The organism is Streptomyces hirsutus, from assembly GCF_001418415.1.
Lineage (GTDB): Bacteria > Actinomycetota > Actinomycetes > Streptomycetales > Streptomycetaceae > Streptomyces > Streptomyces hirsutus.
In genome coordinates, this window is the sequence record NZ_LIQT01000003.1 from 1 (window position 1) to 57,671 (window position 57,671).

At 69.9% G+C, this 57,671-nt stretch carries 44 protein-coding genes, 4 pseudogenes and 1 CRISPR repeat array (1 of these 49 running past the window's edge); of the genes and pseudogenes, 25 read left to right on the forward strand and 23 right to left on the reverse strand.

Annotated features, from left to right (window positions below):
• Window positions 1-419 precede the first annotated feature (419 nt).
• The 7 genes from AOK11_RS00225 to AOK11_RS00250 all read left to right on the forward strand — a co-directional run bounded on the left by AOK11_RS00225 (window position 420) and on the right by AOK11_RS00250 (window position 6,063).
• Entirely contained in the window at window positions 420-599 is a 180-nt protein-coding gene (locus tag AOK11_RS00225) for a DUF6417 family protein (protein ID WP_055591554.1), read from the forward strand.
• 403 nt (window positions 600-1,002) lie between these two features.
• Window positions 1,003-1,722, forward strand: a complete 720-nt coding sequence (locus AOK11_RS00230; RefSeq protein ID WP_055591555.1) for an IS6 family transposase — start codon at window positions 1,003-1,005, stop codon at window positions 1,720-1,722.
• A 259-nt stretch (window positions 1,723-1,981) separates the two neighbouring features.
• A CRISPR array of direct repeats spans window positions 1,982-2,607; the repeat unit is 30 nt; unit sequence GTTGCGACCCCTCGAAGGGGCGATGAGGAC.
• 83 nt (window positions 2,608-2,690) lie between these two features.
• On the forward strand, window positions 2,691-2,834 hold the full coding sequence (locus AOK11_RS42585) for a hypothetical protein (protein ID WP_157869248.1): 144 nt from the start codon (window positions 2,691-2,693) through the stop codon (window positions 2,832-2,834).
• Window positions 2,831-3,328: a CRISPR-associated protein Cas4 gene (locus tag AOK11_RS00235; RefSeq protein ID WP_055591556.1), complete on the forward strand. Its 498-nt coding sequence runs from the start codon at window positions 2,831-2,833 to the stop codon at window positions 3,326-3,328. The genes AOK11_RS42585 and AOK11_RS00235 overlap by 4 nt, the downstream gene beginning before the upstream one ends.
• Before the next feature lies 1 nt (window position 3,329).
• Window positions 3,330-4,310, forward strand: a complete 981-nt coding sequence (gene cas1b / locus AOK11_RS00240) for a type I-B CRISPR-associated endonuclease Cas1b (RefSeq protein WP_055591557.1) — start codon at window positions 3,330-3,332, stop codon at window positions 4,308-4,310.
• A 7-nt stretch (window positions 4,311-4,317) separates the two neighbouring features.
• Window positions 4,318-4,581 (forward strand): CRISPR-associated endonuclease Cas2, encoded by a 264-nt coding sequence (gene cas2 / locus AOK11_RS00245; RefSeq protein WP_055591558.1) that lies wholly within the window; start codon window positions 4,318-4,320, stop codon window positions 4,579-4,581.
• Window positions 4,582-5,226: 645 nt separating this feature from the next.
• Entirely contained in the window at window positions 5,227-6,063 is an 837-nt protein-coding gene (locus tag AOK11_RS00250) for a hypothetical protein (RefSeq protein ID WP_055591559.1), read from the forward strand.
• A 274-nt stretch (window positions 6,064-6,337) separates the two neighbouring features.
• Here AOK11_RS00250 and AOK11_RS00255 read toward each other — a convergent pair whose 3' ends face one another.
• On the reverse strand, window positions 6,338-6,535 hold the full coding sequence (locus AOK11_RS00255; protein ID WP_055591560.1) for a hypothetical protein: 198 nt from the start codon (window positions 6,533-6,535) through the stop codon (window positions 6,338-6,340).
• A gap of 714 nt (window positions 6,536-7,249) precedes the next feature.
• On the opposite strand from AOK11_RS00255, the gene AOK11_RS00260 reads away from it, so the two are divergent.
• Together AOK11_RS00260 and AOK11_RS42590 are read left to right on the forward strand one after the other, a co-directional pair.
• Window positions 7,250-7,780 carry a hypothetical protein gene (locus AOK11_RS00260; RefSeq protein ID WP_055591561.1) on the forward strand — a complete coding sequence of 177 codons (531 nt, stop codon included), beginning with the start codon at window positions 7,250-7,252 and terminating at the stop codon, window positions 7,778-7,780.
• Window positions 7,777-8,268: a hypothetical protein gene (locus AOK11_RS42590; RefSeq protein ID WP_157869249.1), complete on the forward strand. Its 492-nt coding sequence runs from the start codon at window positions 7,777-7,779 to the stop codon at window positions 8,266-8,268. The genes AOK11_RS00260 and AOK11_RS42590 overlap by 4 nt, the downstream gene beginning before the upstream one ends.
• 167 nt (window positions 8,269-8,435) lie before the next feature.
• Here the strand turns inward: AOK11_RS42590 and AOK11_RS00270 are convergent, their stop codons facing one another.
• From AOK11_RS00270 to AOK11_RS00290, 5 genes are all read right to left on the reverse strand, one after another.
• Window positions 8,436-10,118, reverse strand: a complete 1,683-nt coding sequence (locus AOK11_RS00270; RefSeq protein ID WP_157869250.1) for a PIN domain-containing protein — start codon at window positions 10,116-10,118, stop codon at window positions 8,436-8,438.
• 462 nt (window positions 10,119-10,580) lie between these two features.
• Window positions 10,581-11,414 (reverse strand): IS5/IS1182 family transposase, encoded by an 834-nt coding sequence (locus tag AOK11_RS00275; protein ID WP_055591564.1) that lies wholly within the window; start codon window positions 11,412-11,414, stop codon window positions 10,581-10,583.
• Window positions 11,415-11,486: 72 nt separating this feature from the next.
• Entirely contained in the window at window positions 11,487-11,801 is a 315-nt protein-coding gene (locus tag AOK11_RS43750; protein WP_338058897.1) for a hypothetical protein, read from the reverse strand.
• Between the two features lie 216 nt (window positions 11,802-12,017).
• Window positions 12,018-12,755 (reverse strand): phosphotransferase, encoded by a 738-nt coding sequence (locus AOK11_RS00285; RefSeq protein ID WP_055591565.1) that lies wholly within the window; start codon window positions 12,753-12,755, stop codon window positions 12,018-12,020.
• Window positions 12,756-13,020: 265 nt separating this feature from the next.
• Entirely contained in the window at window positions 13,021-13,482 is a 462-nt protein-coding gene (locus AOK11_RS00290; protein WP_055591566.1) for a hypothetical protein, read from the reverse strand.
• Window positions 13,483-13,741: 259 nt separating this feature from the next.
• Between AOK11_RS00290 and AOK11_RS00295 the strand changes: the two genes are divergently transcribed.
• Entirely contained in the window at window positions 13,742-14,209 is a 468-nt protein-coding gene (locus AOK11_RS00295) for a hypothetical protein (protein WP_055591567.1), read from the forward strand.
• A gap of 91 nt (window positions 14,210-14,300) precedes the next feature.
• Window positions 14,301-15,184, forward strand: a pseudogene (locus AOK11_RS46560) (IS630 family transposase); the annotation flags it as partial.
• A gap of 111 nt (window positions 15,185-15,295) precedes the next feature.
• On the opposite strand, the gene AOK11_RS00310 reads toward AOK11_RS46560, so the two are convergent.
• A complete protein-coding gene (locus AOK11_RS00310; protein ID WP_055591570.1) occupies window positions 15,296-16,561 on the reverse strand; it encodes an IS701 family transposase in 1,266 nt (421 codons plus the stop codon).
• A gap of 60 nt (window positions 16,562-16,621) precedes the next feature.
• On the opposite strand from AOK11_RS00310, the pseudogene AOK11_RS46565 reads away from it, so the two are divergent.
• A pseudogene (locus AOK11_RS46565) lies at window positions 16,622-16,825 on the forward strand (IS630 family transposase); the annotation flags it as partial.
• Here AOK11_RS46565 and AOK11_RS38800 read toward each other — a convergent pair.
• The 5 genes and pseudogenes from AOK11_RS38800 to AOK11_RS00330 all read right to left on the reverse strand — a co-directional run.
• Window positions 16,807-17,202: pseudogene (locus tag AOK11_RS38800) on the reverse strand (transposase family protein); the annotation flags it as partial. The pseudogenes AOK11_RS46565 and AOK11_RS38800 sit on opposite strands and share 19 nt — an antisense overlap.
• Window positions 17,203-17,231: 29 nt before the next feature.
• A complete protein-coding gene (locus tag AOK11_RS43270) occupies window positions 17,232-17,411 on the reverse strand; it encodes a hypothetical protein (protein WP_167353751.1) in 180 nt (59 codons plus the stop codon).
• Complete coding sequence (locus AOK11_RS00320; protein ID WP_240497159.1) at window positions 17,327-17,770, reverse strand: ATP-dependent DNA ligase; 444 nt, start codon at window positions 17,768-17,770, stop codon at window positions 17,327-17,329. Before AOK11_RS00320 ends, AOK11_RS43270 begins: the two co-directional genes overlap by 85 nt.
• A 300-nt stretch (window positions 17,771-18,070) precedes the next feature.
• Window positions 18,071-19,189, reverse strand: a complete 1,119-nt coding sequence (locus tag AOK11_RS00325) for a fatty acid desaturase family protein (protein WP_055591572.1) — start codon at window positions 19,187-19,189, stop codon at window positions 18,071-18,073.
• A 7-nt stretch (window positions 19,190-19,196) separates the two neighbouring features.
• Window positions 19,197-20,252, reverse strand: coding sequence for a ferredoxin reductase (locus AOK11_RS00330; protein WP_055591573.1), 1,056 nt, complete (start codon window positions 20,250-20,252; stop codon window positions 19,197-19,199).
• Between the two features lie 86 nt (window positions 20,253-20,338).
• Here AOK11_RS00330 and AOK11_RS00335 point away from each other — a divergent pair, with 86 nt between their 5' ends.
• The gene (locus AOK11_RS00335; protein WP_055591574.1) at window positions 20,339-21,478 is read left to right on the forward strand and encodes a PucR family transcriptional regulator; all 1,140 of its coding nucleotides are present in this window, start codon (window positions 20,339-20,341) and stop codon (window positions 21,476-21,478) included.
• A gap of 191 nt (window positions 21,479-21,669) precedes the next feature.
• Here AOK11_RS00335 and AOK11_RS38805 read toward each other — a convergent pair.
• Window positions 21,670-21,837, reverse strand: a pseudogene (locus AOK11_RS38805) (IS6 family transposase); the annotation flags it as partial.
• A 422-nt stretch (window positions 21,838-22,259) separates the two neighbouring features.
• On the opposite strand from AOK11_RS38805, the gene AOK11_RS42595 reads away from it, so the two are divergent.
• The 5 genes from AOK11_RS42595 to AOK11_RS00365 all read left to right on the forward strand — a co-directional run bounded on the left by AOK11_RS42595 (window position 22,260) and on the right by AOK11_RS00365 (window position 29,686).
• A complete protein-coding gene (locus AOK11_RS42595; RefSeq protein ID WP_055591576.1) occupies window positions 22,260-23,060 on the forward strand; it encodes an IS3 family transposase in 801 nt (266 codons plus the stop codon).
• A gap of 466 nt (window positions 23,061-23,526) precedes the next feature.
• On the forward strand, window positions 23,527-25,143 hold the full coding sequence (locus tag AOK11_RS00350; protein ID WP_063793393.1) for an MBL fold metallo-hydrolase: 1,617 nt from the start codon (window positions 23,527-23,529) through the stop codon (window positions 25,141-25,143).
• A 59-nt stretch (window positions 25,144-25,202) separates the two neighbouring features.
• The gene (locus AOK11_RS00355; protein ID WP_079034531.1) at window positions 25,203-26,048 is read left to right on the forward strand and encodes a thioesterase II family protein; all 846 of its coding nucleotides are present in this window, start codon (window positions 25,203-25,205) and stop codon (window positions 26,046-26,048) included.
• A gap of 96 nt (window positions 26,049-26,144) precedes the next feature.
• On the forward strand, window positions 26,145-27,941 hold the full coding sequence (locus tag AOK11_RS00360; RefSeq protein ID WP_079034532.1) for a non-ribosomal peptide synthetase: 1,797 nt from the start codon (window positions 26,145-26,147) through the stop codon (window positions 27,939-27,941).
• Window positions 27,938-29,686: an NAD(P)/FAD-dependent oxidoreductase gene (locus AOK11_RS00365; protein WP_157869252.1), complete on the forward strand. Its 1,749-nt coding sequence runs from the start codon at window positions 27,938-27,940 to the stop codon at window positions 29,684-29,686. The genes AOK11_RS00360 and AOK11_RS00365 overlap by 4 nt, the downstream gene beginning before the upstream one ends.
• A gap of 57 nt (window positions 29,687-29,743) precedes the next feature.
• Here AOK11_RS00365 and AOK11_RS00370 read toward each other — a convergent pair whose 3' ends face one another.
• Window positions 29,744-31,057: a cation:proton antiporter gene (locus AOK11_RS00370; protein WP_055591580.1), complete on the reverse strand. Its 1,314-nt coding sequence runs from the start codon at window positions 31,055-31,057 to the stop codon at window positions 29,744-29,746.
• A gap of 417 nt (window positions 31,058-31,474) precedes the next feature.
• Here AOK11_RS00370 and rsgA point away from each other — a divergent pair, with 417 nt between their 5' ends.
• Complete coding sequence (gene rsgA / locus AOK11_RS00375) at window positions 31,475-32,599, forward strand: ribosome small subunit-dependent GTPase A (RefSeq protein ID WP_055591581.1); 1,125 nt, start codon at window positions 31,475-31,477, stop codon at window positions 32,597-32,599.
• A 193-nt stretch (window positions 32,600-32,792) separates the two neighbouring features.
• A complete protein-coding gene (locus tag AOK11_RS00380; RefSeq protein WP_055591582.1) occupies window positions 32,793-35,246 on the forward strand; it encodes a non-ribosomal peptide synthetase in 2,454 nt (817 codons plus the stop codon).
• 53 nt (window positions 35,247-35,299) lie between these two features.
• On the opposite strand, the gene gntD is transcribed toward AOK11_RS00380, so the two are convergent.
• The 3 genes from gntD to AOK11_RS00395 are packed head-to-tail and all read right to left on the reverse strand — an operon-like array spanning window position 35,300 to window position 45,157.
• A complete protein-coding gene (gene gntD / locus AOK11_RS00385) occupies window positions 35,300-36,343 on the reverse strand; it encodes a guanitoxin biosynthesis L-enduracididine beta-hydroxylase GntD (RefSeq protein WP_055591583.1) in 1,044 nt (347 codons plus the stop codon).
• Between the two features lie 41 nt (window positions 36,344-36,384).
• Window positions 36,385-38,061, reverse strand: coding sequence for a condensation domain-containing protein (locus AOK11_RS00390; RefSeq protein WP_055591584.1), 1,677 nt, complete (start codon window positions 38,059-38,061; stop codon window positions 36,385-36,387).
• Window positions 38,051-45,157, reverse strand: a complete 7,107-nt coding sequence (locus AOK11_RS00395; protein ID WP_055591585.1) for a non-ribosomal peptide synthetase — start codon at window positions 45,155-45,157, stop codon at window positions 38,051-38,053. The genes AOK11_RS00390 and AOK11_RS00395 overlap by 11 nt, the downstream gene beginning before the upstream one ends.
• A 196-nt stretch (window positions 45,158-45,353) precedes the next feature.
• Between AOK11_RS00395 and AOK11_RS00400 the strand changes: the two genes are divergently transcribed.
• Window positions 45,354-46,187 (forward strand): putative nonproteinogenic amino acid hydroxylase, encoded by an 834-nt coding sequence (locus tag AOK11_RS00400; RefSeq protein WP_055591586.1) that lies wholly within the window; start codon window positions 45,354-45,356, stop codon window positions 46,185-46,187.
• On the opposite strand, the gene AOK11_RS00405 is transcribed toward AOK11_RS00400, so the two are convergent.
• From AOK11_RS00405 to AOK11_RS00425, 5 genes are all read right to left on the reverse strand, one after another.
• Window positions 46,163-47,728, reverse strand: a complete 1,566-nt coding sequence (locus AOK11_RS00405; RefSeq protein WP_055591587.1) for an amino acid adenylation domain-containing protein — start codon at window positions 47,726-47,728, stop codon at window positions 46,163-46,165. The genes AOK11_RS00400 and AOK11_RS00405 overlap by 25 nt on opposite strands.
• A 32-nt stretch (window positions 47,729-47,760) precedes the next feature.
• Window positions 47,761-48,849 carry an ornithine cyclodeaminase family protein gene (locus AOK11_RS00410; RefSeq protein ID WP_107098453.1) on the reverse strand — a complete coding sequence of 363 codons (1,089 nt, stop codon included), beginning with the start codon at window positions 48,847-48,849 and terminating at the stop codon, window positions 47,761-47,763.
• A gap of 59 nt (window positions 48,850-48,908) precedes the next feature.
• Entirely contained in the window at window positions 48,909-50,654 is a 1,746-nt protein-coding gene (locus AOK11_RS00415; protein WP_055591589.1) for an ABC transporter ATP-binding protein, read from the reverse strand.
• Window positions 50,655-50,703: 49 nt separating this feature from the next.
• Window positions 50,704-52,395, reverse strand: coding sequence for an ABC transporter transmembrane domain-containing protein (locus tag AOK11_RS00420; RefSeq protein ID WP_055591590.1), 1,692 nt, complete (start codon window positions 52,393-52,395; stop codon window positions 50,704-50,706).
• A 109-nt stretch (window positions 52,396-52,504) separates the two neighbouring features.
• Complete coding sequence (locus AOK11_RS00425) at window positions 52,505-53,263, reverse strand: thioesterase II family protein (protein WP_055591591.1); 759 nt, start codon at window positions 53,261-53,263, stop codon at window positions 52,505-52,507.
• Window positions 53,264-53,794: 531 nt separating this feature from the next.
• On the opposite strand from AOK11_RS00425, the gene AOK11_RS00430 reads away from it, so the two are divergent.
• Genes AOK11_RS00430 through AOK11_RS00445 form a run of 4 tightly spaced genes read left to right on the forward strand, consistent with a single transcriptional unit; the run spans window position 53,795 to window position 57,529 of the window.
• Complete coding sequence (locus tag AOK11_RS00430) at window positions 53,795-54,589, forward strand: SDR family NAD(P)-dependent oxidoreductase (RefSeq protein WP_055591599.1); 795 nt, start codon at window positions 53,795-53,797, stop codon at window positions 54,587-54,589.
• Window positions 54,590-54,614: 25 nt separating this feature from the next.
• Entirely contained in the window at window positions 54,615-55,091 is a 477-nt protein-coding gene (locus AOK11_RS00435) for a GNAT family N-acetyltransferase (RefSeq protein WP_055591592.1), read from the forward strand.
• Between the two features lie 36 nt (window positions 55,092-55,127).
• The gene (locus AOK11_RS00440) at window positions 55,128-56,858 is read left to right on the forward strand and encodes a carbamoyltransferase N-terminal domain-containing protein (RefSeq protein WP_240497157.1); all 1,731 of its coding nucleotides are present in this window, start codon (window positions 55,128-55,130) and stop codon (window positions 56,856-56,858) included.
• On the forward strand, window positions 56,855-57,529 hold the full coding sequence (locus AOK11_RS00445; RefSeq protein WP_055591594.1) for an amino acid kinase family protein: 675 nt from the start codon (window positions 56,855-56,857) through the stop codon (window positions 57,527-57,529). The genes AOK11_RS00440 and AOK11_RS00445 overlap by 4 nt, the downstream gene beginning before the upstream one ends.
• A gap of 51 nt (window positions 57,530-57,580) precedes the next feature.
• On the opposite strand, the gene AOK11_RS00450 is transcribed toward AOK11_RS00445, so the two are convergent.
• On the reverse strand, window positions 57,581-57,671 hold the final stretch of the coding sequence (locus tag AOK11_RS00450; RefSeq protein WP_055591595.1) for an SAM-dependent methyltransferase. Its footprint extends 659 nt past the window's final position; only the last 91 of its 750 coding nucleotides appear in the window; the start codon falls outside the window, past its right edge — the gene reads right to left on this strand; it ends in the stop codon at window positions 57,581-57,583.

Genomic DNA, 57,671 nt, shown 5'->3' on the forward strand with positions numbered 1-57,671 from the left:
CCGAACCCGGGGCGGTTCAATCCTCTCCTGCGCCGGGATTCACGTCGGACAGGCAGAGTCGGGGCGGGGCGGCCGCGGACCTCCCGGATGCCGCTCCGCGCCGACCCGGCGACCGGACGGATGGGCCGACGCCCGGGCCCGGCGTCGAGGGTCGTGCGGAAGCCGACCGACTCTCGAGAAGGAGAAAGCACAGCCGGTCGATCGTACGGTCAGGTTCAGGAGAATGCCGAGTGCCGGTCCGAGAGCAGCGCGCGGTCCTCGACAGGGGCAGCGCTCAAACCGTTATCCCGTAAGGTCTGCCCGTCTTCCATGCTGCATGCCCGTTCCCATATCCGCCATTGGTCGGTGTGATCGTTTATCGGTGGGGCCGCCCCAGAACTTGTGGGTGACCGTGGCGCCCGGGGGTCGTTGCGCTGGTCATGGATGACTACGAGCACCTCGACCCGGACGAGAGCGGGTACGCGCCGGTGGATCACACGGCCCAGCGGCTGGCGTTGCTGCCCCTGGAGGAGGCGCACGATCGGCTGCTGCTGACGGTGGCGCAGGAGGCGGACCGGCTGGCGAAGGAGATCGCCGCGCGCATCCCGTCGGAGAACTGAGGGCTCCCCGGACAAGGAGTCGGCGTACCGGCCGCCCGGCGGGGCATCCCTTGTCTCCCGGGGCGGGGTACACCTCCAAGGCCCGCGCCGACGAACCCCGAGGTGGCCCAGGGCACGACTCAGGAAGCGACCCGGAGCGCGCCCCAGGATGCGACTCGCGGACCGGTCGCGACGTATCCCACGCGCGTGGGAGGCTCCTCCGGTGAGCACCCTTCGACACCGGAACGGCGAGAACACCAAGTGACCGGGGCCGACCCCGCGGCCGTGTTCGACGCTGCCCGCGACCAGGCCCTCGAGGAGCTCACCGGGCTGGTCGGACGCGTCCAGGCGTGCACCGGGCACTGTCACGTTGGCTGATGGCGCGGGATGATCTTCGGGTTGATCATGGTGGAGGGGGTTGTCCGTGGGCAGTACGCCACCGTCGTACAAGGGGCACCGGTACCCGGTCGAGGTGATCTCCCACTGCGTGTGGCTGTACCACCGCTTCCCGTTGTCATTCCGTGAGGTGGAGGAGCTGATGCTGCAGCGCGGCGTGCTCGTCTCCTACGAGACAGTGCGTCGCTGGTGTCTGAAGTTCGGACAGGCCTACGCGAACGGACTGCGCCGCCGTCGGCCGCGGCCCGGGGACAAGTGGCACCTGGACGAGGTCTTCATCAAGGTCAACGGCGAGCTGAAGTACCTGTGGCGGGCCGTCGACCAGAATGGCAACGTCCTGGACATCCTCGTCCAGAACCGGCGGGACAAGGCCGCGGCCCGGCGCTTCTTCCGCCGGCTGCTGAAGACGACCCGTACGGTGCCGCGGGTGGTCGTCACCGACAAGCTCCGCTCCTACGGCGCGGCGCACCGCGAGGTCATGCCCTCGGTGGAGCACCGCTCGCACAAGGGCCTGAACAATCGGGGCGAGAACAGTCATCAGCCGACGAGGCAGCGGGAACGCGCGATGAAGGGCTTCCGCAGTACCGGTGGGGCCCAGCGGTTCCTGTCCGCGTTCAGCGGCATCTCACCGCACTTCCGGCCCCGCCGCCACCTGATGACCGCCCCCAGCTACCGCGCCGAGATGACCATCCGCTTCGCGATCTGGGACCAGGCCACCGGCGCCGCCGGCCAGCCCGCCGCGGCCTGAGCACCGGCCCGAAACCCGGCCCCGCCACGCCCCGACGCGCCGTCAGGCACTCACACACTCAACAACGTGACAGCGCCCCTTCAGGCGCTTGGCCGCCCGGCCCGCGTCGTAGCAGATCGCCCTCCAGCTTACCGGGCACGCCCGCGCGGTCGCTGCCGACGTCCAGAGCCGCGCCGCCCTGCCAAAGAACGACGGCCGCGGCGCCCTCGCCGAAGTCAGTGCGTTGTGGCAAACCGGTCCCCGAGGCCGTCGTCAACGTGTTGCGACCCCTCGAAGGGGCGATGAGGACGTGGGGCAAGCCCGGCGCCCGCGTCACCCTCGTCGAGTTGCGACCCCTCGAAGGGGCGATGAGGACCGGCAAGCCCCGCGCGGGTGAGGTCGCCTGGGTCGGGTTGCGATCCCTCGAAGGGGCGATGAGGACCAGCACCTACGGGCCCGGCGCCACCTACCTGTACTCGTTGCGACCCCTCGAAGGGGCGATGAGGACACCGGGCCGTCCGGGGCCGGCCAGCGGACGATCTGCGGTTGCGACCCCTCGAAGGGGCGATGAGGACACATGGTCACTTCCCCTTCCGGCGGGCGAGCGGGATGTTGCGACCCCTCGAAGGGGCGATGAGGACCGCAGCGGGACACCGAGCAGTACGTGGAGCTCTTCCAGTTGCGACCCCTCGAAGGGGCGATGAGGACCGCGGTTGACGAGGGTCACCCCGTCGTCGGCGACACGTTGCGACCCCTCGAAGGGGCGATGAGGACCACCGAGGTCGCCCGCAAGTCGCAGGCCATCTACGAGTTGCGACCCCTCGAAGGGGCGATGAGGACCGAGACGAGTTTCCTCGAGATCCGGCAGTCGCTGACGTTGCGACCCCTCGAAGGGGCGATGAGGACGCGACGCCTACGCCGCCGCCCTCGACGAAGCCACAGGGAACCCCAAGACCGGCAGGCTCCTCGCGGACGAGTACCTGATCCCCATGCCGCACTGGGCCGGAGCCCTCACCCGCTACGAACAACAGCTCAAGGTCCGCATCGTCGACGCAGACTACGACCCCGTTCTCGGCCTGCTCACTGTCAGCGGCCTGCCTCAGCAGACCTACCACCCCGGGGAAGTCCTGTGATCGATACGGAAGATGTCGGCGGCGTCCATATCAAGTACCTCTACCACTGCCCCCGACAACTCTGGCTCTACCTGCACGGCATCCGCCCCGAGCACCTCAGCACCACCGTCCAACTGGGCGAAGCCGTCCACGACACCTCCTACACCCGCAACACCCCCGTCGATCTCGGCGCCGCCCGACTGGACTTCATCGACGGCAGCCACTGGGTACACGAGGTCAAATCCTCCGCCCGCCCCAGCCCGGCCGACCAGGCACAAGGACGCCACTACTGCCACCGACTCCGCCGCGTCGGCATCGACGCCCAAGGAGCCGTGCTGCACTACCCCAAAACCCGCCGAACACAGCGCTTCCCCTACACCCCAGAAGCAGAAAACCAGGCCGAAGCAGACATCGCCGAAGTCCTCGCGATCGCCGCCCAACCCAACTCACCAGAGCGACTCACACGATCCGCCTGCCGCGGCTGCAGCTACACCGACTACTGCTGGACGGAATGACATGCCCGCCACCGCCCGCACCTACTGGCTCACCAGCCCATGCCGGATCCGCCGCAAGGACGAATCCCTCATCATCGAACGCGAGAACGCCGACAACGTCCACATCCCCGTCACCGACGTCCGCGACATCGTCGCCTGCGCCGAGACCGACATCAACACCGCAGTCGTCTCCCTCCTCAACCGGCACCGCATCAACATCCACCTCCTCAGCTACTACGGCGACTACGCCGGCTCCCTCCTCACCTCCGAGACCAGCACCTCAGGCCAGACCGTCCTCGCCCAGGCACGCACCGCCGAGAACCCTCAAACCAGCCTGAAGATCGCCCGCGACATCGTCGACGCCACCGCCTTCAACGTAAAACGCGTCGTCGACCGCAAACTCCTCACCCGCCCCTACACCGTCCTCCAAGAATCCATCACCGCCGCCAAGACCCCCTCCCAGCTCATGGGCGCCGAAGGAACCTTCCGCCGCTCCGCCTGGGAAGTCATCGACACGAAACTCCCTGACTGGCTGCAGCTCGGCGGACGCAGCCGCCGCCCACCGAAAAATGCAGGGAACGCCTTCATCAGCTACGTCAACGGCATCACATACGCACGAGTCCTCACCGCCATACGCCTCACCCCACTCCACAGCGGTATCGCCTTCCTGCACAGCAGCATGGAACGCCAGCGTCACTCCCTGGTCCTGGACCTCGCCGAAATGTTCAAGCCCCTCTTCGCAGAGCGCCTCCTGCTACGCATGGCCAACCGCAACCAGCTGAAAGAACACCACTTCGACCGCGAGACCAACCAGGCAATGCTCAGCGAAGCCGGCCGCAAATTCGTCGTACAGAGCGTCCGTGACGAGTTTGCCGTCACCATCGCCCACCGCAGCCTCGGCCGGAACGTCGCCTACGACGAACTCCTCTACCTCGACGCCCTCGCCCTGACCCGGCACTGCCTGGAAGGCACCCCATACAAACCCTTCAGAATCTGGTGGTGACCAAACCGTGTACGTGGTCGTCGTCTACGACACCCTCGCAAAACGCAACTCCCACATCCTGCGAACCTGCCGCCAGTACCTCCACCACGTCCAGCGCAGCGTCTTCGAAGGCCAGCTCAGTGACGCTCAGCTCCGCCGCTTCCAAGCCGCCGTCGAATCCGTCCTCGACCTGACGTACGACAACGTCCTCGTCTACACCTTCCCACCCGGTACCAGCCCACAACGCCTCGAATGGGGCGCAGCCGAACCAGCTCCCAGCGACGTGCTGTAATCAGGATGAGATCGGAAACCGAACACTGGCACGCACTGAATTGCAGCGCCACACCGGGGCGGAGGACGCTACCGGAGGTCTGCTGCAAAATGTGGCGACGGATGCTCTGCAAGACCACCTGCCACCAGGGCCTTTACTGTGGGGTCCTCATTGCCCCTTCGAGGGGTCGCAACCCTACGACCAGCCGTCCGCCGACCGCAGGAAAACCAAGTCCTCATTGCCCCTTCGAGGGGTCGCAACCCCTTGTCTCCTGGGGTGCCGGGTGCGCCGTCCTGGCGTGTCCTCATTGCCCCTTCGAGGGGTCGCAACCTGTACAGGTAGGTGGCGCCGGGTCCGTAGGTGCTGGTCCTCATTGCCCCTTCGAGGGGTCGCAACAGGCCGGGGATTCCGTCGGCGGGCTGGCCCGGGCGGGTCCTTATCGCCCCTTCGAGGGGTCACAACTACAGGTCCGCGACCGCCGCGGCGAGGTCCTCGGCGTCCTCATCGCCCCTCGCGGTGGTGACGTCCTTCATGCTCACCCAACGTCCAGCTCGGTCAGTACGGCCCGGAGCGACAGCGGCTCCGGGCGATCCTCTATGAAAACCGCTGCCACCGGGGCCGGGCGACCTGCCACCATCAGGCAAGAGTTCAATCAGGCGAGGAACGATGGCCAACTTCCAATACGGCTTCAACGACTTCAACGTCGACTTCCGGGCGCAGCAGAACGTGACCTTCACCCAGGGATGGGACGTACACCGTCTCGCCCTGACCTTCGAGGTGACCGCCCGCGGCGACTACGCCGTGGACGCGCCGTTCCTCGTCTCCGGCAGCCTCTGGACGTACGAGATGCCCAGCCCCGCGAGCTGGATCGGAGTCCTGCACGCCCCCTCGGGACCGGTCGGGCTGAAGGCGTTCATGCAGACGCTCACGCTGGAGACGACCGTGACCGACCAGCAGCTGCGCGGCCTGGAGAAGCTGCGCGCGGGCGCCGACCTGTCCCTGCGCGCCCAACTCACCCTGACTGCTCTGGAGTACGCAAAGCACTGGCCCGTCGCCCAGGACCAGGAGGTCATCCGCATTCCGCATGCGACGTGGAGCAACGCCCTCGTCCAGCTCGATGCCGGCGCCTTCGTCGACGTCCTCATCCCGGTCACCACCGTGGAGGCCCGGGCCACCGGCGCACGACGGATCCGCGAAGCGAAGACCGCGATCCGCGACGGACGGTACGAGCACGCCGTCGCCCTCGCCCGAGCGGCCCTCGATCCCGTACGCGAGGCCTGCAACACCCGGAAGGTGCACGACCAGGCGGCACAGAAGAAGGCCGGGGAACGGGACCAGGAACAGCGCTGGGCGATGCTCACCCAGAGCGCCTACGCCCTGTTCAGCGGAGCACCGCACGACGACTCAGGCACCACCGAGAACTTCACCTGGACCCGCGCCGACGCCATTGCGGCCGTCGCCACCGCCGCGGGCCTGCTCGCCCGGCTGGAAGATCTGCCGTAAGCACCGGGCCGGACACAGTGACGGGCCGCACGAAGTCTTTCGTGCGGCCCGTCGACGTCTGCTTCAGAGGTTCGCGTGGACTCTGGCGACGGTCAAGGGCGACGGCCGCGGCGCCCTCAGCGCACTGCTGGTACGTCGTGGAGTGGGTCGCAACCAAACTTCGCTGGAGCCTGGCGCGGATGAAGTCGAGGTGGCGGCCGGCTGTCCGGATCGGACCGTGACGTACTTGGAGGGCCGAGCCGTTGGCCGGCTCAGCCCCCTGCACCGGTGCGGGTTAGCGGGCGAGGACGATGGCGAGGGCGGTGGTGGTGGTGCCGCCGCCCAGCAGTGCCGCCAGGACGATGGGGGAGAGGTAGAGCTTGAGCTCGAAGTGACGCCCGACGCGTACGTGGACTGCGTGACGGCTGTTGTCGTTGTCGGCGTCCTGAGCGGACGGGTCGGGAGGCGGCGTGGCGGGCAGGGTGGTCGACACGGATGGTCTCCTGAGGTGTTGGCCCGGTGGTGCTGGGGCACCGCACGGGTGGTGTCTGGCGAGTGGCAAACCCAGCGATCGGCGGGCTCCGGCCAGAAGGCCACCGCGCTGGGAGCGTCAGAATGCACGGCCCGTTTGGCGCGGGCAACTTCCCCGTGCCCGCGCAGCAATAGCCCCGGGAACCGAGGGGATCGGGCCTGCGTTTATAGTGCCGCGACGCCTCGCTCAGGATCGGGCAAATCGGTTCACTACCGGGCTAATCGCCGGTTGATGATACGACGGCACGTCAACAACGCCTGTGCTCACGCGGTACCGAACGAGTGATGTCGGGCAACGGCCCATGCGCTGTGCGTGTAGCCGAGATCACTTCCCCTCGGGAGAGGGGGATCGGCCGCCGCTCCCTCCTTCTCTGGCCGGAGCGGGGAGCGGCGGCTCTCGCCAGACATGGCAGCCACGCCTGTGATCCCCCTGCCCACCGAACGGACCGCGAGCTGGTCACGGGCGCAAGGGCAGGCAGGGATGTTCGAGGATATTGCCCCATCGGGTAGTCATCATTCGGAGAAGCCGGGAATTCGCTCTCGATCAGCGGAAAGCCTGGACACCAGTGCCTGCAACCCGGTAGGGGTCCTTCACCGCACGGTGTGGGGGCCCGGGAGCCGTCACGGTGGTCGCCCCGACCACGCCTCCAGCCGCGCTACCTACAACAACGTTCTGGTGAACCCGCAGGGCGTCATCATCGGAGAGCAGAAGGACTTCACCCAGAACAACACCGCCGGCATCGACCCGAGCGCCTTCGTCCAGCTCGGCGGGTACGTGGGCCAGATCAGCGGCACGCTGAACATGTCCGAGCCGGACCGCGTGGAACTTGAGCGCGTCGCCCAGGAGCTCCACGCCGAAGCGACCTTACCGAACCCCGAGCCGGGCCGGATGCGACAGATCACGACCCAGGTCAAGACCATGCTGGTGGAAGCCGGTGCGACGGCCGCCGCCCAGGTCGGCATCCAGATGGGTGCTAATGACCCGGACTTCCCCGCTTCGGCCGACAAACGCGGCGCCGAACTCCTCTACCGCATCGGCGACCTCAAGAAGTGGGTCCGCAACCGGCCCCGCGGCGCGGCCGGCACCACCGACGTCGACCTGACCGCCCCGGTCCGTCCGGACGTGGCGAGGCGTGCCTCCAAGCGGTCACGCCTCGCCTTCACCGAACGGTGGTGTCGGTGGCGGGTCATACCCTGTCAGCTGTGACGTTCAATCAGACCGAAGACGAGATGCAGGCGCACATCGACGGACCTGTCCAAGCAGCCTGGAAGTGGCTCCAGGCCGTTGTCGATGACCGAGACTTCGAGACTGCCTGGGACTTGACCGCTCCTGAACTGCAACGGGCACGAGCCCGAGCGTGGCTGGAGGCCAACCTCCCGCCGACTCCAGCATCAGACACGGAGCGAACCGTTGAACAACTCATGCAAGGAACCGCTCCGAGGCCTCTGCGATCGAGGTTCGCGGTCGCGGAGCTGAACTCGTACGTGGAGTCGTTCGGGCACCTGGACACCGATCAGATGGGCGCGGCGAGCCGACCCCGCGTCATCGGCCCCGATGCCGAGCTCGTCGTTCTGGCGCAGCTGGGCCAGGAACGCAAGGTCTTCACCGAGCCGACCCTTGTCCACGGGCTGACTTTCCTGATGCACCTTGTCCACGGCCGCTGGCTGGTCGCCGATCCGGACTACCGACGCTGACCCGAGGCGGCGGCTGCGAGCGGAGACGGTTCCCGGGACCTATTTTTGCCTGCCGTCGTCCTGCTGCCGGTGAAAGGGTTCTGGCACATACCACGGGCCCCGGGGGATCAGCCTTGACGTCCCCGGGGCCCGGTATAGGTTCGCGCTCTCCACCTACAGCGCGGAGGTCACTCTCGGTCTGGTGCGCTTTCCGGGGTGTCGGGGCCGGATGCTTTCTGCTGTCCAGTCTGTCCGGCATCATCCTGGTGCGCTTCGCCACCATCGCTTCGCGGCTGGGGTGTGTAGCCGGGGATGTCGATTCGGGGCAGAACAGTGTCGACCTGTGGCAGATTGAGATCGAACTGGGGCATGGCCGCGGCCATCTGCGCAGCGACCTGCTGGGCGAGACGGATCCCCGGAGCGTTGATCGCTTTGTAGAGCGCGGTTTGATCGGCTGCCATCCGCTGTGCGAGCTGTTGAATGGGGCCGTTCACGAGCTTTTGGTGTTCGGCGGCTTGGCGGGCGAGGTGCTGCAACGAGCCGTTGGCGAGCCCTGCCTGCTCGATGGCTTGCCGGGCGCGCTGGGCGCTGGACAGATCAAGGCCTGCGAGTGTGGCGGCGAGCCGGTTGGAAACCAACTGTTCCGCAGGTGTCCGGGCCGCGAGGGCGTTGCGCTTGGCGGCTGCTGCGAAGTCGGTGACTCGTTTCTTGAGCTCGTGCAGGAGCTTCATACAGGGTTCGTCGTCGGTATCCGGAGGTACCGGCTCGCCCGAGGTAAGCAGGGTTGGACCCATGCCGTCTCCGGCGGAGAAGAGAATCTTCGTCTCCCAGACACAGGCGACGTATCCGGCGATGGACTCCACTTCGTCGACCGCGAGGCCGTACAGCAGCCACTTCGCCTCGGCCGTGTACCAGACAGTTCCCTCGATCGCGTGCCCTGTCACGCCCGTGACGGCGAGCAGCTCAACGTCGGGCGTCCCGGACCAGGCGAACCACCGTTCCGCGGAGCCGCCTTCGCCAAGGCCGTCGTAGCCGTTGAGTCTGTTCAACCCCAGCGCCGCTTCCGCCACACCGTCGCGGACAGCCGACGATGTCAACAACTGCGCGGCAGCGTCCTCCGCCTCTTTCCCGGACACCTCCTTGGTGAACTCGGAGACGACCTGAGCGAAGCCCTTGAGCATGGTCAGCCGGTCTTCGAGCCCGCGGACATCCTCGTTCATCGGGTACCGGTAGGAGCTCCCGTCACCGAAGTCCTTGGTGTTGTTGGTGACGAAGTAGACGTGTTGGTCAGGGTTCTCTTTGAGGAATTCCAGGATGGAGAACCAGATCGCCGCATCACGGCCGCCTTCAGCGTGATCCTTGACCGCCTTCGCCGGCGGAAGAGCCATCGCTTCCCGCTGGTACGCCCTGCGCAGCGCCGCGTTGCTGGTCTCGATGACCTCGAATATCTCTCCGTAAGCGTCCCGCCAGTGGTCCAGGAGACGCTCCAGGTCCAGAGGTTCCAGAAAGCTCTTCAGTTCCCAGGGCAGATCTTCCTGCAACTTCTCCAGGGTGTTCAGGACCCGCTGGTGTTTGTCGGGGTAGTACCGCGCCTTGTGGGCGGCCATCTCCTCCAGGACCATCCACGGCACGGCGACCCGATGGTGTCCCGACTGCCGCAGCTTCCTGATGATGTCCGCTGTGGGTCCTTCGGGCTGCAGAAGGTTCACCGCGTTCGTATCAAAAATGATCAAAAGAGCCTCCCCGACTTCTTCGGGAGGAAGTATCTCAACCGCCACCGAAAAACGATCCCCCCGCCCGACACCGTCGTCGGCACGCTCGGCGCTGACGACGGAGCGACTCCCACCCTGAATCCCGGAGCCGGTGGGCACCTTGACGTCGGTACCGGCCTGCGGGACGGGCGCTCTACACCCGGCTGGACTGCCTCACAGAATCCCCCCTTGGCCAGGTGCGGCTGGGGGCGCGCGACCCCTTGTCCAACTCTGCTGCACCCCCTTGTCCAGGTCTGCTACCGAGGACGTTTCCCCTTGACACGGGCTGTTTCGGCTGGCGATCAGGTCGTGGTCAAGGGGGTGTGTGATAGGGGAGCCCGCCCGGCCGTGGCGCGCGCCTGGTGTGATGCGGCGATGCCGATGGAGCGCACCATGATGGTCGGTGCGGTGCGGTGCGGTGCGGTGCGGTGCGGTGCGGTGCGGTGCGGTGCGGTGCGGTGCGGTGCGGTGCGGTGCGGTGAGCTTCCGCCAACTTGAAGTCGCAGGTCAAAGGGCTGGTGTGACCGGTTCTCGGGCTGCTCACGCTGGTCGTCGGCGGCTGTCTGCGGAGTAGATCGTCTGTCAGCGGTTGACTTCGAGGTTCGTCAGAACGAGCAGGGCGCGCAGGAGGCGGGTCGCGTGGGCGGGGTCGGTGCGGAGCTTGGTGAGGGTCCGCCAGTTCTTGAGGTGGGCGAAGCCGTGTTCGACCGGTGCGCGTCCGACGGCGAGGACGCGGTTGGCCGTCTTCTGGCCGGGTGTGAGCTTGTGGGTGCGGCTGGCGTGGAAGCCGGTGATGATCACGGGGTCGCGTACGTCGTTGTCCAGGCCGCGGAATCCGAGGTCCGCGAGGGCGCCGAGGCCGGCGGAGCGCAGGTGGTCCAGGATGTGGTCGTGGCGGGCGGCGGTGATGTCGTGGGTGCGGCCGGGCCGGGCGGCGGATATCCAGATCAGGCGGCCTTTCTCGTCGGTGAGGGCGAGGAAGTGCAGGCCGTGATGGTGGTGTTTGCCGGAGTAGTTCCGCCGGTCGGCCTTGCCGGTGCGGCGTTGGGTGGGGATGAGGGTGCCGTCGATCAGGACCACCTCCCCGCCCCGTTTGGCGACCTTCTTCAGGACGCGGTCCAGGCGCGGTGCCTGAGCGGCGAGCAGGGCGATCAGCTCGTCGCGCCATCGGCGGACGGTGGACTCGGAGACGTTGTTGCCGCCGGCCATGTCGGCCAGGCGCTGGTCGTGGCGCAACACGGCCAGGACGATCACCGCGATCCGTCCGGGCGGCAGGACCCGCCACCTGGACCGTATCGCCTTCAGATGGCGACGCAGCAGACCGGCGAGGTGGTTGACGGTCCGCGTGGACAGCGGCAGACGGCACTGGTAGACAAGCGGGCAGGTGCCCTCGGCGCGTTCTTTGGTTTTCGTCACACAAGTCCAACGGCCGCCGGGGGCACCGTGGTTACGCCCGTGGCGCAGCACTCCGGGCGATGGCGTCCCCGGTCACAGGCGGGTGGTGAAGCGGCCGTCGGGCAGTTTGCGCAGCCAGCCGCGATCAACGAGTCTGACCAGCCTCCCCCGCAGCGGTTCCAGCCTGGCCCGCACGGTGACGTCGACTCCCAGCACCTCGCCGACCTGGCGGGCCATGACCGGTCCGGCGGCCTGCCGCACGGCGGCAAGGATGCGCTGGTAGTCCGGCGGGAGCATGGTCTCTTCCACATCCGGCGTGCGGTGCGGGATCAGCATCACCGCCCGGCCGCCCACCTGCCCGGGCGTCGGCGCGGCCGAGGCGCGTTCGTCGGCAAGCTGCTCGCTCACCCGGTCAAGGACACGTTCGGCGACGGCGAGTTCGTCGCGCTCGGCCCGCACCTCCGCCAGCTGTTTGGCCAGCTGTTCTTCGAGTTCGTCCAGTTCCGCACGGCGCGCGGTGATCCGTTCCAGGAGTTCGGGATCCAGTATGCGTCGGATCGTAGAAGGCCATCCGACTGCCGCGGGATGGAATCAGCGAACCGGCTGCGGCCGTTGCCCACGCGCTCACCGCACTGAGCGTTCCAATGCAGCCCGATGATCGGAAACCCACTGATAGGCCGTCTGAACTTGCGTCACCGCCCCTGCGTCCCGGAGCCGGGCCATGGCGCCGTCACCCGCATCGGCCTGGGTCTTGATGCCCCGCCAGCACCGGTCCTGCCACCACAAGATCGTGGACACGAGACGTTGCCGGTCCAACAGCAAGTAGCTGTCAACGATCAGCCTCATGCGCCGGGCTGCCTCCTCGACGTCGGTGACCGAAGGGCCCAGATCGAGGTACTGCCAGCAGACATGAGCGATGTCGTGGATCCGCGCGCCCGGCGCAGCAAGGTCCCAGTCGATGAATGCCGTCGGGCGAAGCTCGCCACTGGACTGGCGATAGACGGTGTTCTTGGGCGACAGGTCGTTGTGACACACGACCTCTTGGTCTCCGGCCAGCGGGGTGCCGGCCGTCAGGTCGTGGAACTCACGCACGAGCCGGGCGACCGTCACCAGACTCTCGTCCGATAACACGGCGGCAGGTTGTTGCGGCTCCCATGCCACATGGCCATCGAGGTAACTGAGGACCTCACGGCCCTCGTCGTCCACACCGAGATACCGCGGAGCACCACGCCAGCCACTGGCTTCAAGCAACCTCAGAAGATCACCCACGAACTTCGTGCGAGCCGACGCTGGACGGCGCACCGTCTCCCCGACACGAACAACCGCATTGACAAAACCTCCGGGCAAAAACGACTCAGCCATCCGTCCACCCTGCCCGATCACTACCTCCAACGCTCAACAACTTGTCCCGACGCTTGATCCACCCCCGAGACAACTCCGCCAGATGATCTACTCCGCAGACAGCCGCCGACGACCAGCGTGAGCATCTCGAGAACCGGTCACACCAGCCCTTTGACCTGCAACTTCAAGTTGACGGAGGCTCGGTGCGGTGCGGTGCGGTGCGGTGCGGTGCGGTGGCGCGGGCCCCGATGCGCGCCGCACCGCACCACTGCCGTCCCGGTGCGCCCTACACGACGGTCAGGCGCACCGGGTGCGAACCGGCCGGTGCGGGGTGCGCTTCGAGGGCCTGGCCCACGCCGACGGCCTCCAGCTGACGGAGGGTGTCGGCGACGTCCTCGTGGTCGTCGGTGAGGATCTGCGCGGCGAAGTTGATGACCGCGCGGGCGATGCCCTCCGCCGCGTCCGGCCCGGCCTGCGCCCAGATCCGCAGCGAGGTCACGAAGATGCGCCCGAGGGCCTCCAGGGCGAAGGTGTCCTCGCACGGCTCGCCCGCGTCCGGGCCGGGCAGCGCGGTGACGGGGACGACGATCCGGGTGGCGACGTCGGCGAGCAGCTCCGGCATCCGCGGCTCGGCGCCAGCGAACTCGCGGGCGGCGTCGACGTCGTCGGCCTGAACGGCCCGGAGGTAGTTGAAGACACTGATGGCCGCGTGCGGGGTCATTGGGGTGAGCGGCGTGGTGTCGGGCATGCCGGCTCCTCGCGTACGGGCCGCCCCGCTGATTGCGGCGGCCTCGAAGCCACCCTCGAACCGCGGCCCTGTGGACAGAGTCCGCGCACGGACGGTGAGTGGACTCGCCTGGTCGGCGCTCGCGTTGCTCCTTGTCCAGTTCCGCTACCTGCGATATTCCGCCCATTACGGCAGGGGAGAAATCTCCGTCCCGGCACGCTGCGCGACGTCCCGGGAAAAGCCGCTGCCGGACGGGGCGTGCCACTGGGAGACTGCGGGGATGACCACGCAGCGGCTGCCGTTCCCGGTCCCGGACGAATGCGCCCACTACTTCGTCGGCAGCTACGCCGACATGCACGACCTCGTTGAGGACCTGGTCGTGCCCGACGGCGTGCCCGAGGCCGCGGCGACCGTCCTGCGTACGGCCCGCGAGCTGCTGCGCCAGTCGTACTACTGCTACGAGTTCTCCACCGTGGCGGTCATGCACTCCCTGATCGCGGTGGAGATCGTGCTGCGCGACCGCATCCCGGACGCGGGCAAGAAGCCGCTGCACCAGCTCATCAAGCAGGGCGCCGCCGACGGGGTCCTGACGGCCCGGCAGGCGGAATACCTCGACTATGGTCGGCAGATCCGCAACGGGATGGCGCACGGCCAGACCACGCACGCGGTGATGCCCCCGGCCATGGCGGTGCCGATGGTAACGACGTCGTTCGCGATCGTCTCCGAGCTCTGCGCCGCACCTGCCTGACGGTCACGGATCGATACTGACTTCGGCTCGTCAGGGTGAGCTTTCCTGAAGTTCCTGATGGGCCTGGGGTAGTGGCTGTATTCCGTGGTGTGTGAGGTATGCGGATGGGGGCGGGCTGACCCCTGCGGGACGTCAGCGCCGGGAGACGGTGCGGATGCAGGCGGCCGAGCTGTTCGAGCAGAAGATCAAGCCGCCCGAGGTGGCACGGCGCCTGCGGGTGAGCCCGAAGTCGGCTTACCAATGGCATCAGTTGTGGCGGGACGGCGGCGTGCAGGCTCTGGCCTCCCGCGGCCCGAGTGGATCGCGCTGCCGGCTGTCCCCGCGCTGTCTGGAGAAGCTGGCCTCATACCTCGATGAGGGACCTGCCGCGCACGGCTGGGTGGAGGATCAGGTGTGGACCGCGGCGAGGGTGGCCACGCTGATCGGCAGGAAGTTCCACGTCTCCTACAGCGTCTCGGGTGCGACGCGGCTGATGCACCGGCTCGGCTTCAGCCCGCAGGTCCCCGCCCGGCGGGTCGCGGAACGCGACGAGCAGGCCGTCACCGTGTGGAAGGAGGCGACCTGGGAGGAGGTAAAAGAGCCCGGGCGGCCTGCGGGGGATACATCTGCTTCGAGGACGAGGCGGGCTTCACCCGGCGGCCGCCCAAAGGACGCACCTGGGGCCGACGCGGCCGCACCCCGGTCGTGACGGTCAGCGGACGACGCTCAGGGCGCCTGTCGGTGGCCGGACTGATCGCGATGCGGCCCGGCTCCCGGACCCGGCTGTGCCACCGTCTGCGCACCCACCCCGCGGGCAAGGGCAAACGCCGCAGCATGGGAGAGCGGGACTTCATCGCGCTGGTCGACGGTGTCCATCAGCTCGTCAAGGCGCCGATCGTGCTGGTGTGGGACCGGCTCAACACCCACGTCTCCCACGTCATGCGTGAGTTGATCGCCGAGCGTGACTGGCTGACGGTTTTCCTGCTGCCCGCCTACTAGGGCTTGGTCAGGTCGGAGTGGGTGTGGGTATGTCGCGGTGGCAGGTGGGGCATGCGCCGGTCCAGGCTGCGAGGAGGGTCTGCAGTTCGCGGACGATGCGGTAGAGGCTCAGGCCGGCGCCGTGTCTTTTGGGGCTCGGGCCAGTCGTTGCAGGGTGCAGAAGGCGTGGGCGACGGAGACGAGGGTGACGTGGTGGTGCCAGCCGGTCCAGGTCCGGCCCTCGAAGTGGGCCAGGCCCAGGGCCTGTTTCATCTCCCGGTAGTCGTGCTCGATGCGCCAGCGGAGCTTGGCGAGCCGGACCAGAGTGGTCAGCGGGGTGTCGGCGGGCAGGTCGGACAGCCAGAACTGGACCGGTTCGTTCTCGTCGGCGGGCCACTCGGCCAGCAGCCAGCACTCCGGCAGCTGCGGCCCGTCGACGGCCTGACGGATCTCGCGTCCGGCAGGCCGGATCCGCAGGGCCACGAACCGTGAGTACATCCGCTTGAAGCCGCTGCGCCCGGCGCCGGGCCGGGAGCCCTCCCGCCACTGGACCGGCCGTGCGGCCTTTCGGCCGAGGGCGGTGACCAGCTGTTTCACCGACTGCGGCCTGTCCGGGTACTTCGCCACCGGCGGACGCCCGTTCCCGCTGTATGGCGGGGTCACCGGCACGGCTTCGCCGGGCTGGGCCGAGAGCGTGGTGGAGATGCCCACCACATAGTGGAGACCGCGGGCCTGCAGGCCGAGCCGGAACGCGGCCGCGTCGCCGTATCCGGCGTCCGCGATGGCCAGCGGCACCTCGATCCCCCACGAGCGGGTCTCGTCGAGCATGTCCAGGGCCAGCTGCCACTTCTCCACATGCCCGACGTCCTCGGGAATGCCGCAGGCAGTGCGGCGGGCGACCTTGGCCGGATCCGCCTTCACGGACCCGGGCGCCCAGGTCTCGGGCAAAAACAGCCGCCAGTCGACCGCCGCCGAGGCATGGTCCGAGGCCAGATGCAGCGAGACGCCGACCTGGCAGTTGGTGATCTTTCCCGCGGTGCCGGTGTACTGCCGCGACACGCACGCCGAGGCATGGCCGTCCTTGAGGAAGCCGGTGTCGTCGAAGATCAGCGCCTTCGGCCGGATCGCCGCTTCCATCTTCCAGGCCAGCCGGGCCCGCACGTGCGCCGGATCCCACGGGCTGGTCGTCACGAAATGGGCAAGAGCCTGCCGGTTCCCGTCCTCACCCAGCCGGGCCGCCATCGGCTCGACCGACTTGCGCTGCCCATCGGTGAGCAGACCCCGCAAGTAGACCTGCCCCCACCGACGCTGATCATTACGCGCGAACGGCTCGAAAACCTCCGCCGCGAAGTCCTCCAACTCGCTACGCACAGATGCAATTTCCTCCGGAGTCACGCATCTTCAACGACACACCGGACCCACAGGACACGCACCATCAACGCCGACCTGACCAAGCCCTACTACTCGCCGGACCTGAATCCCGTCGAGTGGGTATGGGCGCACGTCAAGCGCAGTCTGGCCAACCTCGCCGTGGTCGCCCTCGACCGGCTCGAAGCCCTCGTGCGCAACCGGCTCAAACGCCTCCAGTACCGGCCCGAAACCCTCGACGGCTTCATAGCGGGCACCGGCCTGACCCTCGACGACCCAGCCTCACCTTGACGAGCCGAAGTCAGTAACTCCTTGACCACGAAGCCGAGTCGGCGGGCCAGGCGTGGAGTACGGCGCTGGTAGCGCTCCACCAGGCCCGGCACCTGTTCGCGGAAGGTCTGCCGCGGACATCCCAGCACCGGGCAGACCAGACGCCGAACCCGCACCGACACCACGACCCGCCGCCCGTCCACCGGCACGTCCACGAGCGTCCGGCCGTGCAGGCCGTGCACCTTGGCCGTCGGCGCCCCGCATGCCGGGCACGGCACCGGATCGTCCCGGGTCCGCGCAGACACCCGGATGACCTCGCCCTCGTCCTGTACACCCTCAATGACGAGGGCTGACAGCCCCGAAAACACCACACTCACAAGCTCGTTGACATTACGCACACCAGAACAACGACAGCCGTCACCCTTCGTCACCACCGATTACGGGACAGAGCCGAACGTTTTACAGTCCCGCTCGTGGGGAAGTCGGGGTCCGGGTCGACGCTGCCGAGCCCGATCTCGGCGATCATCCGCTGGGTGAGGGGGTGATCCGCCCTGACCGCCTCGTGGACTTCGCCGTCGAAGTAACTCCAGTCCAGCTTTCCGTCCACGAGGTCGTTTCCGTCCCGGACAGCCTCAGCAGATCGAACGCGACGAAGTGGGCCGGCCACTCTTCCACCGCCCGGGCCGCACCGGCACCGCGCCGGGCAAGCCGGTTCTGCAACCGCTCGAACGCGAGGCGGCCCGCGGCGTCCCATACGACCAACTCGCTGTCCAGCGCGGTCGCGTCCGGTAACTGCGCGGCCCGGGCCCCAATCTCCGGAAACGCCGGAAGCGTCTCGGTGCCGCGCCTGGAGCGCAGCGCCACCCGGCCCGCGTCGACGGAGACCAATGCCCGGAACCCATCCCACTTCGGCTCACCCGCCCACCCCGGCAGCAGCGCAGGGTCGGACACAGGGGCGGCGAGCATCGGTTCCGGCAGTGTCCACGTCACAGCCCATGCCTTCCACTCAGCCCGCCCGTCGGCAAACCGAGTGCGCGTACGCACCCGACTACCGGCCCGACCACGGCAGGTCAGCGCACTACAACACCTCGCCGGGGGCTGTGTGCTGAGCTCCTGGCGCACGTCCAGGCAGCGCAGCCGGACACCGGGCTGCCCGGATCCCGTGTCGTACGGTCTGATGTCGCGGCCGCCCACCGTCCGCAACGGGTCTCACCGAACCCGGCGGTGCCGCCGGTACGGCCGAAAGATCTGAACCAATACCGGGAATCAGGCCGCGACGAGCTCCTGCTCGCGGTCCGGCGTCTTGACCTTGGGCTTCTTGTTCGGCAGCGAGAGCCGGAAGACCTTGCGCCACGCGGAGAACACCTGCTTGGGTAGCGGCCCGGTGACGTACTCCAGCTCGTATTTTTCGAACAGCGCGCGCACCTTCACCGCGACCTCGGCGTACCGGTTGCTCGGCAGGTCCGGGAACAGGTGGTGCTCGATCTGGTGCGACAGGTTGCCGGTCATGAAGTGCATGGCCTTGCTGCCGCTGATGTTTGCCGAGCCCATCATCTGGCGCAGGTACCACTGGCCGCGCGTCTCGCCCTTGATCGACCGGCGCTCGAAGACCTGCACGCCCTCGGGGAAGTGCCCGCACATGATCACCGAGTGGGTCCAGATGTTGCGGACCAGGTTCGCGGTGAACGTGGCGGCGAGCGTGGTGAGGAACGACGGGCCCGACAGCAGCGGGTGGATCACGTAGTCCTTGAGCACCTGCTTGCGGATCTTGCGGCCCACGGCCTTGGCCCGCGCGCGGAACTCCGGGTTCTTGCGGCGGCGCTTGTGCAGGTTCTTGCCGAGCTCCAGGTCGTACGCTGCGATGCCGTACTCGAAGAAGCAGGCGTTGATGAGGTTCCACAGCGGCTGGCCGAGGTGGAACGGGTGCCACTTCTGGTCCTCGTCGACGCGCATGATGCCGTAGCCGAGGTCGTTGTCCTTGCCGATCACGTTGGTGTACGTGTGGTGCAGCTCGTTGTGCGAGTGCTTCCACTGCTCGGACGGCGAGACGTGATCCCACTCCCAGGTGGTGGAGTGGATCTTCGGGTCTCGCATCCAGTCCCACTGACCGTGCATGATGTTGTGGCCGATCTCCATGTTGTCCATGATCTTTGCCACGGACAGCCCGGCGGTGCCGAGCAGCCACGCGGGCGGGAAGATCGAGAACAACAGCACGCCCCTGCTGACCAGCTCGAGCTTGCGCTGCGCCGAGATGACCTTGCGGATGTAGGCGGCGTCCTTCTCACCTCGGCTGGCGATCACCTCGTCGCGGATCGCGTCCAGTTCGCGGCCCAGCTCCTCGATCTGCTCCGTGGTCAGGTGGGCGGTGGGGTCGATGGCGGTCAAGGTGCTCCTACCGTTCGATGTCACAGGGGCCCGCCGCGGCGGACACGCAGGTCTGGATGAGGACTCCCGGCTCGGCCTCGGTGATCTCGCCGGTGCGCAGGTCGCGGACGGCGCCCGCCTTGAGCGGCGTGACGCAGCCGAAGCAGATGCCCATGCGGCACCCGGAGGGCATGAGCACGCCGGCCTCCTCGCCGATGTCCAGCAACGGCGTGGCGCCGTCCGCGTCGACGGTCTTGCCGGTGGCGCTGAACGTGACCTCGCCGCCGTCGCCGGCGACGACGATGCCGGGGCGGAAGCGTTCGGTGTGCAGGCGCTCTTGGACGCCGTGCTCGCTCCAGTGCTCTTCGGCGGCGTCGAGCAGGCCCGCGGGCCCGCAGGCCCAGGTCTCGCGCTCGGCCCAGTCGGGCACGAGCTCATCGAGACGGGCGATGTCGAGCATGCCGTCCGTGGCGGTGTGCACCTCGGTGAGCCGCAGCTTCTTGTCCGCGACCAGGTCGTGCAGTTCGTTGCGGAAGATCACGTCTTGCGGCTGTGGCGCGCAGTGGATCATGACGACGTCGTCGAACTCGATGTCGCGCAGCATGCCCATCACGGGCGTGATGCCGCTGCCGGCCGTCAGGTAGAGCACCTTGGCGGGCTTGGCCTGCGGCAGCACGAAGTCACCGGTCGCCTGGTCGAGCTGGATCAGCGTGCCCGGTTTCGCCCTGCGGACCAGGTGGTTGCTGACCTTGCCGTCCAAGACCGCCTTCACGGTGATCGTGACGCGGCCGTCCTGGCGGTTGGTCGGCGAGGTGATGGAGTAGGCACGCCACAGGCGCACCCCGTCGACGTCGACCCCGATGCGCACGTACTGACCGGCTGTGTGACCGCGCCAGCCCCGTCCCGGCCTGATCACGACAGTCGCGGCGTCACCCGTCTCAGGATGCACGGCCTCGATGCGCCCACGCAGGTCAGCGCCCGCACGCAGCGGGCTGACCAGGTCGAGGTAGTCCGACGGCAGCAGCGGCGTCGTGACCATCTCCAGCATTTTCCACGCCCTGCTGCGCAGGGCTGCACTCGTCATGACTTCAGCTTGCTGCGCCTCACGGCGTAAAGTCCTGACCGCAGGACGTGAATCTGGTCGGCAGAACTGTTCGCAGGGAACAAAACGTGAGTCATGCAATCCGGAGGGCCAGCGAACTGGCCCTGGACGAGACGACGGTCACCGCACTCCGGGGCGCGCTGAAGACCACCGCCGACGAGGTCGTCCAGGCGATCATCGACGAGGTCCCTCCCTACGCCAACGCCCTTTCGGGCCGCATGGGCGCCACCATCCGCCGAGCCGTCCGCACCGCCCTGGGGCACTACCTGGACCTCGCGAGCGGGAACGCCACAGGCGGCGACGCCGGTGACGCGGCCTACGAGCTGGGCCGCGGCGAGGTGCGCGACGGCCGTTCGATGGACGCCCTGCTCAGCGCCTACCGCGTCGGCGCCCGCGTGGCCTGGCGATGCCTGGCAGCGGGTGCCGTACCCGCAGGTCTGCCCGCCGCCGAGGTCGCCAAGTTCGCCGAGCTGACCTTCGCCTACATCGACGAGCTCTCCGCCGCGAGCGCCGCGGGCCACGCCGACGAACTGGCCGCCCGGGGCAGGGCCCGTGAGCGCCACCTGGAACACCTGGCCCGCGACCTCCTCGCCGGCGCGAACCCGGACGTGCTGCTGGCCTCTGTCCAACGGGCCGGGTGGCAGCCTCCGGCTTCGCTGACCGCGGTCCTGCTGCCCGCCGCCCAGGCCCGGCCGGCCTACCGCGTGCTCGACCCGGGCACCCTCGTCCTCGACGATCTGCCGGACGCCACCGGTGTGTTGCTCGTCCCCGATGCCGACCGATCACATCTCTTGCGGCAGCTGACCGACCGCACCGCCGTGGTCGGCCCGGCCCGGCCATGGACTCGTGCGTCCGCCTCATACGCACGAGCCATACGCGCGCGCTCCCTCTCCTCTGATATTCGCGACACCGAGGACCACCTGACCGAGCTGGTGCTGAGCGCCGACGTGGACGCGTTCGCAGACCTGCGTGCCCGAGCCCTCGCACCGTTGCGGACCTTGCCTGTCGCGACCGCACGGCGGCTGGAGGAGACGTTGCGGGCGTGGCTGCTGCACCAGGGCAGGCGGGACGAGGCGGCGGCGGCGTTGTTCGTCCATCCCCAGACAGTCCGGTACCGGATGTCGCAGCTGCGGGAGCTGTTTCCGGATCTCGCATCGCCACACCGGGTCCTTGAACTGACGCTGGCGGTCGGTCTTCGGGTCGGCTGACGCGTACTTCGACCGTCCACGACTGCGTCCGCGAGCGGTCCAGGAACCGTGCCTCGTTCTCGGTGCCATCAGATGGCTCATGCGGCCCGGGGAAGAGCGGTATTCAGCCGACTGGGCGCTGTCACGTTGTCGAGTATGTGAGTGCCTGATGACGTGTCGGGGCGCGGGCCGGCCTCGGGCGGCGGTCCGGGTCAGGCTGTTGTGGGCAGGCCGGTGCTGCCGGTGATCTGGTTCCGGACGGCGAAGCGGACGGTCATCTCGGCGCGGTAGTCGGTGGCGGTCATCAGGTGGCGGCGGGGCCGGAAGCGGGGTGAGATGCCGCTGAACGCGGACAGGAAGCGCTGCGTCCCGCCGACCGAGGCGGGTTCGGTGGCCACGACGTGGATTCGGGCGGCCAGCCCCTTGGGGTACTTCGGGGCCGACAGGACGGGGTGGACCGGTGCGAGCGCGCAGGCGGCCAGCCCGCCGCCCGGCGCGTCGACGAAGCAGGCGCGGGCACCGCCCTCGGGCCGCAGCCGGTGTGCGAGCTGGTTGCGGCAGATGACGAGCCACTCCTCGTCGAGGGACTCGTTCAGGACGAGCTGCGAGCGCAGCCGGGTGATCTCGGCGGCGTCGTCCGCAGTGGCCGGTCGCGGAACGGGCCTTGTCACCGTGCCTGGTACCGGTGCTGTGCGTCATCGCGGGTCACCTCCGGGGATCGTGCGGAGCGGCGCCGGCGCGGCAGCGCAAGAGGGTACGGCGCCCCCGTGACTATCCCGGGGCTCGTCAGGCCCTGCGCGTCATGCGCTGGCGCAAGGACCTGACCAGCAACAAGAGCACGATCGAGCGACCGTACTTCGTCACCAGCCTCCCATCCGGCGCGGCGTCCGGAGCCCGGATCGCGGCCTGGATCCGCGGCCACTGGAAGATCGAGAACCAGCTCCACCACGTCCGTGACACCACGTTCGCCGAGGACGCCTCCACCCTCCGCGCCGGCCGCCTGCCCCGCGTGATGGCCAGCCTTCGCAACCTCGCCATCAGCGTCTGTCGGCAGGAAGGCCGCACCAACATTGCCGCAGCCACCCGCCACCATGCCCGCCACCCAGGCCGCCCCCTGGCCACACTCGGATGGACATGGTCAACCAGGACTCACGTGCTCAACCGGACAGAACCGCAACACGCAGAGTCCCCGCACGAGGCCGACGCGGTGATCAACCACCTCCGCGACGACTTCGGGGTCGAGCTGGTGTGCCGGGAACCGGACCTGTCGGTCTCGGCGTACAACGCCCGCGGCAGGCGGCCCGCATCCGCCCGGCACCTGCGTGACGAACGGCTCGTCGAGCACATCCGCCGCATCCACGCCGCCTCCGGGGAGACCTACGGAGCCCGGCGCGTCCACCGCCAGCTGCGACGCGAAGGCGTGCACGCCGCCCGGTGCACCGTCGAACGGCTGATGCGCGAAGACGGCCTGGAAGGCGGAAGACGCCTTCGAGGAGTTGGACGAGCCGCTCGGCCAGGACGAACTCGCTTTTATCGAGAGCGCCTTCAAGCCAGTTCCGGCAGGGGCGACATGTTTGGCCGATGCCTCCGAGACATGCGGTGACGACGTTCCCGTAACGCCGTCACGCGATGCCCGCCGCTGACGGCAGCCTCGCACGCGGCAAGGGCCCGAGCGGTACGCCGATGTAATCCACGTCACTTCACGTTCACCTCGAGCCACTCTGGGGATCGTAGTTAGAGATGTCCCGGCGCTCTGACCGATCCCCAACTGGGCGCCGAAAGCGCCGCATTGATCTTTCCGAGCACTGTGATACACATGAACGGAGCCGCGAAGCAGAAGAGCTGACCCGACCGCGTACAGGGCACCGGGCCACCGTCACCGACCCGCTTACCCGTCTCCTCCGAACTGGGTGACACCACCGCTTCGCCCCCTGGTGACACGACCGTCTCGACCGGGCAGGGCCGGACACCCCGCGCCATTGCCCGCCCCCACGACGACAGACGCACGCACGCACGCCACGCCGCGAACCACCCCCACCCATCGAGTCTTCGACAGCGAGGGAAGCAACGTGCCGGCACACCAGAAGCTCTACCTCCGCCCGTCCGTGGTTGCGCAGCCCCTGCTGCACCGCTGGTACGCGTGGCCTTATCTCCTGGCTCCCCACACCGGCGCACTGAACCTGCGGGACCGTCTTCTGCCCATCGTGGACAGTTACTTGAAGGCCCCGCACATCCATGAGCAGGTCACCGCGGACCCCCACCGCTACGGCGCGCCCTTCCTCGACCCCCAGGGTGCCGGTCAGGACGAGGTGCAGGCCGTCCGCGAGACGATGGCCAAGGACGGACAAGCCAAGCTGCAACTCGCCGACGACATCGACCAACTCCGTGCCCTGCTGCGGGAGAAGGCGCTCGGCGGATCGATGGAACCCCTGTATCCCGAGGTGCCCGCCTCGCTCCGCGGCCGCGTCGAGCTGGTCTACGACACCGCCCACCGGCCGACCTTCCGGTTCTTCGAGTCGCTGATGTACTCGTCGCCGGCCTTCGAGCGGCACGGGCAGTGCGTGTCCCTGACGGCCGCGCCGAAATCGCAGCCGTTCGTGTACAGCAGCCCCGTGCTGCCCAGCGCCGACCGCCTGGACATCGGTGTACCGTTCGACTCGTCCCTGTGGGACGAACTGTTCGCGGCCCGCCTCGCCCCCGTCGACGTCCCGGACCTCGCGGAGCGCCTCGGCATCGACGACACCGACCTCCCCGCCTTCACTGCCCTGTTCCATGCGACTCCGCCGCCGGCCCATACTCCGCCCCCGGCCGGAGACGTGCGGGTGCGCTACCTCAACCACGCCTCGGTGCTCATCGAGACGAGCGGCACCTCCGTGCTTCTGGACCCTCTCATCGGGTACACGGGGGACGGGCACCAGCACTTCACGATCGAGGACCTGCCGCCGCGCATCGACACCGTTGTCATCAGCCACTTCCACTCGGACCACTTCTCGCTGGAGACGCTGCTCCAACTCCGCACCCGCATCGGCACCGTCCTCGTCCCCCGTGCGTCCGGCGGCTCGCTCGCGGACCCCAGCCTCAAGACCATGCTCGAGGCACTCGGCTTCCCGAACGTCCAGGAGCTCGCCGAACTGGACACCCGTTCCGTGGGGGACGAAGCCGAGGTCACCGCCCTCCCCTTCCTCGGTGAACACGCCGACCTGGACATCCGCACCAAGATGGTCCCGCTCGTCCGGGCGGGCGGGCGCAGGTTCCTCTTCGCCACCGACATCACACCGCTGGAGCCCGCCCTCTACGACAATGTTCCCGGACTGACCGAGGCGCCGCTCGACGCCCTCTTCATCGGTCTCGAATGTGTCGGAGCGCCCCTCGGCTGGCTGTACGGGCCGCTGTTGGAGGAGAAGCTCTCCCGCGAGCACAACAAGGGCCGCCGGCTCAAGGGCAGCGACGCCGCGCAGGCCGACCAGCTCGCCCGGCAGCTCAACGCCCGCCACGTCTACGCCTATGCCATGGGCCTGGAACCTTGGCTGAAGCACCTCACCGGCTCCGAGTACGAGGCGGACGCGGAGCCGGTCCAGCAGGCCGCCGTCCTCAGCCGGCTCACCGCCGAACGAGGCGTCACCTCCGAGCTCCTGCGCGACCGGGCCGAGCGCACCTGGCCCGTGGTTGCCCCGACGGACCAGTAGGCGCCGCACCGGTACCCGTTCCCCTGTGCCCGTCATAGAACCCTTCTGGTGGTGCGTACATGCAGAGCAACGCCGGGCAGGGCGGCGCGTCGCTGCGCCGCTTGGGCCCGCCGCCTTCGCCTCCGACGTCGACTCCGGAACCGGCCGACCCCGGCACCGGCCCTGTCACGATGGTCTGTTTCCCGTGCGCAGGCGGGGGAGCGACCGGCTTCGCCCTCTGGCGGCGTCTGCTCCCCGAACACCTCGCGCTCTACGGCCACGTGGGGCCCGGTCGTGAGGAGCGCGGGGATCAGGCACCACTGTCGTCCGTGGACGAGCTGATCGCCGACGTGCTGCCGGACGTCCTCGCGCTTCCGGACCCCCTGGTCCTGGTCGGGCACAGCTTCGGTGCCTTCCTGGCCTACGAACTGACGCGCCGTCTGACACTGGCCGGTCGACCACCGCTGCGCCTCGTCGTCCTCGCGGCGGTCGCGCCGGGGGCCACGGCCATGGAGCCGCCCGGCGACGACCACGAGATCGAAGTGCTCTGGAAGCGGCTCGGCGCGAACACGGCGGGCCTGAGCCGGCCCGGTTTTCGCGAGTGGCTCTTCCCTGTGCTGCGCGCGGACTTCACCGCGCAGGCGGCCTACCGCCCGCCGGACGCCCGCTCACACGTCACCACCCCGGTCACGGTGATGTACGGCGACGAGGACCCGGTGGTGACGGCCGACGAGGCGGCGAACTGGCGGGCGTTGTGCTCGGGGCCGCTCGACATCGTGCCCATGCCGGGGGGCCACTTCTTTCCGCAGACGGCACGGGCCGAAACGACCGGCGCAATCGTCCGAACCCTGGAAAATGGGGCCGGACAACCGTCGAACCGGTCTTTCACGGTCGTCCCTCTCGGTAGGCGCTCGGCCGTGAAATGACGGCATGGAAAGGCCAATTGGCCCCCTTGATCACCCGATCGGAGGCGGCTACGCTACCCGAGTTCAGAAATTGAGTGATTTTCCTCAGGGGGATGTTTGCCGACGAACCGAAACAACCCGAAGACCCTGAATTCCCTTTTCGAGGAACGCGTACGTGCGGCCCCTGGGAACATCGCCTTGGAATTCGAAGGTGAATTACTGACCTACGGCGAACTGAATCGCAAGGCCAACAGGCTGGCGCACCACCTGCGCGACAACTGTGGAGTACGTCCCGACGACCGGGTGGCCATCCTGGTCCGCCGGCCACCGGACATGATCGTCGCCATGCTCGCCGCCCTCAAGGCCGGTGGCGCCTATGTCCCTCTGGATCCCGACAACCCGCCCGGGGTGACGCAGCGGATCATCGACGACGTGGCACCCGTGACCGTGGTGATCGAGTCTTCGACGGCCGCGGGCGCGGTGTTCTTCGGCGGCGAACTGTTCGTGCTCGACGTGATGGGCCCGCATCTGGCCACACCGGAGTCCGACCCGGCCCCGGCGGCCACGTCCACCGACCTCGCGTACGCGATGTACACATCGGGCACGACCGGCGCCCCCAAGGGCATCGCCGTCGAGCACCGTTCCATCGTCAACACGCTGACCTGGCGCAACGCCTACTACGGATTCGGCCCCCACGACGTGACCCTGGCGATGCCGCGGCCGTCGTTCGACAGCGCCGTCGCGGACACCTTCTGTGCCCTCACCTCCGGCGCACGCCTGCTCCTGCCGCGCCGGGACCGGATTACCGACCGGTCGTACCTCACCGGCCTGATGGAACACCACAGTGTCTCCCACTTCCTGATCACACCCGCGCTGTACCGGCGCCTCCTGGGCGGAATGGTGGCGCGGCGGCTGACATCCCTGCGCAGTGTCACGATCGCGGGGGAGTGGTTCACGACGAAGGTGACCCAGGAACACTTCCTCCGGCTTCCCGACGTACGCCTGTTCAACGAGTACGGCCCCGCGGAGAACGCCGTCTGCTCCACGGTGCACGCCCTCGCGCCCACCGACGAGTGCGTGCTCATCGGCAAGCCGATCGACAACACCGAGGCATTCGTCCTGGACGAGGCCGGCGCTCCCGTGGCACCCGGCGGTGTCGGCGAGCTCCATCTCGCCGGAGTGGGCCTGGCCCGCGGCTACCTCGGCAACCCGGAGCTGACCGCGGAGCGGTTCTTCACGCCGGCCACGGCGCCGGCCGCGGGCAAGCGCCTCTACCGCACCGGGGACATCGTCCGGCAGATGGAGGGCGGAGACCTGCAGTTCGTCGAACGGCGGGACGGGCAGGTCAAGATCCGTGGCCGGCGCGTGGAGCTGGGCCATGTCGCCCAGATCCTCTCGAAGGGGGACGGAGTGCGCCACGTCCACCTCCTGCGCCGTGACACGGATGCAGGCACGCCACTCCTGATCGCTTTCGTGGAGGGGCCCGCCGCCCATGACGTCGACCGGCTGCGGGCCTTCGCCCAGGACAACCTGCCCGGGTACATGGTGCCTTCGGCGATCGTCCCGGTCGACTCCCTGCCGCTCACCGCTCACGGCAAGGTCGACGAGACGGCGCTGAGCCTCCGCCACGAGGAGTCCGTCGGCCGAGCCGGCCCCGGTCCCGAGCCTGCGACCAGGGTGGAAGCCGTCCTCCTGGAGATCTGGCAGAAGCTCTTCGCCCCCCACCGTATCGACCTCGACGACGACTTCTTCGACCTCGGCGGCGACTCCCTCAGCGTGATGGACCTGGTCGCCGGAGTCGAGGAGCGGCTCGGCGTCCAGCTGGACAACTCGGCTGTCTACACGGACCGGACGATCCGGAGTCTGGCCCGCACCATCGAGAACCGACACAGCGACAAGGCGGGTACATCGTGAGCGGACAACGCGGTACGGAATCCATGTTCACCGGTGTCGACCACGACGTGGTCATCGCGGGCGGCGGACTGGCCGGGCTCTGCCTGGCCAAGCAGCTCAAGGACGCGTACCCGTCACTCTCGGTCCTCGTGTGCGAGCGTGAGCGCTCACCGATCCCGCTGTCGGCGTTCAAGGTCGGCGAGTCGTCGGTCGAGGTGGGCGCGTACTACTTCGACACCGTCATCGGTCTGCGCGACTACCTCGACGAACACCAGCTGGAGAAACTGGGCCTGCGCTACTTCTACGGGGACGGCGAAGGGCTGCACCAGGAGACGGAGTTCGGCGTCAACCGGTTCCTGCCCGCGAAGTCCTACCAGCTCAACCGGGGCTCCCTGGAGGAACACCTCAGGGTGGTGGCCCAGGACGCCGGAGCCGTGCTGACACAGGGCGTCAAGGTTCTCGACATCGAACTCGGTGAGAAGGACGCACCGCACCGGGTCGTCTACCAGCCCGACGGCGAGGGCGAGCCCATCGGCGTCACCTGCCGCTGGGTGGTCGACGCGACCGGGCGGCACCGGCTGCTGCAGCGCAAGCTCGGCCTCACCAAGCGTTATCCCAGGCCGCACAACTCGGTCTGGTTCCGCCTCGGGGGCCGGCTCGACACCGACGAGGCGGTCGACGCCGAACACACCGACTGGCACGAACGGATCACCGAGCCACGATGGCACTCCACCAACCACTTCATGTTCAAGGGAGGCTGGGTCTGGGCCATCCCGCTGGCCCCCGACCACACCAGCGTCGGCATCGTCGTCTCCGACGACCTGCACCCCGTGACTAAATTCAACCGCATCGAGAAGGCCATCGACTTCGTGGTCGAGCGTGTCCCGGGCTTCGCCCCGGCCATCCACGAGCTGCCCGTCCTGGACTTCCGTGTGCTGAAGAACTACAGCCATTCCTCGCACCAGGTGTTCTCGCAGGACCGCTGGGCGTGCGTCGGTGACGCCGGAGTCTTCGCCGACCCGTACTACTCGGTCGGTTCCAACCTGATCGGCTACGCGAACAGCTTCGTGACCGAGATGGTCGGACGCGACACGAAGGACGCCTTCGACGAGGGCTTCGTGCGCTACGCCAACCGCTGGTTCCTCTCGCTCGCCGAGGGGCTCACCAACAACATCCAGGGCTCGTACGTCTTCCACGACAACCCTGTGATCATGTCCCTGAAGACGATCTGGGACTACTACGTCGGATGGTCCTTCTCCGACCCGCAGTTCTACGGGAAGACCTTCCTGGACGAGTCGGCGAGCACGACGCTGAGCTCCCTCGGGGCGCACGCGATCGCGACCCAGGGCAACATCATGAACCTCTTCCAGAGCTGGGCCCGCGCCTATCGCGGTGTCTTCGAGTTCGACTACATCGACTACTTCGACGACGTGCCGACGCTCGCCAGGCTCTTCGTGCAGAACCTGCCCGGCGGGGGGACGCCCGACTACGGCACGGTCCTCACGAGCGTGCGCGACGGCCTCGAGCGCATCGAGGAACTGGCCCACGTCATTTTTTACCTCGCGCTGGAGGACGCGCTGCCCGAGCGCCTGGAGGAGGTCAGGGCCCGTGGGTGGCTCAACGTCGCGGTACTGAGCCTGGAGCCGGAGCGCTGGGAGAAGGACGGACTCTTCGCACCGAAGAGCCGCCCGCGCCTGGACCAGGTCAAGGCCCTGGAGGAGGAGATGCGGGCGCTGTACCGCACCCGGCGGTCCGTGCGGGCGTGACGCACAGCAGCAGGGGCGGAGGGGTCATTCTCCTCCGCCCCTTCGTGCCGCCCCGCGTCAGGCCGGCTTGTGGCCGACGCCCACGGCCCTTCCGGCGCCGTCCGGGGCGCCGTCGGCGTCGTGGCCCCCGGCCGTGCCGTCCGTCGCCCGGATCCTGCGCACCAGGACCAGCAACGGCTGGGTCAGCAGTGTGGTGGCGATGGCCATCAGGACCAGCACGGTGTAGAGCGGACCGCTCAGCAGACCGGCCTCGTGCCCCGCGTTGAGAGCGATCAGCTCGGTCAGGCCGCGGGTGCTGAGCAGGACCCCGATCGTCATCGACGTCCGGTTGTCCAGCCCGGACATGCGGGCCGCCAGTGCGCCGGGCACCACTTTGACGAAGACCGCGAGCACCGTGACCGCCAGAAGGACGGCGATCGCGGTGCCGTCCAGCGAGCCGATGGAGACGCTCCGGCCCGAGACCACGAAGAAGAACGGCAGCAGCAGGGACCCGATGCTGTCCAGCGAGCGCACCAGGTCCGGGCTGAGCGTGCCGTCCGGCTCCCGCGGCGTCACCACCCCGGCGAGCAGCGCACCGAAGATGACATGCAGCCCGAGGGCGCTGGTCGCCCAGGCCGCGGTGAACGCGAACGCGGCCAGCACCGAGAGGCGGGCCGCCGAGGACACGCCGGTCGAGCGTACGAGGCGGCGCAGCAGCAGACGCGCGGGCCAGACCATCACCGCGACCAGCACGGCGAGCAGGACCAGACGAACCGGGAGCGCCATGCCCGAACCGTCGTCGTCATCCATGAGGGTGCCCAGCAGCACCGACCAGCCCACCACGTCGATCAGGCCGGCGGACGACACGGCGACGACGCCGGGCACGGTACCGGCCAGGCCGTTCTCCCGTACCACGACGATCAGCACCGGAACGGCCGTGATGGACAGGGAGACGGCCAGGAAGACCACGGACCGCACCGACATGTCCTCGGGAAGCCCCAACTCGTGCAGGGTCCCGGCGAAGAGCATCGCGGCGCCCGCGCCCAGCACCATCGGTACGACGAAGCCCGCCACCGCGATGGACAGCGTGGACCGTGAACGGCCGCGCAGCAGGCCCAGATCCAGCTCGTATCCGACGAAGTAGAGGAAGAGGACGAGCGACACCTGGCCCAGGGCGGTCAGCATCGGCGCGATCTCGGCCGGGAAGAGTGTGTCGCCGACGGAGGACGGGAGCTGGGACAGCAGGCTCGGCCCCAGGGCGATCCCGGCCATCAACTGGCCTACTATGGAGGGTTGTCCGAGTTTGCGTGCCAGCATGCCCGCTCCGTGGGCGGCCGTCAGGATGAGGGCGGTCGCGCCGATGAGATGGGTGATGGTCTCGTCCGGGCTCAAAGAAGTCCCCCTGATATCGGTTGACGCAGGAGTCGAGTCGGGATCGTGGGACGGGACGCCCGGTGGCCGTCGGCGGGATCGGGACGTCCGCACTGATGTGGATGACTGCCCCCGGCGGAGTGGAACTCGACGCGCGTGCAACGGGGACGACGGACACACTATATCCAGGGATGATCTCCGGTTGCGGCAACTCTTTCTCATGAGGGAGAAATTCAAGCCGATCACCGTTGGGGGGTGTTGCGGGCCGTCCGGTGCTGCCGTAGCGTCGGCGGCATTGATTGTCCGGTGCGTCGGAGTCGGCCAAGGCCGGGGTGGCCATTTGTCATCGGCATTGCGGCGCCCCTGCGAAGTGGCCCACCCCTGTGTCCGCTTGTCCAGCCGCCGATGTAATTCCGACGTGCGACCACCCGACCGAAAATGCCTCTTGAAGGGCTCTCCGCGTTGCGTCATTCATCTTCTTCGGCCGATTCGAACTACCCGCGGCCGCTGGAGGCCTACGGATGGTTTCCTGAGCTCGACGACCACTTCACGTCCGTGGCGGACGCCTCGTGGGTACCGGGCAGGATCGTTCGCGTCGACCGCGGCCGCTGTGACGTCGTGATCGCCGACGGCGACCGCGAGGTCGCCGTGGTGCACGCCGACACCGGCCCGGTGTCGGACCCCGACCCGATGAAGGCACCGTGCACGGGTGACTGGGCGGCGGTCTCGGTCGGCGCCGCCGGCGCCTACGTCCAGGCGCTGTTGCCGCGGCGCACGGCCATGGTCCGCTCGAGTGCTTCCCAGCGCTCGGAGGGCCAGGTGCTCGCCGCCAACGTCGACACCGTCGGCGTCGTCGTGGCACTCGACACCGAGCCGGACCTCGGCAGGATCGAACGGTTCCTCGCCCTCGCCTGGGAGAGTGGTGCCCAACCTCTGATGATCCTCACCAAGTCGGATCTCGCGGAGAACGCGGATGCCGTCCGCGAGACGGTCGAGCAGGCCTCGCCCGGAGTTGACGTGCTGGTCGTCAGCGCCACCACCGACGACGGGATGGACATCCTCTCGGCACTCCTGACCGGGACGAGCGTCCTCGTCGGTCAGTCGGGCGCCGGCAAGTCCACCATCGCCAACGTGCTGCTGGGCCGGTCCACGATGGAGACCCGGCAGACCCGCCGCGACGGCAAGGGCCGCCACACCACGACGACCCGCGAGCTGATGCCGCTGCCCGGTGGCGGCGTGCTCATCGACACCCCCGGGATCCGCGGTGTCGGCATGTATGACGCCACCGACGGCCTCCAGCAGACGTTCTCGGAGATCGAGGAGCTTGCCGAGGAGTGCAGGTTCCGCGACTGCGAGCACGTCGCCGAGCCCGGCTGTGCGGTGATCGAGGCCATCGAGGACGGCATGCTGCCCCAGCGCCGCCTGGACAGCTACCGCAAACTGCTCCGTGAGAACGAGTGGATCGCCTCGCGCAGCGACGCGCGCCTGCGTCAGGAACGCCTCAAGGCACTGAAGGCGCACGGCAAGGAAGGCATGGCCAACATGCACGCCAAGCGCGGCTGACGCGCGGCGGAATCCCGTGCCGTCCCCATGAGGGACGCCCGCACGCGCCCGTCCCGGCGTACCCGGCGGAACACGGCGGACGCGTCACGAGACCCAGGGCGGCACGCCGTGCGCCCAATGCCGCCGTGCCGACAGGCAGTTGTTCTGATCGATCCCAGAGCAAGGGGAAGCGCCAGTGACATCTGACTCTGCTGTGCCTGCCACCACGATCCGCCCGCGACGCCGGGGCGCCTCGCAGCCCGCGCGGGCCCGTGCCAGGCTGCCGCTCACCGCCGGTGCCTCCGACGGCCTCGCCAGGGTGTCCGGCGGGCGCCCCTTGGAGGAACTGGTCGCCCTCACCGCGGCGAGCGCAGTGGTGGTCGGCCTGGCGGAAAACACCGAGGAGCCCACGGTGGCCGTGTCGGGGTCGGCCGGCCCGGTGCCGTGCCGGGTCGGTCCGGCCGCCCTGCCCACCGTCGCCCACCTGGTCCGCGCCGTCGACGCCGAACTGCGCTCGGCCCCCGCCCCGGCCGACGTGCCGGCGGCACTCGCCGAAGCGCTTCTGATCCGTTCCGCCAGGGTCGGCGAGACCTCCCCGGGACGGACGTCCGAGTGGGACGGCATCGAACTGACCCTGACCGCTCCCGCCGCCGACGGCAGCCGTGAACTCGTTGCCGAAGCCGGCCCGGAGCGCGCCGAGGCATGGTTCCTGGAGATCCTCCTGCGGTCCGTCTCCCAGACGCTGGCAGGCTTCACCGAGCCGCACGGCGCCGTCGCGGACCTGGCACCGGCCGCCCCCGACGACATCGCGACGGCGATCGAATTCGGCCGCAGGACCTTCGTGCCGGACGGGGCCACCACGACGCTCGTCGCGCCGATCGAGGAGGCGGTCCGCGCGCATGCCGACCGCCCGGCGGTCGTCGCGGGTTCCGACACCCTCACATACCGGGAGTTCTGGCAGGCCACCCAGGGGGTGGCCGCCCGACTGCACGCGTCGGGCATCGGCCGCGGCGACCGCGTCGCGGTACTCACCGGCAAGTCCGTCCACGCCGTACCCGCGATCACCGGCACGCTCCTCGCCGGCGCGGCCTACGTGCCGCTCGACCCCCGCTCCCCGGCACCTCGGCTCGCCGAAATCCTCGACGACGCCGCGTGCTCCGTGGTGCTCGCCGCACCCGAGCTGCGCACGACACTGCCCGCCGGGCTCACCGCCCCGGTCATCGACATCGACATCGGCGCCGCGGCCGGCGCCGCGGCCGGCGCCGGCGCCGGTGCCGGTGCCGCCGTGCCGGCCACGGCCGGGCCGGACCCGGACGATCTCGCGTACGTCGTCTACACGTCGGGCTCGACCGGCAAGCCCAAGGGTGTGGAGGTCCGGCACCGTGCCGTCGCGAGCTATGTGCGGTGGAAGGTGGTCAACCACCGGTTCGACACCGGCACCCGCCTGCTGCAGCTTCCGTCGCTGGCCTTCGACAGCTCGGTGGCCGACCTCTTCCCGGTACTCGCCTCCGGCGGCCTCCTCGTCCTGGCGGACACCCACAAGCTGCTGCCGCGACAGCTCGCCGAACTGGCCGGGCAGCACCACGTCACCCACCTGACGACCGTCCCCAGCCTGTACCGGGTGCTCCTCGACGACCTCGCGGACGCCGCCCACTCACTCCACGCCGTCACCGTCGCGGGCGAGGCCACCACGGCCGACCTGGCGCGGCGTCATCACGAACGGCTGCCCGGTGTCCGGCTCATCAACGAGTACGGCCCGACCGAGAACTCGGTGGGCGCCACCGCCTTCGACCACGGCCCGGACGCCGGCCCCGGCCTGCCGATCGGCCACGTCATCCCCAACACCGTCGCCACCGTGACCGGAGCCGACGGCCGCGCCCTGCCGGCCGGCTTCGTCGGCGAGCTGAGACTGGCGGGCCATGGCCTGGCCGACGGCTACCGCAACCGTCCGGACCTGACCGCCGAGGCGTTCGTCGCCGACGCCGAGGCGCCCGGCGGACGCAGCTACCGCACGGGCGACCTGGTGTGGTGGCGGCCGGACGGCATGCTCGAGTTCGCCGGGCGGGCCGACGACCAGGTGAAGATCCGTGGCCACCGCGTGGAGCCGGGCGAGGTGGAGAGCGTGCTGGCGTTGCTCCCCGGGGTCTCTCAGGTGGCGGTCGCCGTGGTGCCGGGCCCCGACGGAGCCCCGTCCCTCGCGGCATGGCTGACCGTCACGGACACCACGGTGGACGACATCAGGGCCGGTGCAGCCGCCGCGCTGCCGCCCGCCATGGTGCCCAGCTCGCTCACCCTGATCGACGACCTGCCCCGGATGGTCAGCGGGAAGATCGACCGGGGAGCGCTGGTCCGGCTCGCCGGGACGGCCGCGCCCGCGCGGCAGCACGACGGACCGGTCACCGGATCCCCCGCCCCGGCGGCGTGCGCCGCCGACGACGTGTCACTGACGGTCGCGGCCATCTTCGAGGAGGTACTCGCCGCCGGGCCCGTCCACTCCGACGCCGACTTCTTCGACGAGGGCGGCCACAGCCTGCTGGCCATCTCCGTCCTGGACGCCATCGAGAAGCGGCTGGGGGTCGCTGTGGACCTCGACGACTTCTTCCGCACGCCCACGATCCGCGCGGTCACCGAGCTCGTCCGAGAAGCCGCGCCGGTCCCCGGGAACTGACCCGCTGAGGAGCGCACGTGGCGGCTCTCGTGCGGGCGCCCGTCCGTATACAGCTAGCCGATGAGGCGGGAGCCGGGTGAGCGGCGCATGGCACCGGACTTGCGCAGATCGTGCGTGACGTTGACGCGCTTCAGCCAGCGGTCCGTTCCGTCGTAGCGCGCCTGGAAGGCGGTACGGCTGTGAACCACCCGGTGGTTGTTCATGAAGACGCAACTGCCCGGCTCCAGCGCGCAGTCGGTGAGGTTGGCGTCCAGCAGCTCGGCGACGGCCGTGAAGGCCCGCACGGCCTCGGCGTCCTCCGGCGGCGCAGACATGTGCGTCACGTCGAAGCACAGCAGCGGATGCGACCGCGAGCCGGACAGCACCGGCACGAGGCCGAGACCGTCGACGAGACGCGCGATGTTCTCGAACACCCGCCGGTCCTCCTCGGTGCGCACGGTGTTGTTCTCCGGCAGGTGCGAGGTGTCCGGGATGATGCGGAAACGGCTCTGGAACAACACGTCGAGGATGGCGTCGGGCAGCACCGAGAAGTCCGCCTCGGCCACGGTCACCGGCACGGAGTCCGGGTTGCGCAGCGACGACAGCAGGATGTAGTCGGCCCGGTAGGGGTGGAAGGCGTCCTCGGTGTGCAGGGTCAGCGGAGTCCTGCTGCCGGTGCCGAGCAGCGCGTGCTCGTACTCGCGTATCGGGAACACGTCGTTGACCAGGTGCCCGTCCTGCTGAGTCGCCCAGCCGAACGGCTCGCCGAGCAGTGAACCGTAGAGGAGGACGAGGATCTCCTCGGGCAGTTCGTGGTGGGTCCGCCCCTCGTCCTTCCAGTGTGCGGGGGTCGCACCGATACGCTCGTCGTCCACGACGTGTCCGCTGACCGTGCAGAAGCCGCGTAGCCGGTCCAGGGCGAAGGCGCGCAGGAACCGCCGGACTCGCCCGGGCAGGTGGCCGGCGTGCAACGGCAGTTCCTGCAGGAGCCGTTCGTCGTCGGCGGCGGGATACTTCTCGGCCATGCGCAGGGTCAGTTCGGACACCTGCCGGGCCTCGTCCGCGGTCAGCCGCAGCTCGGTCACGGTTCCGGTGTCAGGGATGAGGGACTCGGTCATGGTCGTTCTCCTCTGGTGCGGGGCTCTGGTACCCGGCCGGATCAGACGTCGAACTGGAAACCGCCGAAGGCTCGTTGTGCCGGCTCCGCCTCGGGAGCGGGTTCCGCGGGGTCCCGCAGCAGGCGCACCACCTCGTCGGTCAGCCGCTGGACCATTCGCTCCGCCGTGTCGGGGGCGTAGCGCCGGGTGTCGTACTGGAGCACCAGCCTCATGCCGTCCGCGTGCTCCACGAACTGGAACGACAGCTCGAACATGCCGACGCGCAGGGGCGTCGGCCCACCGCGCAGGGTGATGCCGCCCGGCGGGCACGGGCCGGTGTCGATGTGCGGGTACAGCGCCACCCAGACGTCGAAGAACGGCGTGCGCCCAGGGGGCCGGGGCGGGTCGAGCGCCGCCACGAGGGTGTCGAAGGCCACCTCGCTGTGGTCCACCGCGTCCACGGTGCGCCGCGCGACGTGGTGGACCAGGTCGTCCGCGGACATCCCGTCCCTGACGTCGAGCCGCAACGGGACCGTCGCGACGTGGAAGCCGACCGCGTCCTCGGCACCGAGCAGCGCCCTGCGGTCCACGGGCGTGCCCAGGCAGATGTCCGTACTGCCGGTGAGCCCTGCCAGGGTGCGCGCGACGGCCGCGGCGAGCGGCGCGAAGGGACCCGCGTGATGTCGTCTGCCCAGGTGCGTCAGTTGGCGCAGGACGTCCGGGCCGATCTCCTGGGCGGCGACGGCGGTGGCCGCGCCCGCCGGTTGCGTGCGGGGGCCGCTCACCGGCAGTGGCAACGGCGCTGGGGGCGGCGTGAGGACGCTCCGCCAGTGGGCGAGCGCGGCCTCGGGATCGGCCGGGCGGACCCCGGACGGCCTTCGGGACACCGCGTCGCCGTCCCGTCGGGTGCCGCAGGACGACGGGTCCGCGTAGGCCGTCACGAGCTGTCTCGCGAGGATCTCCAGGCTGCGTCCGTCGCACACCAGATGGTCGGCGAGCAGCAACAGGGACCAGCGCCCTCCGGTGCGCAGGAACAGCGTGGCCCGGACGAGCGGGTCCGTGGCCGGGTCGAACGGCACCGAGATCCGGTCGTCGACCAGCGCGTCGAGCCGTGCCTCACTCGGTTGCCGCGCGCCCAGGTCCACCACCTCGAAGGGCGGCTCGTCGTCGGTGAGCACCGCCCGCGGCTCACCCCAGGCCTCGACGAAACGCGTCCGCAGCGCCGGATGACGCCCGGCCAGGGCAGCCAGCGCGGCCGACAGCCGGCCGGGGTCTACGGGACCCTCGCCGTGCAGCAGGCAGGGCACGGTGTACGCGCCTGAATCGCCGTCGGCGCGCTGCCGCTCGAGCCACAGCCAGCGCGTGCTGTCGGCGACCGGGGCGCCGGGCGGCGAGGAGCCGGGCGTGGGGACGTCCGGTGGCGCGGCCGCAGGCGGATGCCCGGGAGCGGTGGACTTCACCGCGGCGGGCGAGAGTTCGGCCAGCCGGGCGGCGAGGAGCTGCGGGGTGGCCGCCTCGACGACGTCCCGCACACGGACGCGTACGCCGAAGGACTCCTCCGCGGAGACGGCCAGGGCCAGCGCGGACAGGCTGTGCCCGCCGGCGAGGAAGAAGTCGGTGTCCGGGGTGACGTGGTCGAGTTCGAGCGCCTCCGCGAACAGCGTGCACAGGCGCCGCGTCGGGTCGAGGCCGGCACGGCGGCCCCCTGCCGGGCCCGTGCGGGCGGTGTCAGAAGTCATAGTGTGTGTCGCTCCAAACAGGGCCGGGCGCCGGCGGGTTCTGGCTCGCGGACGGTGGCGGGGGGCCGGGCGGCGCGGCGTGGCCGGTGGCCAGAGCGCGTAGCGCGTCGACGACGTGGTCGACGTAGACCCCCGCCTCCGCCGCGTCGAGCAGGTGGTCGTCGTAGGTGAGGTCGAGGTGCAGCACGTCGCCCTTGACCTGGGCGTACAGCCACAGGTCGCTGGTGGCGGGCAGATGGTCGGGCGGCAGGTCCTCGACATTCTCGCTGTCGGCGCGCAGGCCCGCGTTCTCCCAGCTCACTCCCAGGTCGAGCAGCAGGCTGCGGCCCGGTCCGGCGCGCAGGGCAAGCCTTTCGGCCATGACGTCGAAGGGCAGCCGTGAGTGCTCGTACGCCTCGACGATCCTGCTCTGCACCTGGGGGAGGAGATCCTTGCCGGTCACCGCGTCGTCGAAGGTGATCCGCAGTGGAACCGCGTTGACCAGGTAGCCGATCATGTCGTCGGCCTCGGGCCGGTGCCGCAGGCCCGCGGCGAAGCCGATGACGAGGTCGGTGGCCAGGGTGTGCTGGTGCAGCGTGACCGAGAACGCGGTCACGACCTGCGCGAACGGCGTGGCGGTGGCGGCATCGAGCAGGGACGCGGGCACGGTCCGGTGGACCAGCCCCGTCCGGCCGCGGCGGCTGCGGCGGCGGGCGGGGTCCACGGGGTCGGGGCCCTCGGTGACGCCACACAGCCGCTCCCGCCAGAACGCCACCTCGCGTTCGGCCTCGGGCCCGGCCAGCCACTCCCGTTCCTCGCGGATCCACTCCTGGTAGGTGTAGGCCAGCGGAGGCAGCGCGGGCGGTGCGCCTGCCATGACCCGGTCGTACGCGGTGAACAGGTCGCGCAGCAGCACGTCGACGCTCGCGCCGTCGTAGATCAAGTGGTGGGCCGTGACGGTGAGCAGATCACCGCCGACGGGCCCCGCGAGCAGGCGCACCTCGAACAGCGGAGCCCGCTCCAGGTCGAAGCTGACCCGCCGGGCGTCCCGCAGCGCGGCGGCCACCTCCGGGCCGGCGGGGTCCGCGCCGGGCAGCTCCACGACGACCAGCGGAGGCCCCTTCGGTAACCGGTCGAGGACGGTCAGCTCCGCCTCCGTGCCCCGGGGCAGGGCCTGGGCGCGTAGCATGTCCTGCCGCGACACGACGGCTTCCAGGGCGGTGCGCAGCGCGTCGGCGTCGACCCGGCGGCCCAGCCGTACGAGATCGGAGATGAGGAAGGTATCCGGTCCCGCCCAGCGCGAGGTCAGCCAGACGCGGCGCTGCGCGTGCGACAGCGGCAGGAATCCGCTTCCCGCGGCCGCGTCGCCGGCCGGGCGCCGCGAGCCCGTGCTTCCCTCCGGCCGGTCGGCCGGCCCGGTCCGCTCGGCGAGCGCCGCCGTGAGCGCCGCCACGGTCTGGTACCGGAAGACGGTGGCCACCTTGACGCCGAGGGCGTGCGCGATGCGCGCGGCCGCCAGACTGTGGCCGCCCAGTTCGAACAGGTTCGCCTCAGGGTCGGTGACCGGGCGTTCGAGCACCTGCGCCCACACCTTGGCGACAGGTTGTTCGGCCGCCGTGAGGGGACGCGCCGGGGCCGGGGGGCCGGCGGTGGCCAGAGCCTCCTCGGGAGAGGGCAGCGCCCGCCGGTCGAGCTTGCCTCCCGCGGCCACGGGAAGCGCGGGCAGGTACACGAATGCGGCGGGCATCATGTACGCGGGCAGCCGTCCGGTCAGGTGCCGGCGCAGCGCCGCCTGGTCCGCCTCGCCCACGACATAGGCGACGAGGCGGTGTTCGCCGTCCGGCCCCGGTACGGGAAGCACGGCGGCGGTGCGCAGGCCGGGGGCTTCGGCGAGGACCGCGGCCACCTCGCCCGGCTCCACCCGGTTGCCGCGGATCTTGAGCTGGTCGTCGGCCCGCCCCAGGAACTCCAGACGCCCGTCGGGCAGCCGGCGGGCGAGGTCGCCGGTCCGGTAGGCCCGTTCGCCGGGCCGGACCCGGCTCACCACGAAACGGGCGGCGGTCAGCTCCGGGTCGCCCAGGTACCCGCGGGCCAGGCCCGCCCCGCCGACGCAGAGTTCACCCGGAGCGCCGAGCGGCACCAGCTCGCCGTGCGCGTCGACCAGGTCCACCCACTTGCCGGGCAGCGGACGGCCGATCGAGGCGTCGCCGGACGCGGTCCCGGACATACCGGGCTCGGGCGCCGGGAACACCTGCTCCACGGTGGTCAGGACGCTGTCCTCGGCGGGACCGTACTCGTTGAACAGCCGTACGGCGGGCAGGAGATCGGCGTGCCGGGCGGCCAGTGCGCGAGTCACCCGCTCGCCGCCGAGCACGACTTCGCGGACCGAGCGGAACGCCGGTCCGACCTCGTCGAGCAGCACCTGGTAGAGGCTCGGCACGAGGAGCACGTGCCTGATCGGGTGGCGGCCGACGACCGCCGCTACATCGGCGGGGGTGAGGAGTTCGTCGCGGGTGACGATCACCATGGGCGCGCCCGACCCGAGCGCGCTGAACACGTCGACGATGCCCGCGTCGGCATGGATCGGGTCGACCTGGAGGACGGCGCCCTCGGCGTCGAATCCGTAGTGACCGATACGGAACAGCACGGAGTCGACGATGCTGCCGTGCTCGACCATCACGCCCTTCGGCGTTCCGGTGGAACCGGAGGTGTAGACGACGTACGCGAGGTCGGCGGGACCCGCGGCAGGCGGTTCCCGGTCTGGCGACGGGACCGGTTCCGGCGTGGCCCCGTCGCCGAGAACCACCGTGGGCAGGCCCGCCTCCTGCGCCGTGCCCGTGAATCGCGCTGCCGTCACGGCGGCCACAGCGCCGCTGTCCCCGAGTACGGCCGCGAGCCGCGCCGGCGACTGCTGCGGATCGAGGGGCAGAAACGCCGAACCCGTCTTGAGGACGGCGAGCAGCGCCACCGGCATCCACTCGGAGCGGTCGCAGAGCACCGCGACGACGCGGTCGGGCCCGGTCGGCGCTGCGGCCGCTATCCGGGCGGCCAGGGCATCGGCCCGGCGGTCGAGCTCGCCGTAGGTCAGGACGCGGTCCCCGCAGACGACGGCCCGGCCGGTGGGCGCGCGCCGCACCTGGGCGAGAACGACGTCGAGGAGGGTGCCCGCCATGTGCGGGGCGGGCAGCGCCGGTCCGGTGCCTGCCGCGACGAGCGCGTCGCGCTGGTCGGCCGGGAGCGCCGGGACCGCGCCGACGGGCGCCGACGTGTCGGCCACGAGTGCGGACAGCAGGTGGACGAACTGTCCGGCGATCCGCTCCGCGGTCGCCGCGTCGAAGACGTCGTCGCGACAGGTGACGGCCACCTCGATCGGGCGGTCGGGGCCGGGCTCGGTGAAACTGAGCGCGAGGTCGAAGCCCTCCGCGCCGCTGTCCAGCCGGATGTGCTCGGCCGCCGGGCCCTCTTCGGTGCCCAACGGGTCGGTGCCGGAGACGGCGGCCTCGATCAGCACGTCGAAGACGGGGTTGCGCCCGGTGAACCGCTCGACCCCCAGCGTCTCCACGAGGGTCTCGAAGGGGAGGTCCTCGTGGGCACGGACCTCTCGGGCGTGCTCCGCCACCGCTGTCACCAGGTCGGTGAAACCGCGCTCGGGACCGACCGCGGTGCGCAACGCCACCGTGTTGACGAACAGCCCGACGGAGTCGGCCAGTTCGGGCCGGTCGCGGCCCGAGACGACGGTGCCGAGCACCACGTCGTCGGCCCCGCACCAGCGCAGCAGCAGGACCCGGACGGCGGCCACCATCGCCGTGAAGGAGGTGGTGCCGAGGTCGCGGCACAGGTGCTGTACGGCCAGGCTGGTGTCCTCGCCGACCGTGCGTCGGACCGTGGTCGCGGCCGAACTGCGTTCCGCGGGGCGGGCGCGGTCCAGCGGCAGGTCCGTGCCGGGCGCGCCGTCCAGGGCTCGTCGCCAGAACGCGATGGTCTCCGGGGCGTCCGGGAGACCGTGCCGGGCGAGGGCGTACTCGCCGTACTGCATGGGGTCCGGCAGCTCAGGGGCACCGTTCAGGAACCGCTGGAGGTCGCGCAGGATCACGGCGAACGACCAGCCGTCGCAGACGCTGTGATGGACGGAGAGGAGGAGCGTACCGCCGGAGCCGGAGCCGGAGCCGGAGCCGGAGCCGGAGCCGGAGCCCTCGCCCGTGGCTGAGTCCTCGGCGAGCCAGTGGGCGCGCAGCAAGGGGCCTTCGGCGGGGTCGAAGACGTGGCGCTGCTCCGCCGCGGCGATCCGCCGCAGCGGAGCGTCCGCACCCTCGGGCCCGACCCGGTGGACCTGGAGTTCGGGCCGGGCGTGGTCGGGCGTCCGCACGACCTGCCGCAAACCGTCGGGTTCCGGGCGGAACACGGTGCGCAGGGCCTGGTGGCGCCGGACCACTCGCTCGAGCGCGGTCGCGACGTCGGCCGCCGTGAAGGAGCCGGGCAGCCGGAATGCCTCCACCATGTTGTACGGGCGCAGTTCGCCGCTCTCGTACTGCTCGAGGAACCACATCCGTCGCTGGGCGTTGGACGCGGGGACCGGGCCCGGGGCCTCGGGCCAGGAGGCCTGCCCGGCGCGGGCGGCCGGCACCTCGGCCGTGGCGCGGCGCAGCAGAGCGCACAGGCCCTCGGGGGTCCGGGCGGTGAACACGTCGCGGACGGTGATGCCACCGCCGCCGGCGGCCCGGCCGAGGCGGCCCGCGAGGACGGCGGCGGTGAGACTGTGGCCGCCCGCGGCGAAGAGGTCCTGGTCCCCGGCGCGCGGCGGCACGCCCAGCACGTCGGCCCAGATGCGGGCGACGGTCCGCCCGGTCTCGTCGGTAGGCTGCCAGACCTCCGCGTCCCGGCCGGCCAGGTGCGCGAGGAGGGCCACGCGGTCGATCTTGCCGTGCAGCGTGACGGGCAGCTCGTCCAGGCGCAGTATGCGGCCCGGGACCATGTACTCGGGCAGCCCGAGACGCAACCGGCTGCGCACGGCGTCCGGTTCGACGTCCTGGTCCGAGGTGTAGACGGCCGCGAGCGCGGGCGGCCCCGAGGAGCCGGTGAGGGGCAGGACCGTGGCGGCGACGACACCGGGGACGGCGCCGAGAGATGCCTCCACCTCGCCGAGTTCGACCCGGTTGCCGTGGATCTGGATCTGGTTGTCGCGGCGGCCGAGGAAGACCAGCTCGCCCCGGTGGTCCCAGCGGCCGAAGTCGCCGGTGCGGAAGGCCCGGACGCCGGGGTGCGCGGGCAGTTCGACGAACCGGCCCGGTCCGGTCGGTTCGTCGTCGAGATAGCCGCGGGCCACGCCGGGGCCCAGGATGTGGATCTCACCGGGGACGCCGGGCGGCGCATGGTCCCCGTGCGGGGTCAGGACCAGGATGCCGAAGCCCTCCGAGGGCCTGCCGACCGGCACCGTGGTCAGCTCGGAGAAGGCCGATCCCGGGCAGATGAAGGTGACCGCCTCGATGGTGGCCTCGGTGGGCCCGTACAGGTTGGCGAAGGTGCCCACGCGCAGCCGGTCCGCCAGCCGGGGCAGCAGCCCCGCCGGGATCTCGTCGCCGCCGAGCAGCAGGATGCGGACGTCCTCGGCGGCGCCCGGGGGCAGACCCTCGGCCATCACGGCGAGCAGGGAGGGCACGCAGTTGAGGACGTTCACGCGCAGGCGCCGCGTCGTGGCCCAGAACTCCGCGGGCGAGAGCGCCTGCGGGTTGCCCATGGGCACGACGCAGCCGCCCGCCGCGAGGGTGGTGAACACCTGGTACGTCAGGGCGTCCGAGGTCACCGCCGAGAGCAGGGCGCACCGGACGTCCTCGTCGAACCCGACGAGCCGTCCCGAGGTGAGCGTCTTGTACGCGAGTTGGCGGTGGGTGAGGGCGACGGGGCGCGGAAGTCCGGTGGATCCGGAGGTGAAGAAGAGGATCGCCTCGTCGTCGGGGCCGGGCGCGGTCGTGACGACGTCGCCGGTGCCGGGGGCGGCGGCGAGCGTCCGCGACAGGAGCACTGGGAGGTCCACGTCACCGGGGAGGCCGGCGGACGCGGAGATGACGCATGAGGCCCCGCTCAGACGCAGCTGGCGGGCGACCCGCGCCGGCGGGTGCGAAGGGTCGAGGGGGACGATCGAGGCGCCCGTGCGCAGCACCGCCAGGATGGCCAGGACCAGGTCCGGTCCCTTGGGCAGCAGCAGCGCGGCCCGACGGCCCGGACCCAGCCCGTGGTTCAGGGTGAGGGAACGGGCCGCGTGCTCGGAGCGCACGGCGAGTTCGCGGTGGCTCCAGGTCACGGTGCCGTCGGCGACCGCCTCGCGGTCCGGGAAGCGGGCCGCGGCGTCGTCGACGATCCCGGTGAGGGTGGCCGCGGGGAAGGCGGGCAGGACCGGCAGGCCCGACCACCGGTCCAACTCGGCGCGCTGCGCGGGGCCGAGGACACCGAGGGTGCCGGCCGGCTGCCGGGGGGCGTGGGCGAGACTCGCGAGGGCCGCCGCCGTGCAGCCCACGAGAGCTGCCGCGGCCACCGGCGGTTCGCCGTCCGCCTCGGCGCCCAGCACCAGCCGGTCGCCGCAGCGGCGCAGGGTGAGGCACAGGTCTACGGGGCCGAGGAGCTTGCCGCCCGCCTCCTCACAGACGACACCGAGCCGGGAGAGGCCACGGCCCGCGGGCAGTCCGGCGAGCCGCAGGCGCGTGGTGACCTTCTCCCGGTCGGGCCAGGCGAGGGGCAGCGCGGATTCGAGTTCGGTGTGCAGCGCCGTCAGGAAGGCGGCGGCGGGTGCTTCGCGGTCGAGGGGGGCACAGAGGGCGAGTTCCCGCGGTGCGGTGTCCGCCGCGGCGGTGTCGCCGCTCGCGTGTGCGGGGGCCGGTACCAGGACGATGTGCCGGGACGTGTCGTCGAGAGCGGCCAGGGCGAGCCGTGCCGCGGCGACGGTCAGCAGCAGCAGGCCGGTCGCGTCGCCTCCCGCCAGGGCGTCGAGCCGCTTGGTGTCCGCGGGCTCGACGGGGCACTCCGGGATGCCGCTCGCCGGGGACACGACGTCGAGGAAGGGGACTCCGCGGCCGGCCGCCAACCGGGGGAGCCAGGATTCACTCAGTGCTTCGTCAATCAGCATTTCTCGGGCTCACCCAATCCATCGAAGATTCTGACGAACATGACGGCACCGTGAGATTCTGTGCAAGAGAAATAGATCTTGTCAATCGTCGGTCCGGGGCGTGAAGTCGATCGTTGCCCTTCTACTTGTCAGCCGTTACGATTGCCGATCATCGGCGTCCGGTGCCCTGTGCACCCATCAATTGACGGGATCTCGCATGCTCAAGTCGCAAAGGCTCGCCACGCTTCCGATCGACTCCTACGATTTGAGTGAAGAGCTGTCGATCATCGACTCGAACGATGCCGGGGGTGAATACGACGCGTTCACCTTCGGCTCCTGGTCCGCGCATGTTCTCGCCAACTCCGGGGGAAGCGACAAGGACACCTCGTTCCGGCCCTACGAGGGACAGCTTACCCAGACTGAGCTGGGACGGAAGCTTCCCGGGATCATGTCGGTCGTCACCGACAACTTCTCGCTCGAAAGGCTGCAATGGGTGCGTATATTCAGCCTCAGTGATGGAATTCTTGCGCCGCATGTCGATTTCCTCGAATTCTCCGAGCCAGGTACACGACTTCAGATTCCACTGCGCACGGACGAGGATTCCCTGCACTCCGAGGAAGGCATCGTCTATCATCTCCGGCGTGGTGAGGTATGGAAAATACACACGACTGTTCCGCACTCGGCCCGGAGTGTCTCGCCCCTGCCCAGGCTCTCTTTGTGTCTCGATTTCTCAGGGGCCGACGAGCCGATCGAAATCAGGAACTCGATTCCGGCCGAGCTGCCCGTCCGTATCATCGAACGCCCGCCGCTCTCGGACGCAGAGGTGGAGGAGCTGCTGTCCTCGGCCGAATTGACCGCGGCCACCCTGCGCACCGCCTTCCGGCGCTTCGCGGCAGTCCACTTCACGCGGCAGGCCCACGCCACGGCGGCGTTCGACTGGTTCGTCGAGGCCGCCGCACGCACCGGGGACGGCGCGCTGGTCGACAAGGCCAGGGCGTTCCGTACGTACTGCATCGAGAAGCGTGGTTACCGCGAGGCGTTCGAGTGGTGAGGGACGAGGGACAGGGGCTGCGCCCCGGGGCCGGGCAGGGCCTTGCGGTCCAGCTTTCCGTTGGGTGACACCGGCAGGCCGTCCGCGAGCCACCAGCGCACCGGCACCATGTAGTCGGGCAGCACGGCGAGCAGCGCGCGGCGCACTTCGGGGGCCGACGGCGGATCACCGGTGAGCACCGCGTGCAGCTCCACCGCCCCGTCGGCCCGCACCACCGGGAACGCCGCCGCGTCCCGCACCCCCGGGAAGTCCGTGAGGTGCGCCTCGACCTCGCGGGGTTCCACCGCGTTGCCCCGGATCTTGATCAGGTCGTCCATCCGGCCCAGCAGTTGCAGGGTCTGGTCCGCCCGCCAGACCCCGCGGTCGCGGGTGCGGTACAGGCGGGCGCCGGGTCGGAACGGGTCGGGTACGAACGCGGTACGGCTCAGCTCGCTGTCCGTGTAGCCGATGGCCACCCCCACGCCGCCGATGAAGATCTCGCCCACCTCCCCGTCCGGAACCGGCTCGCCGCGCTCGTCCAGTAGGTAGACGTAGGTGTTCCACACCAAGGCCCCGACCGGTGGCCGCGGTTCCAGGTTGCCGGCCGCACCGCTCACCGAGTGGCTGGCCACCATGTGGTTCTCGGCGGGGCCGTAGTGGTTGTGCAGGGTGATCTCAGGCCGCCGGGTGAGGAGTTCCTCCAGGGCCCCGGTCACCCGTACCGTCTCGCCCGCGCTGATGATGTGGCGCAGATGCCTCGCGTGCTCGAAGTTCGTCGGCAGCGACATGATTACGTCGACGAGCGACTGCGGGAAATCCACGACCTCGATGCGCTCGTCCACCACGTAGTCGATCAGATCCCGCGGGTCGCGCCGTACATGCGGCTCCGGCACGTACAGGCACCCGCCCGACGCGAGGGTGTAGAAGATCTCCTGCACCGAGACGTCGAACGTGAGGGGAGCGATTTGGAGGACCCGGCGCCCGCGTCCAAGACCGGAGCCCTCCACCTGCCAGGAGATGAAGTTGGCCAGGCAGCGGTGCGTCTGGACGATGCCCTTGGGGACCCCCGTGGACCCCGACGAGAAGATCACGTATGCGGGATCCTCCGGCGCCGGCCGGGCGCGGGCGCCGCACGCGGCGGAAGCGCCCGCCGGGTCCGGTGCCACCAGCTCGGCGAGACCCGTCGTCCGCGCCGCCTGCGAACCGGCGCCCGCCACCCTGGTATCGGCCGTCACCAGCAGCGCCGCACTGCTCGCGCGCAGGATCTGCGCGACACGCTCGGGCGGGTAGGTCGTGTCCACCGGCAGATACGCGGCTCCGGCGCGCAGCGTGCCCAGGAGCGCCGCGGTGAAGTCGCCCCCTGCCTGCGCGGCGATGAGCACGACGTCACCGCGGCCGATCCCGAATTCCCGCCCGAGCCGGCCCGCGACGGTGTCCGCGAGCCGGTCCAGTTCCGCGTACGTCACCGTGCGGCCCGGCTCGCGCACCGCGGGGGCCTGCGGATGCGCGGCCACCTCACGGTCGATCAGCTCCAGCACCGTGGTGACACCGATGTCAACCACCGGCCCCGCGTGCCCCGGCGGCCTCCCGGCCGTCATCGTCGCGCTCCGGCCGTGCCGGCCAGGGACCGGGTGACCTCCGCAGGGAGGAACGAGTACGGGTCCTGCGGGTCGTCGGCCGTCGCCTCGATGAAGACGTGGTGTCCGACGTCGAGGTCCCGCGCCAACTCCTCCAGCACCTCCACCATGACGAGATCCTGCAGCGCGAGACCTGTCGAGTCGTACACGGTGGTGACCGGCGACAGCCTGCGGTGCGCGTCCGGATCACGCAGCAGGTCGGGGAGCGGAGCCCCGATCTCCTCGGGGGCGAGCTGCTGGCAGTCACCCTCGGCCCGTGCCTGCTCCACGTGGTCCGGGCAGACGACCGCCGCGCGCAGAAGGTCCAGCGGCAGCTCCGTCTTGCCCGGCATGTCCGATCCGATGGTGTTGACGTGCACCCAGGGCTTGAGTGACGTGCCCCGGATGACCGGCCCCTCGTGGGGGCCGACCGAGGTGGCGGTGCACAGCACGTCGGCCCGCTCCTCCACCTCCGCGAGCGGCGCGACGCGCACCAGCCCCTCGGGCATCCGGGCCCTCGCCGCGAAGGATCGCTCCGCCCGCGCGTCCTTGTCGTGGACGAGCACCTCGGAGAACGAGAAGACGCGTGCCAGGGCGTGCAACTGCGTGACCGCCTGGGCACCGCAGCCCACCAGGCCGAGCACGGCGGAGTCCGGGCGAGCGAGCACCCGGCTGGCCAGTGCGGACGCCGCGCCCGTACGGACGGCGGTGGCGAACGTGCCGTCGACGACGGCACGAAGGTGGCCGCTGTCCGTGTCGAAGGCGCACAGTGTCGACAGGATGGTGGGCAGCTGGTTCTTGACCGGATTGTGCGGGTTGTAGGCGACCATCTTGATGGAGACCGTGGTGCCTTGGCGGACCGCCGGCATCCACTCGAGCAGGCCCAACTGCGGTGTCTCCAGCAGGAAACCGTCCCGCTGCTTCATCTCCACCGGCGCACCGGGTCCACCGGTGAGAGCCGCCTCCATGCGGGCGATGGTCAGGTCGTAGAGTTGCCCCAGTCCCACCTTCGTGACGATGGTGGCGACGGCTTCGGCGTCGACGATGTGCGTGCGCTCAGCTTGCAAGATCTCTCCCGGAGCTCAGTGTTCGGGCTGGTTCAACGGGGTCGATGGGGCAGAGGGATTCAGGTCGAGGGGCCGCGCCCGTGCCAGGACTCCCACAGGCCCGCGTAGGTGCCGTGGGCCGAGACGAGCTCCGCGTGCGGGCCCTGCTCGGTGATGCGGCCGTCCTCCATCACGACCACACGGTCCGCGTCGTATGCCGTGTGCAGCCGGTGGGCGATGGCGATGACGGTGCGCCCGCGCAGAACGCCCGCGAGTGAACGCTCCAGGTCACGTGCGGCCCGCGGGTCCAGCAGGGAGGTGGCCTCGTCCAGCACCAGGGTGTGCGGGTCGGCCAGCACCAGTCGGGCCAGGGCCAGTTGCTGTGCCTGAGCGGGTGAGACCGGCGTCTCTTCGGTGCCCAGCTCGGTGTCGATGCCGTCGGGCAGTGCCTGCACCCACGCGTCGGCCGCCACCGCTGTCAGGGCTGCCGTCACTTCGGCGTCGGTGGCGTCCGGCGCGGCCAGTGCGACGTTGTCCCGCACGGACCCGAGGAACACGTGGTGTTCCTGCGTGACGAGCGCGACATGGCGGCGCAGCTCCTCCAACGGCATTTCATGGACCGGCACTCCGCCAAGGGTGACCGAGCCGGTACGCGGCCCGTGGATGCCGGTCAGGATCCGCGCGAGCGTGGACTTGCCGGCGCCCGAGGGACCGACGACGGCGACGCGCTCACCGGCGCCGGTGCTCAACGAAACGTCCTTGAGCACGTCATGGCCGGGCCGGTATCCGTAGGCGATGCCCTCCGCGGTGAGCCGGTCGTCGGCGGGGCGGCGGTCGGTGGTCCGCTCCGGTTCCACCGCCGACTCCACGCCGATGAGACGGGCGAGCGAGGCGTCGCCCACCTGCAGCTCGTCGAGCCAGCCGAGGAGTTCGTCCAGCGGGTCGATCACGGCCCTGGTGTACAGGGTCGCGGCGGTCACCTCGCCGAGGCTCACCCAGCCCTCGATGTAGAAGAGTCCGCCGAACAGCAGGGTCGCGGCGACCGGCAGGATGTAGCCGAAGTCCATCAGCGGGAACCAGACACTGCGCAGGAACAGCGTGCGCCGCTCGGCGCGGTTGGCTCGCTCCACGTGCGCGTCCGTGCGGCGCACGCGCGGACCGGACCGTCGCAGCGACTCCACGGTGCGGGCACCGGACACGGTCTCGTTGAGCCCTTGAGTCAGGTCGGAATAGCTCGCCGCTTCGGCGAGGTAGGCGTCCCGGGCCCGTTTCAGGTACCAGCGGGTCGACCAGACGATGACCGGGACGGCGACCAGGCAGGGGAGAACCATGAGGGGACTGGTGACGGCCAGCGCCACCAACGTCAGCGCCACCGAGAGGCCCGCGACCAGGATCGAGGGCGCACCCATGCGCACGGCACGGGAGAGCGAGTCCACGTCGCGGGTGCTGCGGGTCAGCAGGTCACCGCCGCCGGCCTTCTCCACGGTGTGCAGGGGCAGCGTCAGGACCCGGCGGATGAACCCCTCGCGGATGTCGGCGAGGACGAGCTCGCCGAGCCGGGCGCCCTCCAGGCGGGCCGTGCGGGTGAACACGCCCTGCAGAATCAACAGTCCGGCGATCACCAGCACGGTGACGTCGACCCGGGTGGTGGTGACGCCCTTCTCGACCTGCTCGACCAGTTCACCCAGCAGGGCGGGGACGACCAGACCGCAGGCGGTGGCGAGGACGAACCAGAGCACGGTGCGCGTCAGCAGTCCGGTGTGGCTGCGCACGAGACCGCGTACGTGACGGCGCACCGTCTTCGCGTCGGCTACCGGAAGACTCACTGTGCGCTCCTTGGCGTGCGGCTGTCGGAAAGAACGGGGACGATGACGTTCACGCCTCCTCCCGCATCACCACGGCGGCGTACTGGGACGAGCCGGAGACGAGTTCGCGGTGCGTACCGGTCATGACGACCTTGCCGTCCTCGACGAAGGCCACCTCGTCGGCCCGGTCGAGCAGCAGCGGGCTGTTGGTCACGACCACCGTGGTCCGCTCCGACCTGGAGGTGTGGAGCCGTTCGGCGATGACGGACTCGGTATGTGCGTCGACGGCGCTGGTGGGATCGACGAGAACGAGCACCGGGGGCTGCGCGGCCAGGGCGCGCGCAAGCCGCAGCCGCTGCTGCTGGCCGCCCGAGAAACTGGCTCCCCCCTCGGAGACGACGGTGTCCAAACCGTCGGGCAGTGCCTCGACGATGTCTTCGGCGTTGGCGTCGTGCAGGGCCTGCGCCCGCACCTGATCGGAGCGTCCGCCCAGATCCTCGGCGAGGACGCCGGAGAAGAGGAAGTCGTCGTTGCGGGCCACCAGGACTAGGTCGCGCACCTGATCCAGCGGCAGGGTCTCCAGCGGCACGCCGCCGACGGTCACCCGTCCCTCGGCGTACCGGCCGAGCCGTTCGGCGATCTCGGCCCCCTCCTCGGGGGTGGCGGCGGCGATCGCCGTCATCACGCCCGGATGCACCCGCAGCCCGGACGTGGCGTCGTACAGGTCGGGCGCCTCGGAGACGACGGGCGGCGCGGTGTCGCCGGTGGGCTCCGGCTCGAGGGACAGGACGCCCACGACCCGCTTGCTCGCCACGTCGGCGCCGACGAACGACTGGACCGCCGAGGTCGCCGTGCGCATCGGCAGCATGAGGAAGGCCGCGTAGCCGTAGGCCGCGACGAGGTCACCGGCGGTCAGGTCGCCGCCGATGGTCTGGCGCGCGCCGAACCAGACGACCGCCACCACGAAGATGCCGGGCAGCAGCACCTCGGCGGCGGGCAGCACCGACTCGATCTTCGCCACGTGGACGCCCGCCTGCCGCACGCGCTGCGAGTCCTTGCGGTAGCGCTCGCCGAACGTGGCCTCGCCGCCGATGCCGCGCAGGACGCGCAGGCCGGACACGATGTCACCGGCACGGCTGGTCAAGTCGCCCTGCAGGTCGCGGTAGTTGCCGATCCGCTTGTGCAGGGGGCTGAGCAGCGGGCCGGTTCCCATCAGCAGGGCGGGGACACCGATGAGGACGAGCAGGCCGAGGGTGACCGATGTGGAGAGCAGCACCACGGCGACGAGGACGACGGTGACCGCGCTGCCGATGCCCCGGGCGAGGGCCCCGGGCAGTGCGCCGATCCGGGTGATGTCGGCCGTGCCGATGGCGACCACCTCGCCCGTGGAGACCCGCTTGGACAGCGTGGCCCCGAGCCGGGTGGCGTGCGAGGCCACCAGACGGAACGTGAGGTAGTTGGCCTTGAGCCGGCCGATGGTGTCACAGCGGTGCCGCAGCACACTGCCGACGGTGGTGACCAGGGCGAGCCCGATGATGGCACCGGTCCAGGTCCACAGACGGCCGGTGTCCTTGTCCGACACCGCGTCGATGGCCCGGCCTATGGCGAAGGGGGTCAGACCCATGCTGGCCATCCACAGGCAGCCCCAGAACACCCCGAGGAACAGCGTGCGCGACTGCCTGCCGATCAGCCATCGGAGATAGCTCCTGGGCGACCGGAGATCCGGATCTCCCAGCTCGGGCAGCGGATTGTTGCTTGGCAATGCGGTTTCCTTCGGGGTCGTCCCGCCCCGGACGGCCGGGGCGGTCAGGGGGACTGGATGGGTCTGCGGTGCGAGCGGTGCACGGTGCGCGGGCGACCGGAACGGTCCGTCAGTGGTGTGTGGGCAGCAGGGCCGTGACGAACTTCCTCAGCTCGGCCGTCACCCGACGCGGAACGTCCAGGTGGTAGAAGTGGTTGCCGGGGAACGTCCGCACCGTGGCGGGCCCGGTGGACCACTCGGCCCACCTGCGGATGTGTCCGTCGGTCACACCCTCGTCGTCCTGTCCCCGCCATGCGCCGAGAGGGCAGCGCAGGAGCGGATCCGTCTCGGGCGGGGTGTAGGTGTCACAGATGGCGCTGTCGCCGCGCAGAGGTCGCGTCACGGCGGCGGCAAGACGGCTGTTGGCGCCGACGGCCGCAGGCACGACCCCGTCCGCGACGAGTTCCGCCACGAGCTGCTCATCGGTGAGCCCTTCGATGCCCGACGGTTCACGCTGCTCGTCCGGTGCCCGGCAGGCCGAGGCGAGGAATCCGCGCGGCCAGCGGCCCTGTTGGCGCCCCAGGCGGCGGGCGAGTTCGTACCCGACCAGTGCTCCCATGCTGTGGCCGAACACGTAGTAGGGAAGGTCGAGGCGGGCTGCGAGCCGTGGGGTCAGCTCGTCGAGCACCTCGGCCATGCACGTGGCGGGATCCTCGCGCCAGCGGTTCTCCCTGCCCGGCAGCTGTACGGCGACAAGCGCGATGTCCGGGCCGAGCATCTGCTGCCAGGGGCGGAACTGAAAGGCACCGGAGCCGGCGTGGGGGAGGCAGACCAGCAGCGCCGTCGCCGTGTGGGGAGGGTCCCACTCCATCAGGGGGCCTTCGGTCATGGGCGCCGGTCTACGACGGGCAGGTGGAGGTGACACTTCTGGAGAGCGGACACACTGTTTCCCTTGTCGGTCGAAGGTGACGTGCAGAGGTAGGCGAACGGTCCGTGCTCGGCGGGTACGACGTGAATCGGGAATACGCATGCCTCCAGCGCGTTGCCAACATTCCTATCACGGGCGGGACTTGAGATGGCAAGGACGAAAATCGCCCGTCCGTCGCGTCCGTGTCCCGGCCCCACGGGAGGATGCCCCCGTTGAGTGACGGCGCACCAGGAAGTGACTCACGTCACACGAGGAGTGTGTGTCAGTGCGGGCTTCACTGGCTAGGACTTCACGGGTCAGTGGTCATTCCGACCCGGTGCCTTGCCGGCAGAGGATTCGGCGCAGGGAGACGTACCTCTGGTCGGCCGGCGTGCAAGGAGACCCCATTGCCGCTGAACAGGTGTCCAAAACCCTGCCCTCGACCGGGGCGCTGGGGTGAGCGCGTCGAGTTCTCGTGTCGATACAGCGCGACGAGGACGAGGGGATGTGTGCATGGCGCAGGGCGAACGTGGTGTAGCCGTGGTGTCGGGTGCTTCGTCGGGGTTCGGCGAGAGAACCGCACAAGTGCTGGCCCGGCAGGGGTACCTGGTGGTTGCCCTGGCGCGCAGGGCGGACCGGCTGCGGGCCCTGGCGGAGCATGACCCCGTCGGTGCGATCCTGCCGGTGGTGGCCGACGTCCGGGACCGTGAGGGTCTGGACCGGGCCCTGAACCAGTTGCCCGAGGACTTCCACGACATCTCGGTACTCGTCAACAACGCCGGCCAGTCCCGCGGATTCGGACCGCTCCAGTCGGGACGGGACGACGCCTGGCGCGAAATGATCGACACCAACATCACCGGTCTGCTCAACGTGAGCGGTCTGGTCCTTCCCCGGATCGTTGCCCGCGGGTCGGGCCATGTGGTGAACATTGGCTCGATCGCGGCGCATTACCCCTACCTGGGCGGCAACGTGTACGCCGCCACGAAGGCGTTCGTGCATCAGCTCTCGCTGAACATGCGCGTCGACCTCCAGGGAACGGGTGTCCGGGTGAGCTGTGTGGCACCCGGCATGGCGAAGACCGAGTTCGCCAAGGTGCGTTACGACGGTGACGAGGAGCGTGCGAACGCGCTCTATGCGGGACTTGAACCGCTCACCGCCGAGGACGTGGCGGAGGCGGTGTCGTGGTGCCTGGCACAGCCGGCCCGGGTCAACGTCAACATGATCGAACTGATGCCGTCCGAACAGCACTTCGGACTCGGCTTCGCGGGGAGCCCGCCCGCCTCGCCCGGCGGTACGGATGACGTCTGAGCTGGTGCGTACCGTTCCCCGGCACATGAGCCCGCGGAACGGCCTCGTCGCACGACCGGCATGCCGCGGGGAAGCGGAACACATCGCGTCCCTCTCCGCCCCGTTCGTGGAGAAGGGGCTGCTGATAGACCGCACGACAGACGAACTCGCCCAACGCATCGAGCAGTTCGTAGTCGCCTGCGAAGGGGGTCGGGTCGTCGGATGCGCAGGGACGGCTCCGCTCGGCGCGAGTCTGGTCGTCTACAACCTCTGCATCGCGGCCGATTGCCAGGGCCGGGGAATCGGCCGGACCCTGGTCGGCCTGGCCGCGAACACCGGCACGGAGCAGGGGTACCAGTCTCTGCTGGCTCTGACCCGGTACCGCGGAGAATGGTTCAAGAAGCTGGGGTTCTCGAACGTCCCGGCGAGCGAGACCCGTGATGAATGGCGCGCTCTGTTCCGCCCCGGCCGCAGGTCGAGCCTCTACCGGTTGAGACTGGCCTTCGACTCGTCCAGAGACTGAAAACATGCCCGTGTGCCTGCTCAAGCAGACCTAGGAGTGACACAGTTGATAATCTGCGGGTTAAAACTCACACATGACGGCGCTGTCGCCCTGCTCGACGACGACCGCCTGATCTTCAGTGTCGAGATGGAGAAGCTGGGAAACGGTCCGCGCTACAGCACCGTCGCCGACTTCAGCCTGATCCCTCAGATTCTTTCCGACTTCGGCTACAAGCCCGAGGACGTCGACGAATGGGTGGTCGACGGCTGGGACGGCGACGTGTCCGGCACGGTCTCCCTGCTCGACCAGGGTGCGCCCACCGAGATCGTGGTCGGCCCTTACCGTGAGTCGCCGGCCTGCCCGGCACTGGACGTGCCGAGCGTCTCGGGCATCTTTCCCATGGACGGCGCGACCTACCCGTACACCAGCTTCCCGCACGCGGCGGGGCATGTGTCGAGCGCCTACGTCTCCAGCCCCTTCGCGCGGCGCGGCGAGGCATCCTTCGTCCTCGTCTGGGACGGCGGCCTCTTCCCGCGCCTCTACTGGGTCGACCCGCGCGAGGGCGTGCAGAACCTGGGCGAGCTCTTTCCGATCCTCGGTCACGCGTACGCCATCGCCGGACACCACTTCGGCCCCTTCCGCAAGACGGTGCAGTCACCCACCGTCGACGACCTCTCGGTGGCCGGCAAGCTCATGGCCTACATCGCGCTGGGACAGCCGGACGACGCCGTGACAGCCGTGCTCCGCGAGGAGTTCCACCGCATCTTCGAGAGCGACGAACCGGCCGCGGTGGAGTACCGGGCGACCGTCGGCGGGTACGGCAGCCTCTTCGAGCGATCCGTGCCGCCCGTACACGAGTTCTTCTCCGCGGTGCGCGCCCGGGTGTCGGAGAACGGCGTGCGCGACGAGGATGTGCTCGCCTCCGTGCACGTCTTCTTCGAGGAACTCCTCGTCGAGCGGATCACCGCCAAGGTGACCGCCGCCGGCAAGGGCAAAGCGCCGTGGAACCTCTGCTTCGCCGGCGGCTGCGCACTCAACATCAAGTGGAACAGCGCGCTGCGCGCAGCGCCGGTCTTCCGCGACGTGTGGGTCCCGCCCTTCCCCAACGACTCGGGATCCGCCATCGGCGCGGCCGTCCTCGGCCGGACGCAGCACGTCGGTCTGACGGCGCTCGACTGGCATCCGCGGCTCGGCCCGGCGCTGACCCCGTCACCCGAACTGCCGGCCGGCTGGACGACGTCGGCCTGCACCCCGGAGGAACTCGCCGGGATCCTCCACGGGACCGGGGAGCCGGTCGTCGTCCTGCACGGCCGTGCCGAACTCGGCCCCCGCGCGCTGGGCGGCCGCAGCATCCTGGCGGCGCCGGTCAGCGCGGCCATGAAGGACGAGCTGAACCGCATCAAGGACCGTGAGCCCTACCGGCCCGTCGCGCCCATCTGCCTGGAGGAGGAGGCCCCGAAGATCTTCTCGCCCGGCACGCCGGACCCGCACATGCTCTTCGACCACGAGGTACGGCCGGGCTGGGAGGAGCGCATCCCCGCGGTCGTCCACCTCGACGGGACCGCGCGGCTCCAGACGGTCGGCCGGGGCGACGACGACGTGCTCTCCAGCGTGCTGTCCGCCTATCACCGGCTCAGCGGCATCCCTGTGCTGTGCAACACCAGCGCCAACCTCAACGGGCACGGCTTCTTCCCCGACGTCGCGTCCGCCGCGCGGTGGGGCCGGGTCTCCCGGATCTGGAGCGACGGGACGCTGTACCGGCGGACCGACGGTCGTACGGAGGCGTGAGACTCCGAGAACGCCCGGATGCCGCCGCCCACGGCACGGCCGAGGTGCTCGTCGCCACGCTGCCCCGGCTCAGCGAACTGTACGGACGGACGGTGGTCGTGGTGGCGGGCGATCACGTCCTGGGCGACGACAAGCTGCGGCACGCGTTCTGCGGCGACATCGCGTTCCTGCGGTACAGCGGGGTGCGGGCCGTGATCGTGCACGACCACGGCCCGCACCCCCCGGTGAGCCCGCCCGACGACCCGGTCGCGCTGCGCCGCTACGTCGCGGGGTACGTGCAGCGCCGGTTGGTCGGCAGCCTGGGCGACCACACCGTGCCGGCGGTCGGCATCACGGGGGAGGACGCCCGCACCTTGGTGGTGGGGGACGGAACGGACGTGCAGGCCGATCCGGGGGTGGTGCGGCTGTTTCTCGGCACCGGCCACATTCCGGTGGTGTCGAGTGTGGCGTACGACTCGGGCGGCGGCATCCGGTTCCTGGGCGCGGTCACGGCGGCCGTCGCACTCGCCGACGCGCTACAGGCCGCTCTGGTGCTCCCGGCGGGAGCCGAGGGTACGTGCGACGCGGCCGCGTCCGTCGTCGACATGTCGGTTCCGCATGCCGTGCTGAGGCATCTCCACCGTCTGGACGGCGAGGGTGAGAGCGGCCCCGGGGCGGTGTCCGGCGGGTGACGCGGACGTGGCAGGCGCGGTGCACTGGTCGAGGGGAGGGATGGCAGGCTGTCAGGGCCGGGGCTCCCTGCCCAGGAGCAGAGTGACGAAGCCGAGGGTGCCACGGTAGCCGTGGAGCCAGGCGGCGCGGTGCTCGGCCGCG

Excerpts from the sequence above, each read along its gene's own strand:
- AOK11_RS00355 (WP_079034531.1), top strand. The coding sequence starts at position 25,203 with ATGCAGAGCAACGCCGGGCAGGGCGGCGCGTCGCTGCGCCGCTTGGGC.
- AOK11_RS00425 (WP_055591591.1), bottom strand. The coding sequence starts at position 53,263 with ATGACCGAAGGCCCCCTGATGGAGTGGGACCCTCCCCACACGGCGACG.
- AOK11_RS00295 (WP_055591567.1), top strand. The coding sequence starts at position 13,742 with ATGACCACGCAGCGGCTGCCGTTCCCGGTCCCGGACGAATGCGCCCAC.
- AOK11_RS00395 (WP_055591585.1), bottom strand. The coding sequence starts at position 45,157 with ATGCTGATTGACGAAGCACTGAGTGAATCCTGGCTCCCCCGGTTGGCG.
- gntD (WP_055591583.1), bottom strand. The coding sequence starts at position 36,343 with ATGACCGAGTCCCTCATCCCTGACACCGGAACCGTGACCGAGCTGCGG.
- cas1b (WP_055591557.1), top strand. The coding sequence starts at position 3,330 with ATGCCCGCCACCGCCCGCACCTACTGGCTCACCAGCCCATGCCGGATC.
- AOK11_RS00400 (WP_055591586.1), top strand. The coding sequence starts at position 45,354 with ATGCTCAAGTCGCAAAGGCTCGCCACGCTTCCGATCGACTCCTACGAT.
- AOK11_RS42585 (WP_157869248.1), top strand. The coding sequence starts at position 2,691 with ATGCCGCACTGGGCCGGAGCCCTCACCCGCTACGAACAACAGCTCAAG.
- AOK11_RS00250 (WP_055591559.1), top strand. The coding sequence starts at position 5,227 with ATGGCCAACTTCCAATACGGCTTCAACGACTTCAACGTCGACTTCCGG.
- AOK11_RS00225 (WP_055591554.1), top strand. The coding sequence starts at position 420 with ATGGATGACTACGAGCACCTCGACCCGGACGAGAGCGGGTACGCGCCG.
- rsgA (WP_055591581.1), top strand. The coding sequence starts at position 31,475 with ATGCCTCTTGAAGGGCTCTCCGCGTTGCGTCATTCATCTTCTTCGGCC.
- AOK11_RS00390 (WP_055591584.1), bottom strand. The coding sequence starts at position 38,061 with ATGACTTCTGACACCGCCCGCACGGGCCCGGCAGGGGGCCGCCGTGCC.
- AOK11_RS00430 (WP_055591599.1), top strand. The coding sequence starts at position 53,795 with ATGGCGCAGGGCGAACGTGGTGTAGCCGTGGTGTCGGGTGCTTCGTCG.
- AOK11_RS00330 (WP_055591573.1), bottom strand. The coding sequence starts at position 20,252 with ATGACGAGTGCAGCCCTGCGCAGCAGGGCGTGGAAAATGCTGGAGATG.
- AOK11_RS00435 (WP_055591592.1), top strand. The coding sequence starts at position 54,615 with ATGAGCCCGCGGAACGGCCTCGTCGCACGACCGGCATGCCGCGGGGAA.
- AOK11_RS00285 (WP_055591565.1), bottom strand. The coding sequence starts at position 12,755 with ATGGCTGAGTCGTTTTTGCCCGGAGGTTTTGTCAATGCGGTTGTTCGT.
- AOK11_RS42595 (WP_055591576.1), top strand. The coding sequence starts at position 22,260 with ATGCGCTGGCGCAAGGACCTGACCAGCAACAAGAGCACGATCGAGCGA.
- AOK11_RS00290 (WP_055591566.1), bottom strand. The coding sequence starts at position 13,482 with ATGCCCGACACCACGCCGCTCACCCCAATGACCCCGCACGCGGCCATC.
- AOK11_RS00320 (WP_240497159.1), bottom strand. The coding sequence starts at position 17,770 with ATGCTCGCCGCCCCTGTGTCCGACCCTGCGCTGCTGCCGGGGTGGGCG.